General features: G+C 59.8%; 47 protein-coding genes and 1 pseudogene (1 of these 48 running past the window's edge). 13 read left to right on the top strand and 35 right to left on the bottom strand.

What is annotated here, in order from left to right; all coding sequences use genetic code 11:
* From purF to leuC, 14 genes are all read right to left on the bottom strand, one after another.
* A protein-coding gene (purF, locus tag HBN79_RS20565; protein ID WP_095028331.1) for an amidophosphoribosyltransferase crosses the window boundary here: on the bottom strand, positions 1 to 215 show its start. Its footprint begins 1,291 nt before the window's first position; 215 of the gene's 1,506 nt are visible here — the first part of the coding sequence; the start codon lies at positions 213 to 215; its stop codon lies off the left edge, out of view.
* Positions 216 to 256: 41 nt separating this feature from the next.
* Positions 257 to 814, bottom strand: a complete 558-nt coding sequence (locus tag HBN79_RS20560) for a CvpA family protein (protein ID WP_095002443.1) — start codon at positions 812 to 814, stop codon at positions 257 to 259.
* Positions 815 to 920: 106 nt separating this feature from the next.
* Positions 921 to 1,547: an SPOR domain-containing protein gene (locus tag HBN79_RS20555; RefSeq protein ID WP_095002442.1), complete on the bottom strand. Its 627-nt coding sequence runs from the start codon at positions 1,545 to 1,547 to the stop codon at positions 921 to 923.
* The gene (gene folC / locus HBN79_RS20550) at positions 1,531 to 2,838 is read right to left on the bottom strand and encodes a bifunctional tetrahydrofolate synthase/dihydrofolate synthase (protein WP_095039388.1); all 1,308 of its coding nucleotides are present in this window, start codon (positions 2,836 to 2,838) and stop codon (positions 1,531 to 1,533) included. The genes HBN79_RS20555 and folC overlap by 17 nt, the downstream gene beginning before the upstream one ends.
* On the bottom strand, positions 2,835 to 3,755 hold the full coding sequence (accD, locus tag HBN79_RS20545) for an acetyl-CoA carboxylase, carboxyltransferase subunit beta (RefSeq protein WP_169917124.1): 921 nt from the start codon (positions 3,753 to 3,755) through the stop codon (positions 2,835 to 2,837). Before accD ends, folC begins: the two co-directional genes overlap by 4 nt.
* A gap of 268 nt (positions 3,756 to 4,023) precedes the next feature.
* Positions 4,024 to 4,647: a phosphoribosylanthranilate isomerase gene (locus HBN79_RS20540; protein WP_095021363.1), complete on the bottom strand. Its 624-nt coding sequence runs from the start codon at positions 4,645 to 4,647 to the stop codon at positions 4,024 to 4,026.
* A 56-nt stretch (positions 4,648 to 4,703) separates the two neighbouring features.
* The gene (gene truA, locus HBN79_RS20535) at positions 4,704 to 5,558 is read right to left on the bottom strand and encodes a tRNA pseudouridine(38-40) synthase TruA (protein WP_169917123.1); all 855 of its coding nucleotides are present in this window, start codon (positions 5,556 to 5,558) and stop codon (positions 4,704 to 4,706) included.
* Between the two features lie 222 nt (positions 5,559 to 5,780).
* The gene (locus tag HBN79_RS20530) at positions 5,781 to 8,165 is read right to left on the bottom strand and encodes a FimV/HubP family polar landmark protein (RefSeq protein WP_169917122.1); all 2,385 of its coding nucleotides are present in this window, start codon (positions 8,163 to 8,165) and stop codon (positions 5,781 to 5,783) included.
* Between the two features lie 61 nt (positions 8,166 to 8,226).
* Positions 8,227 to 9,237 (bottom strand): aspartate-semialdehyde dehydrogenase, encoded by a 1,011-nt coding sequence (locus HBN79_RS20525; protein ID WP_095018882.1) that lies wholly within the window; start codon positions 9,235 to 9,237, stop codon positions 8,227 to 8,229.
* Positions 9,238 to 9,403: 166 nt separating this feature from the next.
* Positions 9,404 to 10,516, bottom strand: coding sequence for an aspartate-semialdehyde dehydrogenase (gene asd, locus HBN79_RS20520; protein WP_095002435.1), 1,113 nt, complete (start codon positions 10,514 to 10,516; stop codon positions 9,404 to 9,406).
* 68 nt (positions 10,517 to 10,584) lie between these two features.
* Entirely contained in the window at positions 10,585 to 11,667 is a 1,083-nt protein-coding gene (gene leuB, locus HBN79_RS20515) for a 3-isopropylmalate dehydrogenase (protein ID WP_169917121.1), read from the bottom strand.
* A 56-nt stretch (positions 11,668 to 11,723) separates the two neighbouring features.
* Positions 11,724 to 12,491: a class I SAM-dependent methyltransferase gene (locus HBN79_RS20510; protein ID WP_095002433.1), complete on the bottom strand. Its 768-nt coding sequence runs from the start codon at positions 12,489 to 12,491 to the stop codon at positions 11,724 to 11,726.
* 121 nt (positions 12,492 to 12,612) lie between these two features.
* Positions 12,613 to 13,257, bottom strand: a complete 645-nt coding sequence (leuD, locus tag HBN79_RS20505; protein WP_095002432.1) for a 3-isopropylmalate dehydratase small subunit — start codon at positions 13,255 to 13,257, stop codon at positions 12,613 to 12,615.
* On the bottom strand, positions 13,254 to 14,687 hold the full coding sequence (gene leuC / locus HBN79_RS20500; protein ID WP_095021360.1) for a 3-isopropylmalate dehydratase large subunit: 1,434 nt from the start codon (positions 14,685 to 14,687) through the stop codon (positions 13,254 to 13,256). The genes leuD and leuC overlap by 4 nt, the downstream gene beginning before the upstream one ends.
* A 133-nt stretch (positions 14,688 to 14,820) precedes the next feature.
* Between leuC and HBN79_RS20495 the strand changes: the two genes are divergently transcribed.
* Together HBN79_RS20495 and HBN79_RS20490 are read left to right on the top strand one after the other, a co-directional pair.
* Positions 14,821 to 15,735: a LysR family transcriptional regulator gene (locus HBN79_RS20495; protein ID WP_095002430.1), complete on the top strand. Its 915-nt coding sequence runs from the start codon at positions 14,821 to 14,823 to the stop codon at positions 15,733 to 15,735.
* 44 nt (positions 15,736 to 15,779) lie between these two features.
* Positions 15,780 to 16,961 carry an acetyl-CoA C-acyltransferase family protein gene (locus HBN79_RS20490; RefSeq protein ID WP_095021359.1) on the top strand — a complete coding sequence of 394 codons (1,182 nt, stop codon included), beginning with the start codon at positions 15,780 to 15,782 and terminating at the stop codon, positions 16,959 to 16,961.
* 74 nt (positions 16,962 to 17,035) lie between these two features.
* On the opposite strand, the pseudogene ycaC reads toward HBN79_RS20490, so the two are convergent.
* Together ycaC and HBN79_RS20480 are read right to left on the bottom strand one after the other, a co-directional pair.
* Positions 17,036 to 17,661: pseudogene (gene ycaC, locus HBN79_RS20485) on the bottom strand (isochorismate family cysteine hydrolase YcaC).
* Between the two features lie 81 nt (positions 17,662 to 17,742).
* Positions 17,743 to 18,609, bottom strand: coding sequence for a pirin family protein (locus HBN79_RS20480; protein ID WP_095025095.1), 867 nt, complete (start codon positions 18,607 to 18,609; stop codon positions 17,743 to 17,745).
* A 250-nt stretch (positions 18,610 to 18,859) separates the two neighbouring features.
* Here HBN79_RS20480 and HBN79_RS20475 point away from each other — a divergent pair, with 250 nt between their 5' ends.
* Entirely contained in the window at positions 18,860 to 21,334 is a 2,475-nt protein-coding gene (locus HBN79_RS20475) for a TonB-dependent siderophore receptor (RefSeq protein WP_169917120.1), read from the top strand.
* A 57-nt stretch (positions 21,335 to 21,391) separates the two neighbouring features.
* Here HBN79_RS20475 and hcnC read toward each other — a convergent pair whose 3' ends face one another.
* Genes hcnC through hcnA form a run of 3 tightly spaced genes read right to left on the bottom strand, consistent with a single transcriptional unit; the run spans position 21,392 to position 24,361 of the window.
* Complete coding sequence (gene hcnC / locus HBN79_RS20470; protein ID WP_169917119.1) at positions 21,392 to 22,648, bottom strand: cyanide-forming glycine dehydrogenase subunit HcnC; 1,257 nt, start codon at positions 22,646 to 22,648, stop codon at positions 21,392 to 21,394.
* A gap of 1 nt (position 22,649) precedes the next feature.
* Complete coding sequence (gene hcnB / locus HBN79_RS20465; protein ID WP_169917118.1) at positions 22,650 to 24,047, bottom strand: cyanide-forming glycine dehydrogenase subunit HcnB; 1,398 nt, start codon at positions 24,045 to 24,047, stop codon at positions 22,650 to 22,652.
* Complete coding sequence (gene hcnA, locus HBN79_RS20460) at positions 24,044 to 24,361, bottom strand: cyanide-forming glycine dehydrogenase subunit HcnA (RefSeq protein WP_169917117.1); 318 nt, start codon at positions 24,359 to 24,361, stop codon at positions 24,044 to 24,046. The genes hcnB and hcnA overlap by 4 nt, the downstream gene beginning before the upstream one ends.
* Before the next feature lie 176 nt (positions 24,362 to 24,537).
* Between hcnA and HBN79_RS20455 the strand changes: the two genes are divergently transcribed.
* On the top strand, positions 24,538 to 25,401 hold the full coding sequence (locus tag HBN79_RS20455) for a LysR family transcriptional regulator (RefSeq protein WP_095002424.1): 864 nt from the start codon (positions 24,538 to 24,540) through the stop codon (positions 25,399 to 25,401).
* A 92-nt stretch (positions 25,402 to 25,493) separates the two neighbouring features.
* Entirely contained in the window at positions 25,494 to 26,738 is a 1,245-nt protein-coding gene (locus tag HBN79_RS20450; RefSeq protein WP_095024496.1) for an AGE family epimerase/isomerase, read from the top strand.
* 30 nt (positions 26,739 to 26,768) lie between these two features.
* Here HBN79_RS20450 and HBN79_RS20445 read toward each other — a convergent pair whose 3' ends face one another.
* The 13 genes from HBN79_RS20445 to HBN79_RS20385 form a co-directional block, all read right to left on the bottom strand.
* Entirely contained in the window at positions 26,769 to 29,204 is a 2,436-nt protein-coding gene (locus HBN79_RS20445; protein ID WP_169917116.1) for a TonB-dependent siderophore receptor, read from the bottom strand.
* A 100-nt stretch (positions 29,205 to 29,304) separates the two neighbouring features.
* Positions 29,305 to 30,282: a FecR family protein gene (locus tag HBN79_RS20440; protein ID WP_095021355.1), complete on the bottom strand. Its 978-nt coding sequence runs from the start codon at positions 30,280 to 30,282 to the stop codon at positions 29,305 to 29,307.
* Positions 30,279 to 30,779, bottom strand: a complete 501-nt coding sequence (locus tag HBN79_RS20435) for a sigma-70 family RNA polymerase sigma factor (RefSeq protein WP_095002420.1) — start codon at positions 30,777 to 30,779, stop codon at positions 30,279 to 30,281. Before HBN79_RS20435 ends, HBN79_RS20440 begins: the two co-directional genes overlap by 4 nt.
* A 177-nt stretch (positions 30,780 to 30,956) precedes the next feature.
* Complete coding sequence (locus HBN79_RS20430; protein ID WP_095002419.1) at positions 30,957 to 31,703, bottom strand: SDR family oxidoreductase; 747 nt, start codon at positions 31,701 to 31,703, stop codon at positions 30,957 to 30,959.
* Between the two features lie 66 nt (positions 31,704 to 31,769).
* Entirely contained in the window at positions 31,770 to 33,866 is a 2,097-nt protein-coding gene (locus HBN79_RS20425; protein WP_095002418.1) for a bifunctional diguanylate cyclase/phosphodiesterase, read from the bottom strand.
* 146 nt (positions 33,867 to 34,012) lie between these two features.
* On the bottom strand, positions 34,013 to 35,221 hold the full coding sequence (locus HBN79_RS20420) for an acetyl-CoA C-acyltransferase (RefSeq protein WP_169917115.1): 1,209 nt from the start codon (positions 35,219 to 35,221) through the stop codon (positions 34,013 to 34,015).
* 9 nt (positions 35,222 to 35,230) lie between these two features.
* Positions 35,231 to 35,701 (bottom strand): MaoC family dehydratase, encoded by a 471-nt coding sequence (locus HBN79_RS20415; RefSeq protein WP_095002416.1) that lies wholly within the window; start codon positions 35,699 to 35,701, stop codon positions 35,231 to 35,233.
* Positions 35,702 to 35,711: 10 nt separating this feature from the next.
* The gene (locus HBN79_RS20410; protein WP_095021353.1) at positions 35,712 to 36,497 is read right to left on the bottom strand and encodes an SDR family oxidoreductase; all 786 of its coding nucleotides are present in this window, start codon (positions 36,495 to 36,497) and stop codon (positions 35,712 to 35,714) included.
* A gap of 88 nt (positions 36,498 to 36,585) precedes the next feature.
* A complete protein-coding gene (locus tag HBN79_RS20405) occupies positions 36,586 to 37,464 on the bottom strand; it encodes an SDR family oxidoreductase (protein ID WP_095018872.1) in 879 nt (292 codons plus the stop codon).
* Between the two features lie 10 nt (positions 37,465 to 37,474).
* Entirely contained in the window at positions 37,475 to 38,626 is a 1,152-nt protein-coding gene (locus HBN79_RS20400; protein ID WP_169917114.1) for an acetyl-CoA C-acetyltransferase, read from the bottom strand.
* A gap of 3 nt (positions 38,627 to 38,629) precedes the next feature.
* Positions 38,630 to 39,688 (bottom strand): acyl-CoA dehydrogenase family protein, encoded by a 1,059-nt coding sequence (locus HBN79_RS20395; protein ID WP_095002412.1) that lies wholly within the window; start codon positions 39,686 to 39,688, stop codon positions 38,630 to 38,632.
* 8 nt (positions 39,689 to 39,696) lie between these two features.
* The gene (locus tag HBN79_RS20390; RefSeq protein ID WP_169917113.1) at positions 39,697 to 40,851 is read right to left on the bottom strand and encodes an acyl-CoA dehydrogenase family protein; all 1,155 of its coding nucleotides are present in this window, start codon (positions 40,849 to 40,851) and stop codon (positions 39,697 to 39,699) included.
* Positions 40,852 to 40,861: 10 nt separating this feature from the next.
* Entirely contained in the window at positions 40,862 to 41,626 is a 765-nt protein-coding gene (locus HBN79_RS20385; protein WP_095018868.1) for an enoyl-CoA hydratase family protein, read from the bottom strand.
* Positions 41,627 to 42,230: 604 nt separating this feature from the next.
* On the opposite strand from HBN79_RS20385, the gene HBN79_RS20380 reads away from it, so the two are divergent.
* The 8 genes from HBN79_RS20380 to HBN79_RS20345 all read left to right on the top strand — a co-directional run bounded on the left by HBN79_RS20380 (position 42,231) and on the right by HBN79_RS20345 (position 51,733).
* The gene (locus HBN79_RS20380; RefSeq protein WP_232527604.1) at positions 42,231 to 42,725 is read left to right on the top strand and encodes a CS1 type fimbrial major subunit; all 495 of its coding nucleotides are present in this window, start codon (positions 42,231 to 42,233) and stop codon (positions 42,723 to 42,725) included.
* Positions 42,726 to 42,826: 101 nt separating this feature from the next.
* The gene (locus tag HBN79_RS20375; RefSeq protein ID WP_169917112.1) at positions 42,827 to 45,346 is read left to right on the top strand and encodes a CS1-pili formation C-terminal domain-containing protein; all 2,520 of its coding nucleotides are present in this window, start codon (positions 42,827 to 42,829) and stop codon (positions 45,344 to 45,346) included.
* 71 nt (positions 45,347 to 45,417) lie between these two features.
* Positions 45,418 to 46,665, top strand: coding sequence for a hypothetical protein (locus HBN79_RS20370; protein ID WP_262372725.1), 1,248 nt, complete (start codon positions 45,418 to 45,420; stop codon positions 46,663 to 46,665).
* Positions 46,666 to 46,703: 38 nt separating this feature from the next.
* Complete coding sequence (locus tag HBN79_RS20365; RefSeq protein WP_095025090.1) at positions 46,704 to 47,444, top strand: pilus assembly protein; 741 nt, start codon at positions 46,704 to 46,706, stop codon at positions 47,442 to 47,444.
* Positions 47,444 to 47,947 carry a CS1 type fimbrial major subunit gene (locus HBN79_RS20360; RefSeq protein WP_232527606.1) on the top strand — a complete coding sequence of 168 codons (504 nt, stop codon included), beginning with the start codon at positions 47,444 to 47,446 and terminating at the stop codon, positions 47,945 to 47,947. Before HBN79_RS20365 ends, HBN79_RS20360 begins: the two co-directional genes overlap by 1 nt.
* Positions 47,948 to 47,966: 19 nt before the next feature.
* Positions 47,967 to 49,280 (top strand): hypothetical protein, encoded by a 1,314-nt coding sequence (locus tag HBN79_RS20355; RefSeq protein ID WP_130871656.1) that lies wholly within the window; start codon positions 47,967 to 47,969, stop codon positions 49,278 to 49,280.
* A 99-nt stretch (positions 49,281 to 49,379) separates the two neighbouring features.
* On the top strand, positions 49,380 to 50,552 hold the full coding sequence (locus HBN79_RS20350; protein WP_095018863.1) for an acyl-CoA dehydrogenase family protein: 1,173 nt from the start codon (positions 49,380 to 49,382) through the stop codon (positions 50,550 to 50,552).
* A complete protein-coding gene (locus tag HBN79_RS20345) occupies positions 50,549 to 51,733 on the top strand; it encodes an acyl-CoA dehydrogenase family protein (protein WP_095018862.1) in 1,185 nt (394 codons plus the stop codon). Before HBN79_RS20350 ends, HBN79_RS20345 begins: the two co-directional genes overlap by 4 nt.
* A 72-nt stretch (positions 51,734 to 51,805) precedes the next feature.
* Here HBN79_RS20345 and HBN79_RS20340 read toward each other — a convergent pair whose 3' ends face one another.
* The 3 genes from HBN79_RS20340 to HBN79_RS20330 all read right to left on the bottom strand — a co-directional run bounded on the left by HBN79_RS20340 (position 51,806) and on the right by HBN79_RS20330 (position 57,409).
* The gene (locus HBN79_RS20340; RefSeq protein WP_169917110.1) at positions 51,806 to 53,419 is read right to left on the bottom strand and encodes a DUF1302 family protein; all 1,614 of its coding nucleotides are present in this window, start codon (positions 53,417 to 53,419) and stop codon (positions 51,806 to 51,808) included.
* 89 nt (positions 53,420 to 53,508) lie between these two features.
* A complete protein-coding gene (locus tag HBN79_RS20335; RefSeq protein ID WP_130871657.1) occupies positions 53,509 to 54,891 on the bottom strand; it encodes a DUF1329 domain-containing protein in 1,383 nt (460 codons plus the stop codon).
* 139 nt (positions 54,892 to 55,030) lie between these two features.
* Complete coding sequence (locus HBN79_RS20330) at positions 55,031 to 57,409, bottom strand: efflux RND transporter permease subunit (RefSeq protein ID WP_169917109.1); 2,379 nt, start codon at positions 57,407 to 57,409, stop codon at positions 55,031 to 55,033.
* Between the last annotated feature and the right edge of the window lie 262 nt (positions 57,410 to 57,671).

Below are 57,671 nucleotides of genomic sequence, written 5' to 3'. Positions count from 1 at the left end.
ACGTGACCAATGCCCACGTTGCCGACCAGGCGCTGCATATGACGCTGATGAAAGACGTCACGAACCAGCCCGTTGTCCTTGCGCAGAAATAACCGGCCATTATGGCTGGTCACAATACCGGCAGCATCCTGGCCGCGGTGCTGGAGGACGGTTAGCGCGTCATACAGCGCCTGATTGACGTTCGACTTACCGACGATACCGACGATGCCACACATGCGACGCAACCCCTACTTAATGGATCTGAACTGAACACCACTCACTTGGGCTGGGTAGCCGGCAAGAGATGCTCCTTGAACGGAATGTCAGCGGGTACGCTGATTCCGCTGGCCAGCCACTGACTGCTCCACCCCAGAATGAGGTTTTTGGACCAGTCGGCAACCAATAGAAATTGTGGCACGAGCCGTGACTCCTGCCACCATGAGTCCTGCTGTACCGGCCCCAGGCTCAACAGCCCGACCGCAGTGACCACCAGCAATGCGCCACGCGCAGCGCCGAAAGCCATGCCGAGAAAACGATCGGTCCCGGACAGGCCGGTGACGCGAATCAGTTCGCCGATAAGAAAATTGATCATTGCGCCTACCAGCAAGGTGGCCACAAACATGATGGTGCACCCTGCGATAACGCGGGCGGAAGGTGTTTCGATGTATCCGGAGAGGTATTGCGACAACGAACCGCCGAACATCCAGGCAACGACCCCGGCAATGATCCAGGTGCACAGCGACAATGCTTCTTTTACGAAGCCGCGCTTCAAGCTGATCAAAGCGGAGATGGCGATGATTGCAACGATCGCCCAGTCAACCCAGGTAAATGGCACAGTTCAGCCTACGGATAGAAGAGGCGGCGCATTTTAGCAGAGCGCCGCCGCTCAGGTAAGGCGATTTATCCGTGCTTGTGCAATCAGATTGAACCTTTTTACGCTGTCAGCCACGTTCAGGCTGGAAGCGCACCACAAAACCCTTGAGGTTTTGCTGCTTGCCAAGCAAATCGCGCAGGCGATCGGCCTCTGCACGCTCCAGCAATGGGCCGACAAAAACCCGGTTCATCCCGCCGGAAGATCGCACATAAGCGTTATAGCCTTGATTGCGAAGGGTTTTTTGCAGGTTATCAGCACTGGCCCGATTGGACAGGCTCACCAGTTGCACCGACCAGCTGATTGGCAAGCCATTGGGGTCGACACGCTTTTGCGTGGTGTCCAGCTTGGCCGGTGCCTGGGCAACGGTTTGCGCCGGCGTGACAGCCGGAGGCTTGGGCGCAGCCACTGCAGGCTTTGCCACGACCGGTGCGACCGGGGCTGGTGCCTGCTGCTCGACAACCGGCTGCTCAACCGGAGCCGGTTCCTCAGGGATCACCTGAGGCTCAGGCACGGCAACCGGCTCGACCTTGACCTGCGGCATTACCGGCATCTCAGGGGCGCTCGGTGCATCCACCTCAATCTGACGCAGTTCGTCCTGTCGGGAGAACAGCATCGGCAGAAAAATAACCGCCAGCGCCACCAGCACCAGGGCACCCACCATCCTTTGTTTGTACGCCTTATCCAGCAAAGCCATTTGCAGCCTCCTGCGTGGCACGCCGCTCCAACCACTCGAGCGCTTCGGCAACACAATAAAATGATCCGAACAACAGGATTTCGTCGTCAGTCGTGGCCCGTTCGCACTGCGCCTCAAGCGCTTGCTCCACGCTGGCATAAGCCGAAACAGCCGCCCCAAAACCCTGCAGCGCGGCCTCGACTTCAGCGCCCGGGCGCGTGCGCGGGGTATCCAGCGGCGCAACAGCCCAATGCGCGACCGAACCCGTCAGTTGTGACACTACGCCATCCAGGTCCTTGTCGGCCAGCAAACCGAACACCGCCAGGCGCTTGCCTGCCACCGGCCGCTGCGCCAGACGCCGCGCCAGATACTCGGCGGCATGGGGGTTGTGCCCTACATCCAGCAGTATATGCAAGGGCTTGCCCTTCCAGCTGAACTGGCGACGATCCAGGCGCCCCGTGATGCGAGTACCTGCCAGCGCCGCGACAATGCGCTCCGGCTGCCAGGGCAGACCGGTCAACCCGTAGGCCTGCACGGCCAGCGCCGCGTTTTCCATCGGCAGATCCAGCAGCGGAATATCGCGCAGCTCGATCAATTGCCCCTGGGCATCCTGACCACGCCAATGCCAGACCTGGTCAGCACTGGCCAGATCAAAGTCACGACCACGCAGAAACAGCGGGCAACCCAGCTCCTCGGCCTTGTCGAGCAATGTATGCGGCGGGTTCAGGTCGCCACACAGGGCCGGCTTGCCGGCACGGAAAATCCCGGCCTTTTCAAAGCCCACGGATTCGCGGGTGTTGCCCAGATACTCAATATGATCGACACCGATACTGGTCACCAGCGCCAGGTCGGCATCCACCAGATTGACCGCATCCAGGCGCCCGCCCAGGCCGACTTCCAGCACCACGGCATCCAGCTGGGCACGCTCGAACAACCAGAAGGCTGCCAGCGTACCCATTTCAAAATATGTAAGGGATGTCTCGCCGCGCCCTGCATCCAGGGCCGCAAAGGCCTCGCAAAGCAGCTCGTCCGAAACTTCAACACCCTCAATTTGTACGCGCTCGTTATAGCGCAGCAGGTGGGGCGAACTGTAAACCCCCACCTTGAACCCTTGCGCCTGCAGCAACGAAGCCACAAACGCACAGGTCGAGCCCTTGCCATTGGTACCCGTCACCGTCACCACCCGAGGCGCAGGCTTTTGCAGCCCCAAGCGGTTCGTTACCTCGCGTGCGCGATCCAGCCCCATATCGATGGCCGATGGATGCAACTGCTCAAGATAGGCGAGCCACTCGCCAAGGGTGCGCTGGGTCATAGGTTCGCAGGTGCCGGCGGAACAACGATGGTTTCAACAGGCGCGGCCACGAACACCGGAGTCGGCAAGCCCATCATTTGCGCCAGCAGGTTGCCCAGGCGCGGACGCAGCTCCTGACGTGCAACGATCAGGTCGATGGCGCCGTGCTCCAGCAGGAACTCGCTGCGCTGGAAACCTTCCGGCAGTTTTTCGCGAACGGTCTGCTCGATAACACGCGGACCGGCAAAACCGATCAGCGCCTTAGGCTCAGCCACGATCACGTCACCCAGCATCGCCAGGCTGGCCGAAACACCGCCGTATACCGGGTCGGTCAGTACCGAGATGAAAGGGATGCCTTCTTCACGCAGACGCGCCAGTACCGCCGAGGTCTTGGCCATTTGCATCAGGGAGATCAGGGCTTCCTGCATCCGCGCACCGCCCGAGGCTGCGAAGCAGATCATCGGGCAGCGGTATTCAAGGGCGTAATTGGCCGCACGCACGAAGCGCTCGCCAACAATGGCACCCATAGAGCCACCCATGAAGGAGAACTCGAAGGCCGATACCACCACCGGCATGCCCAGCAAGGTACCGCTCATGGAGATCAGGGCGTCTTTTTCGCCGGTCTGCTTTTGCGCGCCGACCAGACGGTCCTTGTACTTCTTGCTGTCACGGAACTTGAGACGGTCAACCGGCTCCAGGTCTGCACCCAGTTCGGCACGGCCGTCGGCGTCCAGGAAGATATCAATGCGGGCGCGGGCGCCGATACGCATGTGGTGATTGCATTTCGGGCAAACGTCCAGGGTCTTTTCCAGCTCCGGACGATAAAGCACAGCGTCGCAGGACGGGCATTTGTGCCACAGGCCTTCAGGTACCGAGCTCTTTTTGACCTCGGAACGCATGATCGAAGGAATCAGCTTGTCTACCAACCAGTTGCTCATGCTTTCTTTCTCCAGTACCGGTGGCCAGAACAGTTCAGTTCAGGCCCCGTGTATGCCCTTGAGCTAAATTAATCAGGTGTGTGGCGATAATTGCCGGAACCGCGGTCCGCACTCGGCAAACCAGCAAAACCCTGCAACCCTCAGCCTTACCGACAGCACGCACCAGAGCGGCCGCCACTTAAATTTCTGCCCGTCTTCTCACCGGGCCCGCCTGCTTCGCAGAGCGGTATTGATGGACGGCGGCAGAGTGCCAGCCGTCACATCCGCTTCAGTTTGCCGTGCGCACTGCCCGCATAAAGGCACGAATCCTGTCGTGATCCTTGATGCCCTTGCTCTTTTCAACGCCGCCACTGACATCCACGGCGTAGGGCTGCACCCGGGCGATGGCGTCTGCAACGTTGTCGGGCGTCAGGCCGCCGGCCAGGATAATCGGCTTGTGCAAACCCTGAGGTATCAGAGACCAGTCAAATGCCTGACCAGTTCCACCCGGTACACCTTCAACATAGGCATCGAGCAAAATACCGCTGGCCCCTGCATAGGCCTTGCAGGCACCGGCGATGTCATCACCGGCCTTGACCCGCAACGCCTTGATATAAGGACGGTGATAGCCTTCGCACTGCTCCGGGGTTTCATCGCCATGAAACTGCAGCAGATCCAGCGGCACGGCATCCAGGGTTTCGTTCAGCTCACAGGCGCTGGCATTGACGAACAACCCCACCGAAGTCACGAAAGGCGGCAAGGCGGCAATAATGGCCCGCGCCTGCGCGGCCGTGACTGACCGCGGGCTCTTGGCGTAGAACACGAAGCCTATGGCGTCAGCCCCGGCCTCGACCGCAGCCAGTGCATCTTCTATGCGGGTAATACCGCAGATCTTGCTGCGAACAACGGACATCTCGATAACACCCCGAACGCGAAAGCCCCGGATGGTAACAAATGCTTATCCGGGCGTCAGCCGTCCAGGCCGCTAAAACCGGTCAAGAAATGTGGACCAATGTAACGTTCCGGCAACTGGAACTCGTCGCGGTATTCAACTTGCACCAGATACAGGCCGTAGGGATGGGCCGTCACACCGCCCGAGCGCCGCTCGCGGCTCTCCAGCACTTCCTTGATCCACTCCACCGGCCGCTCGCCCGTACCGATAGTCATCAGCACCCCGGCGATATTGCGCACCATATGGTGCAGAAAGGCACTGGCACGAATATCCAGCACAATCATGTTGCCGTGACGGCTCACGCGCAGATGGTGCATTTCCTTGATCGGGGATTTGGCCTGGCACTGTCCGGCGCGAAAGGCACTGAAATCATGCACGCCCAACAGGTGTCGAGCTGCCTCGGCCATACGCTCGACATCCAGCGGGCGGTGGTTCCAGGTGATTTCCTGATTCAGATGGGCCGGCCGGATCTGATCGTTGTAGATCACATAGCGGTAGCGCCGGGCGATGGCCTTGAAGCGGGCATGGAAGTGCGCGGGCATGACCTGGGCCCAGGTGACGCTGATGTCATGGGGCAAATTGATATTGGCGCCCATGACCCAGGCTTTCAGGGAGCGCTCGGCCCGGGTGTCAAAATGCACCACCTGCCCGCAGGCATGCACACCGGCATCCGTACGCCCGGCGCACATCAGGGAGACCGGTGAGGCGGCCACTTTGGACAGGGCGTTTTCCAGGGTTTCCTGAACGGTCAGCACACCATTGGCCTGGCGCTGCCAGCCGCTGTAGCGCGAACCTTTGTATTCCACCCCAAGGGCGATTCGGTAAAAACCTTCCGCGGCCATTTCAGCGGCCGGGTTATCTATATTTGCCAAGGACTTGCAGCCTGCTCATAAACGCAAAGGCGGCCATTATAGGGCGCACCCGGCAAGACGCCATGAAACATTTCACCGGAACGTCAGACAAACCAGGCTTCGTAGCAGCTGCCGAAGGACATTTCAACTGTGGGAGCGAGCCTGCTCGCGAAGGTCGTTCGCGAGCAGGCTCGCTCCCACAGGGAGGGTTGACCGGCAACAGAGTATCTAAAGGAGTTTCACTCAGGTCAGGCGTGCCATCATTTCCAGGGCTTCGGCCTGCTGCTGTGGATTACCCTCCTCCATGACCTCGGTCAGAATATCCCGCGCACCTTCGTCGTCACCCATATCGATATAGGCCTGGGCCAGATCGAGTTTGGTGGCCGTTTCATCGGCGCCAGAGAGGAAGTCGAATTCCGGCTCATCATCGGCAAAGGGCTGTTCCAGCGATGATTGCTCAAGGCTTTGCGACAGGCGATGCAACTCGGCATTGACCTTGTCGAGCTCAAGGGCAAAGCTGTCCGCCGCCACAGCGGGTGGAGCGCTTTCTTCAGCCAGGGACAGGTCAAAGTCCGCCGGCAGGTCCAGATCAAAGTCCGACGCCTCTTCGTGAGCTGCCTGAACCTGAGCCTGCTGTTCAAGCACCGCTTCGAAACTGTCTGCCGCCGGCTTGTCGAGCCCTGCAGGTTCTGGCGTCACCACCGCAGGGGAAGCCGCTTCCAGTTCATCAAGGCTCAGATCAAAATCGTGATCGAACGCTGCAGGTGCAGGTGCAGCAGGCTCCGGCTGCGGTTCGACCTCGCGATCGTCGCGCATCATGTCCTGGACAAATTGCGCTTGCAGCTGGGTGGCCACCGCTGCGGTAGCAATGCCGGCCGCTGCCGCCACCGCCATGCCAGGATAACGATTTTTGAGCTGCTCGACCTGAGCGTGATTCTTGCCATTGGCTACCAGTTGGCGCTCTTGAGCGATAAAAGCGTCACGATCACCCAGTTCGGCGTAAACCCGCATCAACTCAAGACGCAAATCACTGCGCTGGGGCTCCCGATCGATCGCAGCCTTGAGCAATACAACGGCCTCGCTCAACTGACGCTGCTCAATCAACCGCTCGGCCTGATCCAGCACATCAGCCGCAGGCTTGGCCAGGGTAACCGGCGCGACCACCGGAGCTACTGCCTCCACGACCGGTGCAGGTGCAGGTGCAGGTGCAGGTGCAGGTGCAGGTGCAGGTGCAGGTGCAGGATCGATACTGCGCGACGGCGTTTCAAGCCCCTCAAAACTGCTTTGCGGCAGATCCAGATCGGCTGCAAACCCGGACTCATTTTCAAGATCCCGAGCCATTCGCGCATGTTTTTGCGCTTCTTGCAGCGCCTTGCGCCGACGCACGAGCAACAACAGCAAGAGCAGCAACAAGACCGCCCCGCCGCCGACAAGCCCCAGTAATAGCGGGCTGTTCAGCAGGTCCTGAATGTTTCGCTCATGGCCTTGCGTCGCCCCGGTGTCTTCAGGACTTGGTGCCACTGCAGTGGCCGGCGCACCTTCGATTGCCGGCGCAATATCGGCTTCAGGCGCATCCGCGGCCTGCACGCCGGCCAACGCAACTGCCGGGTCGACAGGCGCACCTTTGCCGGCCTCCAGCCTGGCCAGTTGATCGTTCTTCAATTCAATCAAACGCTGCAGCTTGTCCAACTGGCTTTGCAGGTCTTTCATCCGGTCTTGCAGCTCGGCATTTTCACGACGGCTGCTGTCCAGACCTTCCTGAGTCATCGCCAGCTGGTCAGCCAGTTTTTTCGCATCCCCGGCAGCACCCTTGCCTGCCTGAGCGGAAACCAGACTCAAGGCATCCTGATGCACAGCCTTGGCGGCAGGCGCCGGCACAGGCTTGCGACCGGTTGCATCGAGTTGCTGGGCCAAGGGTACGGTGCGACGGCCACTGCGCCAGTCGGCATTTTGCGACGCCACTTCGTTGATGGCCCTGGCCTGGGGCAATTGCACACTTTGCGAGGCATCTGGCAGGCGCAGTACCTGGCCGGTTTTAAGCCGGTTGATATTGCCGTTGATAAACGCATCAGGGTTCAGGGCCTGAATTGCCAGCATGGTCTGCTGCACCGAGCCGCCGTTGCGCGCCTTGGCGGCGATCTCCCACAGTGTGTCACGGGACGTGGTGGTGTACTGCACGGGCGCGGCAGGCGCAGACGTTGATGCCGCCGACGCGGCCTGCGGCGAGAACCGGGCGGGATCGAGCAACACGCTGTAGTCGCGCATCAAGCGGCCGTTGGGCCACATCACCTGCACCAGGAAGTTCACAAAAGGTTCGGACAGCGGCTGGCTGGAGGTGACGCGCAATACGCTCTTGCCATCGGCGTTGATGATCGGGGTAAAGCGCAAATCATCCAGAAACGCCGGGCGCGGAACTCCTGCCTTGCTGAACTCCTGTTCGGGGGCAAGGCTTGGCACCACTTGCGCAGCAGTCAGGTCCTTGACATCGAGCAGCTCGATTTCTGCCAGCAGCGGCTGGTTCTGCGCCGACTTGAGCGTCAGCTCCCCAAGCTCAAGCGCCTGCGCCATACCGGATGACAGCGCCGAAGCGGCAGCGATTGCCAACACCAATTTGCGAACCTGAACCATAGCCTCTTCCTTATTGGTACAGGCCTCGTCCCACGAGACCTGTATAGCAGCCAAGTATCTTTTACAGTTGGTCTTTTATCAACAACTCAGCCAACTGCACGGCGTTCAATGCGCCACCCTTGCGTACGTTATCTGACGTCAGCCACAGATTAAGTTCAGATGTGTCGTCCACACCGTGACGCACTCGACCGACATACACCACATCCTGACCTACGGCATCGCCAACAGCAGTCGGGTAGTCACCGGCTTCCACCAGCTCGATACCCTCACCTGCCTCGAGGGCGGCATTGACTTCAACCAGATCCACCGGCCCGGCCAGTTGCAGGGACACGCTGAAGCTGTCGCCAAAAAATACCGGCACTTGCACACTGCTGGCCGATACCTTCAGCGTAGGCATAGCCAGAACTTCGCGCAGCTCATTGACCAAACGTTTTTCCAGCGGCACATGGCCCTGTGCGTCCGGCGTGCCGACCTGGGCCAGGACGTTGAAGGCCATCTGACGATCAAAGAAGCTGGTTTCCAGCGGATGCAGGTTCAGCAGCGCGGTGGTTTGGCGTGCCAGCTCCGAGACCGCTTCACGGCCTTGAGCGGAAACTGCCATGCAGGCCGTCACATTGACCCGCTGAATTTCCAGCACTCTTAGCAAAGGCGCCAGCACCACGGCCAGTGCGGTGGCCGAAGGACTCGGGCTGCTGACTTGCAGTGGTTTTTTCAAGGTTGCCAGCACCTGCGCGTTGGCTTCAGGTACCACCTGCGGCGCCTGTGCAGAAGGCAGCGCGCCGGACAGGTCGACCACCATGCTGCCGGCTGCACTGGCCTTGGCAGCAAAACTCAAGGTCACGGCAGGGCCTGCGGCAAAGAATGCCAGCTGTACGCTGCTGAAATCGAACGTGTCGACATCGCGCACCCTGACGTTTTTACCGCGAAAAGGCACCGAATGCCCGTCAGATTCACTGCTGGCCAGCAAGTGCAACTTGCCAACCGGAAAATCACGCTCTTCGAGCATTTGTACGATGGTTTCGCCGACAGTGCCGGTGGCGCCAACGACGGCGATATCAAAGGACTGGTTCATGTATCTACCTCAGGCGAAACGTGGGGAGCGGCACTGTACCGGGCACAACCCCGACAGGCAACGCGCCCGGCCTATTTGATGGATGATGACAATTCGTAGCAGCTGATCATCCAATAAAAAGCCCGCGCCTCTTGCGAGACGCGGGCTTGAACCTGCCGGTGGCGAATTAACGCTCCAGCAAAATCCGCAGCATGCGGCGCAGCGGTTCTGCCGCGCCCCACAGCAACTGGTCGCCCACGGTAAAGGCACCGAGGAACTGCGAACCCATGTTCAGCTTGCGCAGACGGCCCACCGGTACATTCAGGGTGCCGGTAACCTTGGTCGGGCTCAGTTCCTGGATGCTGGCTTCACGCTGGTTTGGCACCAGCTTGACCCAGGGGTTGTGCTGGCTGATCAAACCTTCGATATCGGCGATAGGCACATCTTTGTTCAGCTTGATGGTCAAGGCCTGGCTGTGGCAACGCATCGCACCGATACGTACGCAGATACCGTCCACCGGAACCGGGTTCTTGAAGCGACCCAGGATCTTGTTGGTTTCTGCCTGCGCTTTCCACTCTTCACGGCTTTGACCGTTCGGCAGCTCTTTGTCGATCCACGGGATCAGGCTGCCGGCCAATGGCACACCGAAGTTTTCGGTCGGGTAGGCATCGCTGCGCATGGCCTCGGCCACACGACGGTCGATATCCAGAATCGCGCTGGCCGGGTCGGCCAGTTGATCGGCGACCGCCGCATGAGTGGTGCCCATCTGCTTGATCAGCTCGCGCATGTTCTGCGCACCGGCGCCCGAGGCCGCCTGGTAGGTCATGGCGCTCATCCACTCTACCAGACCGGCTTCGAACAGACCGCCCAGACCCATCAGCATCAGGCTGACAGTGCAGTTGCCGCCGATATAGTTTTTGGTGCCGGCATCCAGCTGCTGGTCGATGACCTTGCGGTTGACCGGGTCCAGAATAATGACCGCATCATCCTGCATGCGCAGGGTCGACGCTGCATCGATCCAGTAACCTTGCCAGCCCGCCTCACGCAGCTTGGGGAACACCTCGCTGGTGTAGTCGCCGCCCTGGCAGGTCAGGATTACATCGAGGGTTTTCAGCTCTTCAATGTTGTAAGCATCCTTGAGCGGGGCAATATCCTTGCCCACGGACGGACCTTGTCCACCGACATTGGAAGTGGTGAAAAACACCGGTTCGATCAGATCGAAATCCTGCTCTTCCAGCATCCGCTGCATGAGCACGGAACCAACCATACCGCGCCAACCGACCAGACCTACACGTTTCATCGCAACTACACCTTTAACAAAAAGTGGGGTCGTTACTTCCACCAACAGGAAGTAACGGGCCCGAGAGATTACAGATTCTGCAGCGCCGCGACTACTGCATTGCCCATTTCCTGTGTTCCGACCCGGGTGCAACCCGTCGACCAGATATCACCGGTACGCAAACCCTGGTCCAGAACCAGGCTTACGGCCTGCTCAATGGCATCGGCAGCAGCGGTCTGGTTGAAGCTGTAACGCAGCATCATCGACACCGACAAAATGGTCGCCAGCGGGTTGGCAATGCCCTGCCCCGCGATGTCCGGCGCCGAACCGTGGCAAGGCTCGTACATGCCCTTGTTGTGGGTGTCCAGGGATGCCGATGGCAGCATGCCGATAGAGCCGGTGAGCATCGAAGCCTGGTCGGACAGGATGTCACCGAACATGTTTTCGGTGACGATCACGTCAAATTGCTTGGGTGCGCGCACCAGTTGCATGGCCGCGTTGTCGACGTACATATGGCTCAGCTCGACGTCCGGGTAGTCCTTGGCCACTTGCTCGACCACTTCACGCCACAGCTGGCTGGACCCCAGCACGTTGGCCTTGTCCACCGAGCAGAGCTTTTTGCCACGCACGCGGGCCATGTCGAAACCGACGCGGGCAATGCGGCGGATTTCGCTTTCGCTGTACGGCAGGGTGTCATAAGCCTGACGCTCACCGTTTTCCAGCTCGCGGGTGCCACGGGGGGCGCCGAAGTAGATACCACCGGTCAATTCGCGAACGATGAGGATATCCAGTCCGGAAACGATTTCCGGCTTGAGGCTCGATGCATCAGCCAGTTGCGGGTACAGGATTGCCGGGCGCAGGTTGCCGAACAGGCCCAGTTGCGCACGGATTTTCAGCAGGCCGCGCTCGGGGCGAATGTCGCGCTCGATCTTGTCCCATTTCGGGCCACCCACGGCGCCCAGCAAGACAGCGTCGGCCGCACGGGCGCGCTCAAGGGTCTCGTCGGCCAACGGTACGCCATGCTTGTCGATGGCTGCGCCGCCGATCAGGTCGTGGGTCAGCTCCAGGCCCAGGTTGAACTTGTCACTGGCCAGCTCCAGCACCTTGACCGCTTCGGCCATGATTTCCGGACCAATACCGTCGCCAGGGAGAATCAGAATCTGCTTGCTCATGGGTTCCTCTTTCTTGTCTGTTGATGCCCCCGCAGGCGCACCCGGAAATATTCAGGTTACTTCTCGGCCCACAGCACCAGCACATCGGTGCTGAACGAACCATCGGCTTCAATTTCAAAATAATCGCGTACTTCGGCGCCCATCGACTGCTGCAACTGGCGGATGGCCGCGCTCATAACCTGTGGCGTACGCATGCGCTCGATCCAGGAGCTGAACTCTAAACGCAAACGCTGACGCTGTGTGCTGCGCACGTGCAAACCGGCTTCGCTGACCTGACGCAGCCATTCGGCGCTCGAATAGTCGCGCACATGGCTGGTGTCGCGCAGCACTTCGACACTTTGCAGGTAGGTGTCGAATAACGGGCTGCCGGGTGAGATCACATCGATAAATGCCGCTACGCCACCCGGCTTGAGCACCCGGCGCACTTCGCGCAGGGCAACGCCCAGATCGCTCCAGTGATGGGCCGAGTAACGGCTGAGCACATAGTCGAACTCGCCATCGGCAAACGGCAAACGCTCTGCCGCGCCGCAAACGGTGCTGATATTGCCCAGCCCGCGATCGCTGGCGGCAGCACTGACCACATCGAGCATTTGTTGCGACAGGTCGTATGCCACCACGTCCTTGACCAGTGCAGCCACATGAAAGCTTACATGGCCCGCGCCACACCCCAGGTCCAGCACCCGCGCTTCAACTTTACCCGCCAGCTCGGCCTTGAGCAGACCGAACTCGGTGCCTTGCGCATGCACGGCGCTGCTCAGATAGGCCGACGCCTGTTCGCCGAACTGCCTTTGTACGACCTGGGTGTGCTGGGCGGTACTGGTCATTAAAACTTCCTTTTAGCGTCAAGACTTGGGTTGTCCACACTGCCGTCATCGCGGGCAAGCCCGCTCCCACATTTGAAATGCATTCCCCTGTGGGTGCCGGGCTTGCCCGCAAAGAGGCCATTCAAGCGTCGCGAAACAACCACGGCTGGCTCGCACGGTGCTTGCTTTCAAACGCGGCAATTGCATCGCCGTCCTGCAAGGTCAGGCCGATATCGTCCAGGCCGTTGAGCAGGCAATGCTTGCGAAACGCATCGATTTCAAAGCCCAGCACCTTGCCATCCGGGCGGGTCACGGTTTGCGCCTCGAGGTCGATCTTGAGCTGGTAACCCGGCTCGGCTTCAACCTGGGCAAACAGCTCATCGACTTCGGCGTCGCTCAGGATGATCGGTAACAAACCGTTCTTGAAGCTGTTATTGAAGAAAATATCGGCGTAGCTCGGCGCGATGATGCTGCGAAAACCGTACTCTTCCAGCGCCCACGGCGCGTGCTCACGGCTGGAGCCGCAACCGAAGTTTTCCCGGGCCAGCAACACACTGGCGCCCTGGTAACGCTCGGCGTTAAGCACAAAATCCTTGTTCAGCGGGCGTTTGGAGTTGTCCTGGTAGGGCTGACCCACATCCAGATAACGCCACTCGTCAAACAGGTTAGGGCCAAAGCCGGTACGCTTGATCGACTTCAGGAATTGCTTGGGAATGATCTGGTCGGTATCGACGTTGGCACGATCCAAAGGCGCGACCAAACCGGTGTGCTGAGTAAAAGCCTTCATGCTGCGCTCCCCTGGATCAATTCACGGACATCAATAAAACGACCATTCACGGCGGCGGCAGCGGCCATGGCCGGGCTGACCAGGTGAGTACGGCCACCGGCGCCCTGACGGCCTTCAAAGTTGCGGTTGGAGGTCGAGGCACAATGCTCGCCCGACTCAAGGCGGTCCGGGTTCATCGCCAGGCACATCGAACAACCCGGCTCACGCCATTCAAAACCGGCCTCGATAAAGATCTTGTCCAGACCTTCAGCCTCGGCCTGGGCTTTAACCAGACCCGAGCCCGGCACCACAATCGCCTGTTTGATGGTGGACGCCACCTTGCGCCCCTTGGCAATTACTGCCGCAGCACGCAAGTCTTCGATCCGCGAGTTGGTGCACGAGCCGATAAATACGCGATCGAGCTGGATATCGGTGATCGCCTGGTTGGCGGTCAGGCCCATGTACTTCAATGCACGTTCGATCGAGCCACGCTTGACCAGGTCGGTTTCCTGTGCCGGATCCGGCACGTTCTGATCAACCGCCAGAACCATCTCGGGCGAAGTGCCCCAGCTGACTTGCGGCTTGATCTGCGTAGCGTCCAGTTCAACCACGGTGTCGAACTGCGCATCGCTGTCGGACACCAGGTCTTTCCAGGCTTCGACCGCCAGGTCCCATTCAGCGCCTTTAGGCGAAAACGGACGGCCCTTTACATAATCGACAGTTTTCTGATCGGCGGCCACCAGGCCTACACGGGCACCGGCTTCGATGGACATATTGCAGATGGTCATGCGGCCTTCGACGGACAAGTCACGAATCGCGCTGCCGGCGAATTCGATGGCATGACCATTGCCGCCCGCGGTGCCGATCTTGCCGATCACGGCCAGTACGATGTCCTTGGCGGTTACGCCGAACGGCAATTGCCCTTCGACCGACACCAGCATGTTCTTCATTTTTTTGGCGACAAGGCACTGGGTGGCGAGCACATGCTCGACCTCGGAAGTGCCGATACCGTGGGCCAATGCACCGAAGGCGCCGTGAGTCGAGGTGTGCGAGTCACCGCAGACCACGGTCATGCCCGGCAAGGTCGCGCCCTGCTCCGGGCCGATCACATGGACGATACCCTGACGCACGTCGTTCATCTTGAATTCGGTAATGCCGTATTCGTCACAGTTGTCATCCAGGGTTTGCACCTGCAGACGGGAAACCTGATCGGCAATCGCTTCGATCCCGCCTTTACGCTCCGGCGTGGTCGGTACGTTGTGGTCCGGGGTGGCGATGTTGGCATCGATACGCCAAGGCTTGCGCCCGGCCAGCCGCAGGCCTTCAAAGGCTTGCGGCGAGGTCACTTCGTGAATGATGTGACGGTCGATGTAGATCAGCGCCGAGCCATCGTCACGCTGCTTGACCAAATGCGAATCCCAGAGCTTGTCGTAGAGCGTTTTGCCGGCCATCAGACGGTTTCCTCATCAGCTACTTTTCTGTGCCAATAACCACTTGGCTTGTGAGGTCGATCCTATGGGGTTACAGTGAATAACTCAAATTCATAATTTTTATGCTTTGGATAACAAACAGGAATTCGAATAGATGGATCTCGCGAATCTCAATGCGTTTATTGCAATTGCTGAAACCGGCAGTTTTTCCGGGGCCGCCGAACGGCTGTTCCTGACCCAGCCAGCCATCAGCAAACGCATTGCCAGCATCGAGCAGCAACTCAAGCTCAGGCTGTTCGACCGGCTGGGCCGTGAGGTCAGCCTGACCGAAGCCGGCCGGGCCTTGCTGCCGCGCGCTTACCAGATCCTCAACGTACTGGATGACACGCGCCGGGCACTCAACAACCTCAATGGCGAAGTCAGCGGGCGCCTGACTCTGGCTACCAGCCATCATATCGGTCTGCACCGCCTGCCACCTTTACTGCGCGAGTTCACCCGCACTTACCCCAAGGTCGCGCTGGATATTCAGTTTCTCGATTCCGAAGTGGCCTACGACGAGATTCTGCATGGTCGCGCAGAACTGGCTGTGATCACCCTGGCGCCGGAGCCCCATTCGCTGATTCGCGCGGTACCGGTCTGGGATGACCCGCTGGATTTCGTGGTGGCCCCGGAGCACCGCCTGACCCGGCAAAAAGCCGTAAGCATGGCCGATATTGCACGCCATCCAGCGGTGTTTCCCGGCGGCAATACCTTTACCCATCATATTGTCCATCGCCTGTTTGAAGCCCAGGGCCTGACGCCCAACATCGCCATGAGCACCAATTACCTGGAGACCATCAAGATGATGGTCTCCATCGGCCTGGCCTGGAGCGTGTTGCCGCGCACCATGCTGGATGAGCAGGTGGCATCGATTGCCCTGCCCGGCATCCAGCTGACCCGCCAGCTGGGGTATATCCTGCATACCGAACGCACCTTGTCCAATGCGGCCCATGCCTTTATGACCCTGCTCGATGCCCAGGTAGATGCCCTGCCCGCACAAACGGACGACGCCCAAACCGTACACCGGTGAAATAATCCCGCGCATTTGGCCCGATAAAACAATAAGGACCCGCCATGCAAACTCCTGAAATTTTCATCCTCAGCGCCCGGCGCACGGCCATCGGCACTTTTGGCGGCTCGCTCAAGGACGTGCCCCTGGCCGAGCTGGCCAGCACTGCGGTCAAGGCCGCGTTGCACAGCAGCCAGGTCGACCCCGGGCGCATCGGTCATGTGGTGATGGGCAACGTGATTCCCACCGAGCCCCAGGATGCCTATCTGGCGCGGGTTGCGGCGATCAATGCCGGGATCCCCAAGGAAACCCCGGCCTACAACGTCAACCGCCTGTGCGGTTCGGGCTTGCAGGCGATCATTTCTGCCGCCCATACCCTGATGCTCGGCGACGCCGACTTCGCCATTGGCGCCGGGGCCGAAGCCATGAGCCGCGGCCCCTACCTGATGCCCGCCGCCCGCTGGGGTGCGCGCATGGGCGATACGCCAATGCTCGACTACATGCTGGGTATTTTGCACGACCCGTTCCACGGCATTCATATGGGTGTAACGGCCGAGAATATCGCCCAACGCAACAGCATCAGCCGCCAGGCCCAGGACGCTCTGGCGCTTGAAGACCAGCAACGCGCCGCCCGGGCTATCGAGCAAGGTTACTTCGACAGCCAGATCGCCACCGTCGAGGTACGCAGCCGCAAAGGCAGTGTGATGTTCAGCCAGGACGAGCACCCGCGGGCCACTACCCTGGAGCAGTTGGCGCTGATGAAACCGGCCTTCAAGAAAGACGGCAGCGTGACTGCAGGCAATGCATCGGGGCTCAATGATGGGGCGGCGGCGCTGGTGCTGGCCACTGGCGCGGCAGTACTGGCGGGCAATCTTGCGCCGATGGCGCGGCTGGTGGCCTACGCCCATGCAGGGGTTGAACCCGAGCTGATGGGGTTGGGGCCGATACCGGCAACGCGGCTGGCATTGAAGCGGGCTGGCTTGAAGATCGGTGACATGGACGTGATCGAAGCCAACATTGCCTTCGCCGCCCAGGCGTGTGCCGTGATGCAGGAACTGGATATGGACCCGGCCAGGGTCAACCCCAACGGTTCGGGCATCGCCCTGGGCCACCCGGTGGGGGCCACGGGCGCGATCATCGCGACCAAGGCCATCCATGAGCTGCATCGGACACAGGGTCGTTATGCCCTGGCGACCATGTGCATTGGCGGCGGCCAGGGCATAGCGGTGATTTTCGAGCGGGTGTGAAACACGACCAAAACTCGTAGCAACTGCCGCCGAACGCAGCCTGGTTCCTTCGGCAGCCGTTACGAGCCCAACGGTTATTTACCGGCTGTCAACGTGGAGTAGCTGGTGATCAGGTTGCGATAGTCCGGGATATGGTTGGAGAACAGCGCGCCCAGGCCTTCAATGTCATTGCGCCAGTCGCGATGCAGCTCACAGGCCAGACCAAACCAGGTCATCAGTTGCGCACCCGAGGATGACATGCGATCCCAGGCCGAATGGCGGGTGATTTCGTTGAACGTACCCGACGCATCCGTCACCACAAACACCTCATAGCCTTCAGCCAGTGCCGACAGTGCCGGGAATGCCACGCAGACCTCAGTGACCACCCCTGCGATGATCAGTTGCTTTTTACCTGTTGCTTGACCGCCTTGACAAAATCCTCGTTGTCCCAGGCATTGATCTGCCCCGGGCGGGCGATATAGGGCGCTTGCGGGAACAGCGCCTTCAACTCGGGCACCAGCGGGCCGTTGGGTCCGGTTTCGAAGCTGGTGGTCAAAATGGTCGGCAACTCGAAGTACTTGGCCAGATCAGCCAGCGCCAGCACGTTGTTCTTGAATTTGTCCGGTTCGATATCCCGCACCAGCGACAGCAAACCCGCCTGATGGTCCACCAACAAAACGGCGGCATTGTCCTTGTCCAAACGCTTGTAAGAAGTTGTCACAGGGTTTACCTCTCTGGGATAAGACAGAAAAGGCCAGGCCATGACCCTCATGGCCTGGCATTGCGCTTCGGTGCAGCATTGCTACGCGGGCATGCGGCCAAACTTGCCCGACTGGAAGTCCACAAACGCCTGATGGATTTCGGCGTCGGTGTTCATCACAAACGGCCCATGGCCCACGATCGGTTCGTCGATCGGCTCGCCGCTGAGGACCAGCAGCACGGCGTCGTTATTGGCTTCAAGGCGGATGCTCGAGCCATCACGCTCAAACAGCGCAAGCTGCCCTTCACGCACCACGTCCTGACCGTTGACCTCGACCGCACCATGCAGCACCACCAGCGCAGTGTTGCGGCCCGGGTGCAGATCCAGCGTAGTCGACTTGCCCGCATTCAAGCGGATATCCCACACGTCGATCGGCGTAAAGGTATGGGCCGGGCCGCGTTTGCCATCGAACTCACCGGCAATCAGGCGCAAACGGCCGGCATCGTCCTTGAGCGCCAGGTCGGGGATGTCACGGTCGACGATGCCCTGATACCCCGGCGCGGCCATTTTGTCCTTTGCCGGCAGGTTGACCCATAGCTGCACCATCTCCAGCGGGCCGCCACTGCGGGCAAACGCCTCGGAATGGAACTCCTCGTGCAGGATGCCGGACGCTGCGGTCATCCACTGCACATCACCCGGGCCGATCACCCCGCCGTTGCCGGTGGAGTCACGGTGTTCCACTTCGCCCTTGTAGACGATGGTCACCGTTTCAAAACCACGGTGCGGGTGCTGGCCTACACCACGACGCTCTGTAGTGGGCGTGAACTCGGCTGGCCCGGCGTAATCCAGCAACAGAAACGGGCTGATGTGTTTGCCCATGCTGTCGTAGGAAAACATCGTGCGAACCGGAAAACCATCGCCGACCCAATGAGGGCGGGGGGCCTGATAAACACCAAGAATTTTTTTCATGTTGCACCTCCTGTAAATCATGGCAACAACTATAGATTCGTCGCACCCACAAGACTAGACAGGTTTTTTGGTACTGATCGTTCTATGGATGGAACAATTATTCCGCCCTGCATCAGCGGGTCAAGCCTGTAATGGCCGGAGCAAAACCAACTAAATCAGAAACTTGTTTCTGGTTTATCAATCGTGCTGCGTCTAATAACTATTCCTATTAACAAGAATGAAATTTCTTACTTCGGAGCCTAGGCACGCGATGCAACCACCCAACTTGAGCCGGACCCCTCTTTCGATCGCCACCCAACGCCGGACGGTACGTCACACCTTGCTGTCCAGTGCCCTGATGGCCTCGGTCATGCTGGGGGCATCCCTTGCCAGCGCGGCGCCGGTGGCCCTGAACATTCCGTCGCAAGCCCTGGCCAGCGCGCTGAATGAACTGGGCAAGCAGGCCAACCTGCAGATCCTCTACAGCCCGGATCAGGTGCAAGGCATCAAGTCGCGTCCAGTGAGCGGTTCGCTGGAGCCGGTCAAGGCACTGGAGTCACTGCTGCAGGGCAGCGGCATCTCGTATCAGCTCAACGGCGACACGGTGATTTTGAGCGCCCCCCAAGGCAAAGGTCTGGAACTGGGTGCAACCACTGTCACAGGCCAGGGCCTGGGCGACTCGCTGACCACCGAAGACACCCATTCCTATACTACCGGCGCCAGCAACAGCTCGACCAAACTGCCGCTGTCGATTCGCGAAACCCCGCAGACCGTCACAGTAGTCACCCGCCAACTGATGGACGATCAAGCCGCACAGAGCATCGGCGATGTACTGCGCAACGCGCCGGGCATTTCCACCCAGGCCTACGACAGCGACCGCATGGAGTACTCGGCCCGCGGCTATGCCATCACCAACTTTCAGTACGACGGGGTCAACACCCTGTATGACGGCGTGTTCGATGAAGGTGCGACCAAGGTCGATATGGCCCTGTATGACCGCGTCGATATCGTCAAGGGCGCTACTGGCCTGTTGTCCGGCTCGGGCGAGCCGTCGGCCACGGTCAACCTGATTCGCAAAAAACCGACCCGCGACTTCAAGGCATCGGTCACTGCCAGTGCGGGCTCGTGGGACAACTATCGCACCGAAGGTGATATCTCCGGGCCGTTGAATGACGATGGCAGCGTGCGCGGGCGAATGGTGGCGGTTTACCAGGATGCCGACTCGTACCGCGACCACTACTCACGTAAAAATGACGTGTTCTACGGCATCATCCAGGCCGACCTCACCCCCGACACCCTGTTCACCTTCGGCATGGACTACCAGAATATCAAACCTCGCGGCTCGTCCTGGACCGGCAACCCGTATTACTTCTCCAACTACACCAAAACCGACTTCAGCCGCTCGTTCAACCCGGCCACCGACTGGAGCCGCCGCGACGTCCAGATCCAGTCCACCTTCGCCTCCCTGGAGCACCGTTTCGCCAATGACTGGAAAGTCAAAGGCACCCTCACCCAGCAAACCAACGACCACGACACCCTGCTGGGTTCGGCCAGCGGCGGGATGCCAGATCCGGTCACGGGTGACGGCATGTTCTTCTACTGGGGCCAGTGGGAAGGCCATCGCGTCCAGAACACCTTCGATATCAATGCGACCGGCCCGTTTACCCTGTTTGGCCGCGAACATGAACTGGTAGTAGGCGCAACCTCCCAGACCTCCCGCCAGACCGGCGCGACCTTCGACGGCAGCGAATTCCGTGAGCTGTCGAGCAGCATTTTTGACTGGAACGGCAAATACCCGAGACCGGACTTCCCGAAAAACGGCAAATACGAAACCAACCAAAATCAAAACAGCGCCTATATCGCCGCACGCTTCAAGCCGGCAGACGACTGGTCGATTATCCTTGGCAGCCGCGTAAGTGATTTCCAGTACAACAGCACCTACAAGTACTACGAGCAGACCAGCACGTTCCAGGACAACAAGACCACGGCAAAACAGCACGGCGAGGTGACGCCCTACGCCGGGGTTGTCTACGACATCAACGACAACTATTCGGTGTACGGCAGCTACACCTCGATCTACAAACCTCTTACCGAGCAGAGCAGTTCCGGTGCCACCCTGGCCCCCACAGAAGGCAACAGCTACGAACTCGGTTTGAAGGGCGAGTACTTTGATGGCCGTTTGAATGCCAGTGCGGCCGTGTTCCGGACCGAACAGAAAAATGTACCGATTCAGGTCGGCACTAACGCCAACACCAACCTGGGCATTTATGAATCCCTTGATGGTGCGACCACCAACGGCATCGAGCTGGAACTGGCCGGTGAACTGATGCCGGACTGGAACCTGATCGCCGGCTACACCTACGCCCGCACCCGCTCTGATGATGGCGAACGTGTCTACGGCTACCCGCTGGAAACCACCAAGCCGGAAAACGTGGCGCGTCTGTTCACCACTTACCGCCTGCCGGGGGTGCTGAACAAAGTCACCGTGGGCGGTGGCGTGAACTGGCAAAGCCCGTTCTACGGCAAGATCTACAACGATGCCAAGGGCGACTACGACATCATCGAGCAGCACAGCTATGCGCTGGTCAACCTGATGACCCGCTACGAGTACAACGAACACCTGACGTTTAACCTCAACGCCAACAACGTGTTCGATAAAAAGTACCTGTCGGGGCTGGGTAACTTCAACACCACCTACTATGGCGAACCACGCAGCCTGATGCTGACGTCCAAGTACACCTTCTAAGTCAGCAGCGGCAACGAGCCTGCTCGCGAAGGCCAAGCGCATCGCGAGCAGACCGTATCAGGCACTCACGGCTTTTTTCAGCGCCACCGGTTGCAAGTCAAAACGCTCCGCCAGAAACGGCGTGACCTCCAGCGGCAGCGGCTCTTGCCGCACCAGTGCGTCGAGCATGACACCGGTGATCGCCGAAGTCAGGATGCCGGTACGGAAATGCCCGCAGGCATTCAAATACCCCTCAATCCCCTTCATGGGCCCCAGGATCGGCAGCTCATCGGGGGAGCCTGGCCGCAACCCGGCCCAGGTACGCTTCAGGTTGGCGTCCTTGAGTTCGGGAATACAGCGCATCGCCCCCTGTACCAGCCCGGTGATTTCAGGGAAGGTGGTGGTCACGTCGAAGCCTTTGTCTTCGGTGGTGCTGCCAATCAGAATTTCGCCGTTGTCCTTTTGCGCCAGGTAGCAATCACTGGTGGTCAGGCAGCCGTTCAGCAACTTGGGCATGCGCTCGGTCAATACAATCTGCCCCTTGACCGGTACCACAGGGATACTCAAGTCAGTGGCCATCACGCTGAGTTCTGCCGCCCAGGCGCCAGCGGCATTAATCAGGGTTTTGCAGTGGAACGCGCCCTGGCTGTCGGTGCGCACGCCGGTCACCTTGCTGCCCTGACGCATGACCTCGATGACGTTGGTGTTGAAGTACAGATCGACTCCATTTTGCCGGGCCCCTTCGGTGTAGGCATCGGTCAACCGGAACGGGCTCACCTGGTGATCGCACAAAAACTCCAGCGCACCTTGCGCATCGTGACTGACGCTCGGCTCCGCCTCGCGCAGGGCCGCCTGGTCGAGCCAGCGCACCTCATCGGCCAGATGCGGGATATTGGCGACAATATGCTCGGCATAGAGCCGGTCTTCATCGTCATAAATCACGTACTTGAGCCCGGTGCGCTCGAACTTGAAATCCATCCCGTGGTTTTCCAGCAGTTCCTTGTGCAAGCCGGGGTACAAGGCATTGGATTGCAGGGCAAAGTCGAAAAAACACGCTGGCAGGATATGCGGGGTACTGGCGTCGACAATCACGGCCGAACCCTTGGCTTCACGCTTGCGTTCGGCAGACATCATGCGAAAAAAAATCACCCCGCAGCCCAGCCCCACGGACTCGCCGATGGCCCACAGCCCGCCTGCCGACGCGCGGCTGGCATTGCCGGGGCGCTTGCAGTCGATCAGGGCTATTTTAAGATCCTTGCGCCGGGACAGGTGATACGCACAGGAGGCGCCAATAACACCGCCACCGGCGATGACAACGTCATAGGTTTTGATCATGTCAGGCATCCTTGCTCGCGTTGATAAAAGCCGAAAACGGCACGGGTTCCAGCGGGAATCGCGGGCGCAACCAGCCCACATCCTTGCGCCCGGTGGCTTCACGCAGGCGGTCACTGCAATAACCGACACACATGCGGCCCTGGCAGTCGCCCATGCTGATGCGTGTACGCATTTTAAGGCTGGCCATGTCCTGCACGCCCTGGCTGAGCGCAAGGTCGATATCGGCGCGGGTGACATGCTCGCAACGGCATACCACCGTGTCGGCCTGGGGCAGATCGATCTGGCGCGTACCGCGCCGGGTATAACGATCAATCCCGCCGCGAAAACGCATGAGGGTGTTGAGCCTGGACAGGTACTCGCGGCGCTGTTCAAGCGCCTGTTTTGCACTCAGGACCCCACGCAGCTGCAAGATCGACAACGCGCCAATTCGCCCCGTGAGCATCGCTGCCTCGCCCCCGCGCATGCCCGTGACATCACCGGCCAGGTGGATTGACGCCTGACTGCTCTGCTGCCAGTTGTCGGCTTTGGCCGCCAGATAACCGTCGACGTTGTAAGCATGATCCAGACCCATCTGCTGGCTGAGCTGAGTGCGTGGAATAAAGCCATAACCCACCGCCAGGGTGCAGGCTTTCACCGCCTGCGCCTGGCTCATGTCGGCCTGCCAGGTGCTGGAATAGGGAGCCACGATCACTTCGCTCAGTTCCCCTTCGCCAAACGCCTGCACCACACCCCAGCCGTAATGCACGGCCACGCCATGGCGCTTGAGGTAAACCAGCATGCTCAGGCCGTCGAGGAACAACTGGGGCTGGTTGAGCAGCGCCAGGCTTTCCTTGGCAATGCGGCCAAACTCGCACGCTTCATACACCCCGGCCACTTCCACACCCGCTGCGTGCAACTGGCACGCCACCAGCATCAGCAAGGGCCCGGTGCCCGCAATCAGCGTCGGCCCCCTGGGTTTGACAACGCCACTTTTGATCTGCAGCTGCAGGCCACCCAGCATGATCACACCCGGGGTAGTCCAACCCGGGAACGGCACGCTGCGCTCATGGCAGCCAGCGGACAGCAGCAGTTGATCGAAGCCGATTTGCTGCAATTGCTCATGCTCATCCAGCACTTGCAGGCTTTGCTGACCTTGCCCGCCGACAACGCGATGGTTGAGGCGTACATCCACTGAGTGGGCAATGACCGAAAATTCGCCGTGCAACTTGTGCAGCGCAGCCTTGTAGCGTTCTCCCAGATAGTCGAGTTCGACACCGTCGCGCAAAGGCCCGCGATAAACTACACCACCCAGCCGCGAGGCTTCTTCGAACAACGTGCTTTGCACGCCATGCTGCGCCAGCTCTATTGCCGCCGACATCCCTGCCGGTCCGCCACCGACAATCACCGTACGGGCGCTCATAGCACCAGCTCCTGGCTGGCGACGCGGTTGATCCCGGTCTCGACCTGCATACCGGGCTTTACCACGGTCTGGCAGGCGCGACGCTTGTGCCTGCCATCGATATTCACCAGGCAGCAGTAGCACACGCCCATGCCGCAATAAGCGCCCGTCATCCACCCGTGGTCGTTGCGCGACAGTTGCCGCACACCCACTGAGTTCAACACGCTGAGCACGGTTTCACCTTGAGCGGCATTGACTGGCTGACCATTGACCAGAATGGACATGTCGGCCTGCCTCAAGGGTTGAATATCGTACTGTCGCTTCAAGTCATCCATGTCTGTCATCCTTTTTATGTGGTGTTGCCCGGTCAATCACTGGCACCGGGTACCAGGGCCGACGACCTTAGCCTGCTCCTGAAAACAAACATTGATGCGTGCCAATAAACGTCGCGTTTCATGTGTTTTCCAGCCATTACCCTTACACTGCAAGCCCCTTGCACACTGGCGCGCTTATGGACCTCGACCTGGCCCGTACCTTCCTTGAAATTGTCCGCTACGGCAGCCTGGTGGGCGCGGCCGAAAAGCTGCACGTTACCCAGACGGCCGTGACCGCACGGGTACACAAGCTCGAAAGCCTGCTCGGCGTCACCCTGTTTACCCGCAACCGCGCCGGCGCAAAACTCACCCCCGAAGGCGAGGCCTTTGTGGTGTACGCCAACCAGTTGCTGCACACCTGGGAAGCCGCACGGCGCGATCTGCCGCGCCCCGAAGGCTTGCATCAGTTGCTGCATATCGGCGGGGAAGTCAGCCTGTGCAACCCGCTGATCCTCAACTGGGCCAAAGCCCTGCGTCAGCACCTCACCACCCATGCCTTGCGCATACAAATCAGCGATGCCGAACAATTACTGCGTCAGATCGAGATGGGCCTGCTGGATGCTGCACTGGTCTATCAGCCCGCCTACTGGCCCGGTGTGCAAGTGGAGCAGTTGCTGGAGGAAAAACTGATCCAGATCCGCCGCCCCGAACAACCTGAACCTTATGTATACGTCGAATGGGGTGAGGGTTTTCGCCGCCAGCATGACGCCGCCCTGCCCGACAGGGCGCGAGCGGCCATCAGCTTCAACCTGGGCCCGGTGGCCTTGCATTACATCCTCGACAACGGCGGCAGCGGCTACTTCCGCACCCGTGTGGTCGAGCGCTATCTGGACAGCGGTGCCCTGGAACGAGTGCCCAAGGCCCCGGAATTCAGCTACCCCACCTACCTGGTGTACTCCCGCGAGCGTGACTGCGCAGCCTTGCAACAGGGCATCGCGCTGCTGCGCGAAATCGTCAGGCAGGACAGCGACTGGTCACAGCCCCGGGAGCCGGAAATTTAAGTCGCCAGGCTCCGGATGAAAGCTTTCAGCTTTGTGTCATATCCCTTAGTCTGCGAGCGTTGAATCACCCATAAAAACAATACAGGTGGCACATGACCGACCTAACCCGGGCCAACGAAAGCTGGCTGACATCGCCGACCCATCAACAGTGGCTGCGCGATCAGGGCCAGGCGCTGGTGGATTTCGCCAAGGCCGCCCGCGTGCCCTGCGGCTTCGCCGCGCTCGACCCGTTTGGTCGCCGCCCGAACAACGCCCCGGCAGACACCATCACCACCGCACGCATGGTGCACAGTTTTTCCCTGGCCCATATTCAAGGCCTGCCCGGTTGCGCGCCGCTGATCGACCACGGCCTGGCCGCACTGGCCGGGCCGCTGCGTGATGCCGTGCATGGCGGCTGGTTTGCCCGCCCCGGCGCGCAAGACGGCAACACGCGCAAAGCGGCCTATCTGCATGCCTTTGTCGCGCTGGCCGCCAGCTCTGCAGCGGTGGCCGGGCGCGGTGGTGCGGCCGAGTTGCTGGGCGATGCGGTGGCCATTCTTGAAGGCAATTTCTGGTCCGAGGCAGAAGGCGCCCTGCTGGAAAGCTTTGCCCGCGACTGGAGTGACTGCGAGGCGTATCGCGGGGCCAACAGCAATATGCACGGTGTCGAAGCTTTTCTGGCCCTGGCCGATGTCCTCGATGAAGACCTGTGGCTCGACCGCGCCCTGTCGATTGCCGAAAAGCTTGTTCACCAGCATGCAGCGCAATCCGGCTACCTGCCCGTGGAACATTTCGACAGCCAGTGGCAGCCATTGCCCGATTACAACCGGGACAACCCGGCAGACGGTTTTCGCCCGTTCGGCAAAACGCCCGGCCACGCCTTCGAATGGGCGCGCCTGCTGTTGCACCTCGAGGCGGCACGCAAGCAACGCGGCCTGGCGGCGCCCGAATGGCTGCTGGAAGACGCGCGGCGGTTATTCGCCAGTGCATGCCAGTTCGGCTGGAACGTCGATGGTGACTGCGGAATCGTCTACACCGTGGACTGGAACCACCAGCCGCTGGTGCGTGAGCGTCTGCACTGGACCCTGGCCGAAGCCTCGGCAGCTGCGGCGGCGTTGTTGCAACGCAGCGGTGAGCATGAATACGAAGTCTGGTATCAACAGTTCTGGGACTATATCGACCTGTACATGATCGACCGCCAGAACGGCAGCTGGCATCACGAACTGGGGATCGACAACCTGCCTTCGCAAAACATCTGGCCGGGCAAGCCGGACCTTTACCATGCTTACCAGGCCACGCTGCTGCCCCGTTTGCCGTTGGCTATCAGCCTGGCCAGCGCGCTCAAGCTGCGGCGCTGAGCAATCCCGCCCCCGTAGCAGAGCGCTCCCTCACCAATCGTATTTAACCTCCAGCGACGCCGTGCGCTGCTGGCCGTAGTAGCAGCCAAAGCTGTAGTTGCACGAAGATACGTACTCTCGATCAAACAGGTTCTGCACGTTCAGCCGGGTACTGACACCCTTGAAGCTCGCATCCAGGGCCGCCAGGTCATAGCTGAGCGTTGCGTCATACACCACAAACGACGGCGTCTTGAAAGTGTTGTCCGAGTCGCCGAAGTTTTTCCCGGTATAACGTGCACCGCCGCCCAGGGTCACGCCCGCCAGGGCCTGTCCGGTGAAGTGGTAGTCGGCCCACACGCTGGCTGCCCAGGGTGCCTGTGCCTCGCTGCGGTTGCCTTCATTGCCATAGTTGGACTTGGTGTAGAACACGTCCAGATACGACAGCGAGGCGATCAGGTCGATGTTGCTGAAACTGCTTTTGCCTTCAAGTTCGATCCCCCGCGACCGGACCTCGCCTTCCTGGATTTGATACTCCTGGTACTGCAAGTCACCGGTCAGGACGTTTTGCTGGGTGATTTCAAATACCGAGGCGCTGAGCAAAGTGCTCTCATCGGGCTGGTATTTGACCCCCACTTCATATTGCTTGCCCGTCATGGGCACGAACGCCTTGCCACCTCGGGCCGGTGCCGCAGTGCCCACAGAAGGCAGGAAGGATTCGGTGTAACTGATATACGGCGCCAGACCAAACAAAGTGACATAGGTCAGGCCCACACGCCCGGTGAACTTGCTATCGCTCTGGATCTCGTGGGAGTTGGCCAGCAAATCATTGTTGTCGACCTTGGCCCAATCCTGGCGACCGCCAATGGTCAGGATAAAGTTGTTCAGTTTGATCTGGTCCTGCACATAAAAACCGGTCTGCTTGACCCTGTTATCCCATTTGGTAGTCAGGGTCGGCACACCCGTGGTGCGGTAGTTGGTGGGGTTGTAGAGGTCAATCACCTCGCTGCCGGACAGGTTGTAGCCCTGGAACTTGCGGGTGAAGTCACGGTAGTCGAGCCCCACCAGCAGGGTGTGCTGCACAGGCCCGGTGGTGAAGTCACTTTGCAGGTGGTTGTCGAAAGTATAAGAGCTGTTTTGCTGGCGCCAGTCGAGCTTGGTCCGGCTGGCATGGGTATCGGTGGCGCCGTCCGGGGCGGTGACGAAACGGTTCAGGTAAAAGCCCTTGTAACGGTCATTGACGTCGATGTAGCTCAGGCTCTGGCGATAGGTCATGACCTCGTTGAAGGCATGGGAAAACTGGTAGCCGAGCACATATTGATCGCGCTTGTAGTCGTTCCATTTCGAGTCGCCCGAGAAGAAGTCTCGATCTATCTTGTTGCCTTGGGAGTTGCGGTACAGACTGCCCACGGCCGGCAAGGACTGGTAGTCGGCCAGGGCATCGTCCCGTTGCACTTGCGCGTAGACCGTCAGTTCATTGCGCTCATCCGGCGCCCAGGTGAGGCTGGGCGCCAGCAGCATGCGGGAATCTTCGGTGTAGTCGATTTGCTCGCTGCCGGTGTTGCCGACGCCGATCAGCCGGTAGCTCAGGGTTTTGCCTTCATCCAGCGGGCCGGTGGTATCGAAGGCCAGGTTGTAACGGTCAAAGCTGCCGGTACCGACCTTGATTTGATGCCTGGCCTCGGTACTCGGGCGCTTGGCCACCATATTGATCATGCCCCCCGGCTGGTTTTGCCCGTACAGAACGGAGGACGGCCCCTTGAGCACTTCGATGCGCTCCAGGGTGTAGGGGTCGATCTGCGGGGTGCCGCCCAGGCTGCCCGCCGAAGGCAGATAGGCGCCATCAAGGTAGAGCAGGGTCGGGGCAAAACCGCGGCTGGTGATTTCATCGGCAATGGTGTTGCGGTCGGTATAGCCGTTGGTGCTCAGCCCCGGGGTGTAGCGCAGGGCCTGGGTCAGATCGTGGGCGCCCTGCACTTCAACCTGATCAGCAGTGACCACGTTGATGGTTTGCGGAATCTCGAGGATCGGTGTGTCGGTCTTGGTGGCGGTGGCCGAACGGGTGGCGACAAAGCCGTCAACATGGCCACGACCATCCTCACCCAGAAGCGCAGACACGTTGGTTGCGCCCAGATTCAGTACCCCGTCACCGGCATTGGGGTAGACACTCAAGGCACCGCTACCGGTCACGCCCAGGCCCAGCCCGCTGCCCGCCAGCGCGCGTTCGGCGGCCTGTTGCGGGGTGTACATGCCATTGACCGGCGCGGAGGTTTTACCCTGCAACAAGGCCGGGGCCACCGACAGGGTCAGGTTGCTGTCGCGGGCAATGCGGCTCAGGGTCACGCCCAGGGGCGCGGCAGGCAAGTCAAAAAAACGCGTGGCATTTTGCTCGCCAGACAGGGTTTCGGCCACCGCGCTCAGCGGGTAACCGCCAATGCTCAGGGTGATGGCCAGCGCCAGCAGGCAGGTTTTGGGATAGGCGTACGGCATGGGGCATCCTTTCTCGTTGCAAGGTAGGCAGTTGTAACCTTGACCAACGAGAAAGCCTTTCCCCTCACCTTATCTGCAATTAATTCGCATTCATTGGTTTTTACTGGCGCACATCGATCAGGGTCAGCCACGGCCCATAGCGCGTGATCTTGATCGGCAAGGTTTGCGCCAGCGTATTCAGGGTGTGTGCGGTGTTGTCCAGCGGGAATACACCGAATACCCGCACCCGCGCGGCTTCCGGGCTGATACGCAGCATGCCGGTCTGGTAGGGCCGCAGCGCCTCGACCAGGGCTGACAGGGGTTCGTCGTGCAGCTCGACCCGGCCCGCGAGCCAGTCGGGCTGGCTACGGGATGTCGGGGTTTGCGGATCTATCCGGGTGGCGGTAAATGACGCCGCCCGACCGGTTTCGAGGTGGAGTTGCTGACCGCTCAGGGTGTGCAACTGCACGCTGTGCTGTTGCACGCTGGCCAGGCTTTCAGTGCTGCCCTGGCGCACCATAAAGCGCGTGCCAAGGGCTTGCACCTGGCCCTGGGCAGTGCTCACCACAAAAGGACGCTGGGCGTCGGCTGCCACATCCACCTGCAACTCGCCTTCACGCAGGTGCACCCGGCGCTGATCGCTATTGAAGTCGATATCCACCGCACTGCGGGCGTTGAGGGTGAGCAGGCTGCCATCGGCCAGTTCGACGGTTTTGCGCTCGCCGGTGGCCGTCTGGTAATCGGCCGTCAACCCCGTCAGGGGCGTCACGCGATCCACCAGACCCGCGGCACCCAGGCCGAGCACCAACAGCAGCAGGCCGCCTTGCAGGGTCTTTTTGCCCGATGGTGATGTACCGGCCAGCAGCGCCCGACGTACCGCCTGCAATTGCCCCGGGCTGCGCCGCTCAACCGATTGCAGATCGGCTACGGGAGCCTTGAGCACCCCGGCGACCCGCTGCCACGCAGCCAGATGTGCCGGGTTTTCGGCCAGCCACGCCTTGAACACCTGACGCTCCGACGGGCAGGCCTGGCCGGACTCGAGGCGCAGCATCCAGTCAATGGCGGCACGGGTGGTCGGGTCAACCTTGGCTGTACTCATGGGCTCTCCGCCGTTTGCGACAGGCAATGAACAAAAGCGCGGCGCAAGTCGCGCTCAACGGTGGCCAGGGATACGCCCAGTTGCTCGGCAATGGCCTGCTGGGGCATACCTTCAAGACGATTGAGCAAAAAGGCGCGCTTGACCCGCGATGGCAAACCTTCGAGCAGGCAATCAATGGCTTCGATCGCCTCACGGACCAGGGCAATGTCTTCTGCAGAAGGTGCGTAGGCCAGAGGCAGCTCGGCCAGTTGGTCGAGATAGGCTTGCTCAAGCTTGCGCCGCCGCCACAGTGAGCAGAGCAAGCGCCGGGCAACGGTACTCAGGTAAGCCCGAGGCTCCTGGATACGTTCCAGTTGGCGGGCATCCCAAGCGCGCAAAAATGTGTCCTGGGCCAGATCGGCCGCATCCTGCGGGCATCGTACCTGTCGCGACAACCAGCCGCGCAGCCACGCGTGATTGTCGTGATATAGACTGGCCAGCAGCCTTTGGGGATCCACAGGACTCGACACGATAGATAACCATACTTAAATAGCAATAAGTCGCATTATCGTCGGATCAAGCATAAATGCAAGCCATGTGGGAGCGGGCTTGCCCGCGATGCAGGCGGCGCGGTTATTCAGCCTGACCGCGCTGATGCCATCGCGAGCAAGCCCGCTCCCACAAAAGCACGACCTTCAGCGCCCGCCGCCCAGGTCGAGAAAGGTGCCGGTGGTATACGACGCCTTGTCCGACAGCAGCCATACAATGGCTTCGGCCACTTCTTCCGGCCGCCCGCCACGCCCCATGGGGATGATAGGTTCAAGCTTGCTGACCCGGCCCGGATCGCCGCTCAAGGCGTGAAAATCGGTGAAGATATAGCCCGGCCGCACCGCGTTGACCCGGATCCCCTCGCCCGCCAGTTCCTTGGACAGCCCCAGGGTGAAAGTGTCCAGCGCGCCCTTGGAGGCGGCGTAATCGACGTATTCACCGGGCGAACCCAGGCGGGCCGCCACCGACGACACGTTGACGATATTACCGCCCTGCCCGCCGTAACGTGGCGACATGCGCAGCACGGCATGCTTGGCACACAGAATGGGCCCCAGCACGTTGGTTTTCAGGGTGTGCATGATGCGCAGGTCGGTCAGCTCGTCGACTCGCGATTTGAGCCCCACGGTGCCGGCGTTGTTGACCAGCGCGGTGACAGGCCCCAACTGTTCGTCAACTTCGAGAAACAGGCGAATGATTTCCTCTTCGTCGCTGACATCGGCACGCACGGCAATGGCCTTGGCGCCCATGGCGCGAACCTGCGCCAGCACCTCATGGGCCGCAGCATCATCGGTCAGGTAGTTGATGCAGATCCGATAACCCTGCTTTGCAGCCAGCAAGGCCGTGGCAGCGCCTATGCCGCGGCTGCCGCCGGTGATCACGATGACTTTATCCATAAATACGTGTTCCCCTTACACCGATCCAAATCTGGCTGTCAGAATAACCGCGAAGGCCCGGTTTTGTCAGGTCGCTGTTTTGTTGCCCGGCCCGGCGGGTTCGGCACCTTGGATATCGGCCATGAATTGCTCCGCCGGCAGCGGCTCGCCCAGCAGAAAACCTTGCAGGGCATCACAGCCAAGCGTGGTTAAAAAACTTTGCTGGGTATCGGTCTCCACCCCTTCGGCGACGATACGCAAACCCAGGGCCTGGCCCAGCGCGACAATGGCCGAGACAATCGCCGCATCGTCGCTGTCGTGCTCCAGGTCGCGCACAAAACCGCGGTCGATTTTCAGTTCATTGGCGGGCAGGCGCTTGAGGTACATCAGGCTGGAATAGCCAGTGCCAAAGTCATCGATGGACAGGTCCACGCCCATTTGCGACAACCGCTGCAACACCACCATGCTCGCATCGGCATCGCTCATGGCGGTGGTTTCGGTGATTTCCAGGGTCAGGCTGTTGGCCGGCAACCGATGACGCTCGAGCGCCGCGACCACGCTGTCAACCAGCCCTGAATAGCAGAACTGCAATGCCGACAGGTTGACCGCAATGCGCCAGTGGCTATAGCCCTGATCGAACCATATGCGCATCTGGCGGCAGGCTTCATTGAGCACCCAGTCACCGATGGGGATGATCAGGCCGGTTTTTTCCGCCAGGTCGATAAAATTTTCCGGCAGCAGCAACCCTTGCTGCGGATGCTCCCAGCGCAACAGCGCTTCGGCCCCCACCGGCCGGCTGTTGCTGGCATCGAACTTGGGCTGGTAGTGCAGGCGAAACTGCTGCAGCTCCAGGGCCTGACGCAAGTCCTGCAGCAGCTGCAATTGCTTGCGGGCATTGGTGTTCATCGACGCGTCGAAAAAGCTGTAGCCATTTTTGCCCGCGCCCTTGGCGTGATACATCGCCGCATCGGCGTTCATCAGCAGCTCTTCGGCGGTCAGGCCATTGCCGGGGTACAGGGCGATACCGACACTGGCGGAGATCAGCAGCTCATGCTCATCGACCCGAAACGCCCTGGACAACAGACCCACCTGCCGCGCTGCCACTTGCGGTGCGTCATCAGGCTCCAGCAGACGCACCAGCAGCACAAATTCGTCGCCGCCAATACGCGCCAGGGTGTCCTGGCTGCGCAACTGCTCGCGCAGGCGCAGGGCAACTTCCCGCAGCAAACGGTCGCCCAGATGATGACCAAAGGCATCGTTGACCGGCTTGAAGCCATCGAGGTCGATAAACATCAGCGAGAAGCAGCCGCCCTGCTCCGCCACCTTGCTCATCGCCTGACCGATACGGTCAGCCAGCAGGATGCGGTTGGGCAACCCGGTCAGGGTGTCGTGCAGCGCCAGTTGGGTCAGCTCTTCGTTGGCCAGGGTCAGGGAGTCCGCCAGCGCAGCTGTACGGGCATCGAGGCGGGCATCAAAAATAGAGGTCAGCAAGGCGATGACCAATACCGCCAGGCTGGAAACCAGTACCAGATTGTCCAGGCCGTTACCGCTCAGACCGTCGATGGCGGCACCGCAAAAACTGCCGATGGGAAAATTCGCCGCAGCCATACCGGTGTAATGCATGCCGACAATGGCCAGCCCCATGATTACCGCAGCACCACCGCGCATCAGCCGCACGTAAGGGGTTTGCCGGCGCAGACGAAACGCGATCGACAACGCGGCCGCCGAGGCCCCCACCGCAATCACCAGCGACAGGCCAAACAGTGCCGGGTCGTAATCGATGCCCGGCTGCATGCGCAACGCGGCCATGCCGCTGTAGTGCATGGCGCTGATGCCCGCGCCCATGATCAGGGCGCCAAACAACAACTGCAGCGCCGGCAAACGCGGCTGGCTGACCAGCCACAAGGCAAAGCCCGAAGACAGGATGGCAACCAGCAATGACCACAGGGTCAGCCCCAGGTCGTAGCCCAGCGCCAGTGGCAACTGCAACGCGAGCATGCCGATAAAGTGCATCGACCACACGCCAAAGCCCATTGCCAGTGCACCGCCGGCAATCCACAGGTACTGGGTACGGCCGCGCGCCGTGGCGATGCGACCACTCAGGTCAAGGGCGGTATAAGAGGCCAGAATGGCCACACACAGGGAAATCAGGACCAGCGCGGGGGAGTAACTAGCGGAAACCATGGGCCTACTCGTGAACAGATGCCGAACAGCGTCCATGCCCGGTAAAGAAGCGCAATTGTACTGCTTCCCTGCATTTACGCACCTATCCGCGCGACTAAATCCTTAAGCTCCATGCCCGCTCCCACAAAGAAACTGTCCTCCTGCCTTCAGCTCAGCTCAAACAACCCCGCTGCCCCCATGCCGCCGCCAATGCACATGGCAACCACCACAAACCGCGCACCACGACGACGCCCCTCGAGCAGACTGTGCCCCACCATCCGCGCACCCGACATGCCGAACGGATGACCAATGGCAATCGCCCCGCCGTTGACGTTCAGTCGGTCATTGGGAATCTGCAGAAAGTCACGGCAATACACCACCTGGCAGGCGAACGCTTCGTTGATTTCCCACAGGTCAATATCCGCAACACTCAGACCAAAACGCTTGAGCAACTTGGGAATCGCATACACCGGACCAATGCCCATTTCCTCCGGTGCACAACCACTCACGGCAATCCCGCGATACACGCCCAGGGCTTCGATGCCACGCTGTCTGGCTTCGCCACGGCTCATCAGCAGGACCGCAGCGGCCCCATCGGAAAACTGCGAGGCGTTGCCTGCCGTGATGAACTCACCCTGTTCAATCCACTTGCCGTCTTTCCACACCGGCTTGAGACTCGACAGATCTTCAAGGGTGGTGGAGGGACGGTTGCACTCGTCACGGTCCGCGATCACGTCCTGATGACCGGCGGGCTTGCCTTCCTTGTCAAAGCACAGCTTGCGCGCCGCCAAGGGTACGATCTCATCGGCAAACAGGCCCTCAGCCTGGGCGGCGGCAGTACGTTGCTGGCTCTGCAACGCATACTGATCCTGTACCTCGCGGCTGATGTTGTAGCGCCGCGACACGATTTCCGCGGTTTCGAGCATCGGAATATAAGCCGTCGGCATGCACTCAAGCACGGCCTCGGACTGGGCGCGGTAGGTGTTTTTGTACTTGTTCTGGGTCAGCGACAATGACTCCACGCCACCGGCCACGGCAATCTTCATTTCGCCGGTCATGATGCCATTGGCCGCCACGCCGATACTCATCAGGCCCGAGGCGCACATGCGATCGAGCGCCATGCCCGGCACAGTATCGGGCAAACCGCCGGTGTACGCACACAGGCGGCCGATGTTGTAACTCTGAGTGCCCTGCTGGGCGGCGGCACCCATGATCACGTCTTCCACCGAACCCGGCTCGATACCCGCGCGCTCGACCACGGCACGCACCACGTGACCGCCCAGCACAGGCGCCTCGGTATCGTTGAACGAGCCACGAAAGGATTTGGTCAAGGCAGTGCGGGCGGTGGATACGATCACAACGTCATTCAAATTCATGTTCAAGGCTCACTGTTCAAGGGGGTTGAAGGTGTAGCGGCTGATGGTGTCCACCACGCAGCCGGGGCGTTCGCTGCCCTCGATTTCGACGCTCATGCGCACTACAGCCTGCACGGCCTGGCCCTGCATCTCGACCCGCACCAACTGGCCATGGCCGCGAATCCGCGAACCGACCTTGACCGGCGCAGGGAAGCGCAGCCGGTCACTGCCGTAGTTGACGCCCATGGCCAGGTTCTCGAACTGCATCAGTTGCGGCATAAACAGATTGGCCAGGGCCAGGGTCAGGTAACCATGGGCGATGCAGGCGCCAAATGGCCCGGTGGCGGCGCGCTGAGGGTCGACATGGATCCACTGGTGATCGCCCGTGGCTTCGGCAAACAGGTTGATCCGTTCCTGGGTCAGCAGCAGCCAGTCTGTGCGCCCCAGATCCATGCCCTCGGCCGCCAGCAACTGCCCGGTGCTGCTGAAAACTGTGCTCATGCTCTGTTCCTCACGCGTGTTGCGAGCTGACGGGCAGCACTTCGCCGACCATGTACGAGGCATAGTCACTGGCCAGAAACACCATGACATTGGCCACTTCCCACACTTCGGCGGCGCGGCCAAAGGCTTCGCGGCTGGTGAGCTGGTCGAGCAATTCGCTGCTGGCGGCTTTTTTCAGAAAGTCGTGCAGGGCGATCGACGGCGCCACAGCGTTGATCCGCACGCCGTTTTCGGCGGCTTCCAGGGCGCTGCAGCGGGTCAGGGCCATGACTCCGGCCTTGGCCGCAGCGTAATGGGCCTGCTCCTTTTGCGCGCGCCAGCCCAATACCGAGGCGTTGTTGACGATGGCTCCGGCGCCACGGCGCTCCATATGCGGGAGCATGGCGCGGGTCATACGCATGGTGCCGGTCAGGGTGATATCCAGTACCGACGACCACTGCTCATCGGTCATTTCGGTCAGGCGTACCTGACCGCCAAGCCCGGCGTTGTTGATCAGCACATCGACACCGCCCAGCGCCTCCTCAGCGGCGGCGACCAGGGCTTGCACGTCGGCTTCGACGGTGACGTTGCACAGCTGCCCGTAGACCGCCTGCAAGCCGGTTTCGGCCTTTAGCCGCTCGACTGCCTCTTCGAGACGACGCGGGTGGATATCGGAAATCATCAGGGCGCGACAGCCCTCTTCCGCGCAGCGTTTGGCCGCGGCATAACCGATACCGGCGCCGGCTGCGGCAGTGATCAAAATCGACTTGCCAGCCAGTAACTGGTGGCCGGGGACATAGGGAGGTGCTTGTCTCATGGTTGAATTCTCTTGTTAAGCGGCAAATCAAAAGCCCCTCACCCTGGCCCTCTTCCAAAGGGAGGGGTTGGGGTGAGGGCCAGCGGTATCAGCTACCCCACACCCGCTGCGGTGCAGGCGCTTCGGCCAGAATCTGGCCCAGGGCAACCCCCACTTCTTCGGGTTGCCATTGCGCGCCCTTGTCGCGGGTCACCCCGGTGCGCCAGCCATCGCCCAGGGACAATCGCCCACCCTGGCTTTCGATGATCTGCCCGGTAACATCCCCCGACAGTTCGCTGCCCAGCCATACCACCAGCGGCGCGACGTTTTCCGGTGCCCATGAATCAAAGCCACCGTCTTCAGGTTTTTTCACCATGTCCGGCATCGCGCTTTCGGTCATCGAGGTCCGCGCCGCCGGCGCCAGGGCATTGGCCGTCACGCCGTAGCGCCCCAGCTCGGCTGCCTGCACCAGGGTCAGCGCGGCAATCCCGCCTTTGGCTGCGCTGTAGTTGGACTGCCCCACCGACCCCTGCAGGCCCGCGCCGGAACTGGTGTTGATGATCCGTGCCGCCACCGGCCGGCCAGCCTTGGCCAGGTCGCGCCAGCGCTTGCCAAGGATATTGGCCAGGCAAAAATGCCCCTTGAGATGCACACGCATGACCGCATCCCAGTCCTCTTCAGCGAGGCTGATAAACATGCGGTCACGCAGGATTCCGGCGTTGTTGACCAGCACATGCACTTCGCCAAACGCGGCCAGGGCGGCGTCGACGATGTGCTGTGCCGTGGCCAGGGTGGTGATGTCATCGGCATTGGCAATGGCCTGCCCACCAGCCTGGAGGATTTCTGCCACGACCTCTTCGGCGGCTTCGCGACGAATATCGTTGACCACCACATTGGCGCCCTGCCCGGCGAACGCCAGCGCGTAAGCGCGGCCCAAACCGCCGCCCGCGCCGGTAATGATGACGGTACGTTCTGCACAAATTGCCATGTCGTTGCTCCTAGAGGCGTTCAATAATCGTCACGTTGGCTTGACCGCCGCCTTCGCACATGGTCTGCAAACCGTAGCGGCCACCGCTGTGCTCAAGCTGGTTGAGCAGGCCGGTCATCAACCGTGCACCGCTTGCCCCCAACGGATGGCCGAGAGCAATTGCACCGCCGTTGGCGTTGGTCCTGGCCGGGTCGAAATCCAGCTCCTTGGCCCAGGCCATCACCACCGAGGCGAAGGCTTCGTTGATTTCAACAAGGTCAATGTCCTGCATGCCCATGCCAGCCTTTTTCAGTGCGGCACGGGTGGCGGCAATCGGGGCCCTGAGGTGCCAGATCGGGTCGTCGCCCAACACCGACAGGTGATGGATCCGCGCCCGTGGCGTGAGGTTGTAGCGTTTGAGCGCCGCCTCGGAGACCACCAGCAAGGCGGCCGAGGCATCGCAGGTCTGGCTGGATACCGCAGCGGTGATCGACGCAAACTCGGCAAACACCGGCTCCAGTTCGGCCATTTTGGCCAGGCTGGTTTGGCGCGGTGTTTCGTCGTCCCTTACCCCTTCACAGGGCACGATTTCGTTGACGAAACGGCCGTCGGCCATGGCGGCCAGCGCCCGGCGATGGCTCTCCAGGGCATAGGCTTCCATGTCCTGCCGGCTGATGTTCCAGTGGTCGGCGATACGCTGAGCGGCGTAGAACTGGTTGACCGGCTGTTTGCCAAAGCGCGCTTGCCAGCCCTTGCTGCCGGAGAACGGGTCGGCAAAGCCCAGTGGCTGCCCGGCCAGCATCGCCGAGGAAATCGGAATCTGGGTCATGGTCTGCACGCCACCCACGGCAATCACATCCTGGGTGCCACTCATCACCGCTTGCGCGGCGAAGTGCAGCGCCTGTTGCGATGAACCGCACTGGCGATCGATGGTGGTGCCCGGCACGTTCAGCGGCAAACCGGCGGCCAGCCAGCTGGTGCGGGCGATATCACCGGCCTGGGAGCCGATGGTGTCGACACACCCAAAAATCACGTCGTCATATTCGTCGGCCGGAATTGCGTTGCGCTCCACCAGTGCTTTGAGCACATGGGCGCCGAGGTCGATGGCATGGACGTGGACCAGGCCGCCCTTGCGCTTGCCGGTGGGGCTGCGCAATGCATCAACAATATAGGCTTCAGGCATCGGTCAATCCTCGAAGGTGTGACCGCAGCCCAGAGGCGCCGCGCCACTCAATACATATTCGGCCACACGGGCCTTGTGCAGCGCACGGTCGCCCCAGGCACTGTCCAGTGCCCAGGCGCGCTTCATGAACATTTGCAGGTCGACTTCCCAGGTGTAACCCATCGCCCCATGCACCTGGATGCCGTGGCGGGCCGCCAGCCAGCTGGCTTCGCAACTGGCCAGGCGCGCCTGGGACACCCACACGGCGGCATTCGGTTCGTTGTGTGCCAGCGCGTAAGCGGCGCGGTACAGCACCGGTTTGGCGAACTCCAGCGCAGTAGCCACGTCGGCCAGATGATGCTTGACTGCCTGAAAACTGCCGATGGGCTTACCGAATTGTTTGCGCTGCGCGGCGTAGTCCACCGATAAATCCAGCATGCGCTGAGCCAGCCCGAGCAACTGCCCGGCCACCGACAGTGCGCCCCGATCAAGGGTTTGCGCCCACAGCTGGCGGCCCTGTTCGCCCTGCGCCACCAGGGTGGCTGCGCCGGGTTGCCAACTGACCTGCGCCAGGCGCCGAGAGGCATCGATACTGGCGTGATTTTGCACATCGACCTGGCTACGCGGCACGGCGTGGACTTCATCGCCATGGGCCAGCAGCAGCAAGTCAGCGTGGGCGGCATCGGCCACCAGCGGATTGACCGGGTGCCCGATGGCCACCCGCAAACTGCCGTCGGCAATGCGTTCCAGCCATTCGCCGCGACGGGCTACGCCGTCATCCAGCCCGGCGATCAGCGCACTGGCCACATAAGCGGTATCACCCAGGGAATCTGGGATGGCGTAGTAACCCAGTTCCTGGGTCATCAGGGCCCAGGCCACATCGTCCATGCCCAGGCCACCGAAAGCTTCGGGGATCGACAATGCGGTCAGGCCCTGCTCGGCGATCTTGTTACGCAAATCCGGGGAGCGACCGACATCGGTTTCCCAGATTTCACGGAGCATTTCGGGGGCCGCTTCGGTCATCAGAAAACGGCTGATGGCCTCGCGAAAAGAGATCTGGTCTTCGGTAAAGGTAAAGTCCATGCCCGGCCTCACTTCGGCAGGCCGAGCATGCGCTCGGCGATAATGTTGCGCTGGATCTCGTTGGTGCCGGCGTAAATGGGCCCGGCCTGGGCGAACAAAAAGCCGTCCAGCCAGCTGTAGCCGCCCACCGATTGACCGGTCAGCTCGCCACTGGCGCCGAGAATGCGCATGGCGGTTTCGTGCATGCGCAGATCCAGCTCCGACCAGAATATTTTGTTGGTGCTCGACTCGGCGCCAATCTGTGCCCCGCGGCTCAGGCGGCCCACGGTGTGGTACGCAGACAGGGCGTAAGCCTGGGCGTCCGACCAGGCCTTGCACACCGCCTCGCCAAGGCTCGGATCACGATCGGCGCTGGTGCGGTTGGCCTGGTACAGCTCCACCAATTTGCGCGCCGTGTATTGAAAACGGGCCGGGGAACGCAGCAGCAGACCTCGCTCGAAGCCGGCAGTGGCCATTGCCACATGCCAGCCCTGGCCTTCATCGCCAATACGGTTTTCCAGCGGGATGCGCACGTCATCAAAGAACACTTCGGCAAACGCATCCTTGCCGTTCAGGGCCTTGATCGGGCGTACGGTGACCCCCGGTGCATTGAGCGGCACCATCACGAAGGACAGCCCGTGATGGCGGCTGGACGACGGATCGCTACGGAACAAGCCGAACAGCCAGTCGGCAAAAATCGCTCGTGTGGACCAGGTTTTCTGGCCGTTGAGCACGTAGCTGTCGCCATCGCGGGTGGCCTTGCTGGTGATAGCGGCCATGTCGGAACCTGCGTTCGGTTCGGACCAGCCCTGGGCCCACATGTCGGTACTGGCGGCCATGCGCGGCAGGAAACGCAGTTTTTGCGCCTCGGTGCCGAACTCCATCAGCGTCGGGCCGAGCAACAGCTGGCCGTTCTGATTGACCCGCATCGGCCCGCCGGCGCCGTAATATTCCTCTTCGAAAATCAGCCACTCGATCAGGTCGCAGCCGCGCCCGCCCAGCTCGGTGGGCCACATGACCATCGACAGACGGTTTTCGAATAATTTGGCTTCCCACTGGCGGTGTTGCTCGAAGCCCTCGCGGGTATCGTAGCTGGCCAGCGGCGTGGTCGGCAGGTTGTCCGCCAGCCATTGGCGCACCTCCTGGCGAAAGGCCTTTTGTTTGGGGGAGTAGGTCAGATCCATCGTCAGCTCCTCAGAAGTTGGCGTCGCGTTTTTCAACGAATGCGCGGCGGGTTTCGGCGGAGTCCGTGCTGTTGTAGGCCTGCAGCGTGAACCCCTGTTCCCAGCGGTATTTGTCTTCCAGGTTGCCGTCTTCGATACCGTTCAGGGCCTCCTTGGCGATGCGGATCATGTCCGGGCTTTTGCTGGCGATCTTGCGGGCAATTTGCAGCGCGGTTTCACGCAATTGCTCAAGGGGCACCACGCGCTCGATAAAGCCGTATTGCTGGGCGTCAACGGCACTGATCTTGTCGCCGGTCAAAAACAGATAACGGACTTTCTGCACCGGGAACAGACGCTGCAAATGCGCCCCGCCGCCCATGGCGCCGCGATCCACTTCGGGTAAGGCAAAACTGGCGCAATCGGAGGCAACGACAATATCGGCAGCGCCGGTAATACCGATCCCGCCACCCAGCACATAGCCATGCACGGCAACAATCACCGGCACCGGATTGCGGTGAATGGCCTTGAAGGTGGCGTAGTTGCCGGCATTGACGGTCACGATACGTTCGGGGTGGGCGTCCAGTTCCTTGATATCGACCCCGGCGCAGAAGCCACGACCCTCGGAGCGGATCACGATGACTCGCACTTGCGGGTCTTGCCCCAATGCTTCGAGAGTACGTGCCAGATCGAGCCATTCCTGGCTGTCGAGGGCATTGACCGGTGGCCGGTCGATCACCAGTTCAGCGACGCCCGCGTCGATACTGGTCTGAAATGCGGTATGGGCTGCGCTGTTCACATGTGCTCCTGGATTGGCAAAAAAACCATGGGAGCAGTATGGGAAGGCGCGCGAGGCGGATCATCGTCCGTTGAGACTAAACATAAGACACAGAGCCACAGGCGCACGCCCGTATAGCCACAAGTAAATGCCCGCGGCAGCGATCAATCATCATTAATTAATCACACCCTACGCCATAAGAACTAATGAACTTACGTTTTACTTGGATATTTCACTCAAACAACACAGCACTCTCTTATAAAAACAGATCAGCCGCCCCAGCAGAAAATAACAAAGCTCAAACAATACAACTTGTTGCCATAGCCTGCACTTACAGGAGGAACTTATACAAGCAGGATTATTCACTCAACTATCAAAGGAAGAAAGCCGCAAGATCGCAAGACCAAAGCCACTTAAACGTTCGCACTTGGCTACTTTAACCATCCTGAAATTCTAATATTCTGATCCAGCTTGACCAGCCGGGGGTCGAAAGCCCATTCCAGCCTGATGACAAACGCCAGATATCTGGACGGAATTCAAACTTAATCATCCTCGGCCGATTGGAAAACACTCTGTTTCCACAAATGCATGTTCCTTTACACCTATTATACAACAGGTAAACAAAATGTTAATAAACAAAACCGCTCTGGTTGCTGCGGCAGTAATGGTGTTCGGTGTTTCCAGTGCATGGGCTGCCGACAGTACAAGTACCCAGATTAATATCAGCGCCACTGTTCCAAGCACTGCTTTCTATGCACAAGCCTCTAGCCCGACCTTCGGTCAGGCTGAAGTAATGGGCTATGACATCGGCCAAAACAAAATCAACAGCCTTCGTGAAAACTTCACCTACAAGAGCACAGGCGGTGCATTGCGCGCGTATATCGATGGCGGGCCACGGGCGCTGTTCAACGGTAACACCGCACACAACATCCCTCTGACCACCAAATTCAACGGTGTGACCCTTACGGCTGCAGCCCTGGAGGTGGCAACCGCCCCCGCCTCCGCCGCAGGCGGTACTGCAGAGCTGGAGGTATCTGCTGGCGCCATACCAACAGGTGCCTCTGGCAATTTCAGTACCGCATTTACCGTGATGTTCGACAGCACGCCACCCACCCCCTGATCTGCCAACACCGTTGATTCATCTGGCGATACCCGCGCCCGGCCGGTTTTCGACCGGGCGCCTCTTCTGGATTGACTGTCCGTTATTAGAGTATTGCGTTTATGTTCCCGATGACTCGCATCGCGGTGACGCTGGCCTTGTTGTTCCCTGCAGCATCAATGGCAGCCGCAGAAGTCAGTACACCCCGAAGTTTGCTTGCCCAGGCCAAAGGCTTGCCGGCTGACTTCGAAGAGCACCTTTTCGATGTACCGCTGGCCGTTCAGGTCGAGCGCAACTCGCAACTGGTGGGTGAAGCCATGGTCGTACTGACCCGCGATGATCGTCTGACCCTCCTTGAGTTCACCGACTTCAACGCCAGCCAGATTCCGGCCAGTGAGCGCGACACCTGGTCGGAGTTTCTCCAGCAAGGAGTGCAACTGGGAGCCTGCACTGGCAAATGCCCCGAACAGTTAATGGCGGTTCATTACAACCTGGAAAACTCCATGGTCTCGTTGCTGACCGCCAGGGCGGAACAGAATTATCAGAAGAGCCGCTATCACGAATTGCCCAGCGGCGGCAGCGGCGGTTTGATTGTGCGCAATCAGCTAAACCTCACCGCCGGCCAGCGAGAGCAAGTTGACGGTCGTTATGGCCTGGAGGCCAGCGGCAGCATCGGCCACTGGAGCCAAACGCTCAACCTGCAACTCACACGCATGGATGGTCCGGACCAAAGTCAGCTCAAACATGCTGTCTATGAAGCCCACACCCAGCGTGAACTGGAAGGTACATTTCTGCGCCTGGGCTATTTCACTCCAGGCTCCGAAGGTTTGACCCGGCAAATTCGCACTTTTGGCGCCAGCCCCGATACCACAGTGGGCATCATGTATGGCAGTTCCGACAGCCTGGTCATCGATCAAGCCAAACCCGGCGTATACCCGGTGTATGTCACCGCCAGTCGTCCGGCAACGGCACAAATCTACCGCAACGGCCTGTTGATCAATTCCCAGCTGGTTGCCGCCGGTTTGCAGAGCCTCGATACCCGCCCCTTGCCCAGCGGTATTTACGAAGTCGAGGTTCGCCTGGTCGAAGACGGCCGAGTTAGCAGCACGTCTTCGGAGCTGATCTATAAACCGTCCAACTGGCGCAACTACGACGACCCATGGCGCTATAACCTGTTCGCCGGACGCGAAAGCAAACTGCTGAGCAACTGGGACGACCAGGCCACCGGCGACATGACCGCCGGCGCCTCGCTCAATTACCTGCTGCACCCGCGCGCCATCCTGGGTCTGTCTGCGCGCCAGGTAAAAAACAGGATGCAATGGGGCACCGCCATTGACTGGACGCTGGCCAGCAATCTCACCTTTTATGCCAATCTTTACAAGACTCAAAGCTACGGCACCGGTGTCGACTTTAACGGCCAGTACCACTACGGCCTCGGCAATGTCGTGTTCAACCACAACCGCAGCTGGCTCGACACCCGTAACACCTACGAAACCCTGCCGGACGGCACGCGCCTGCGCACAAAGTCCAGCTATGTGGGCCAGACCAGCACTACCGCCCTGTCCCTGAACCATCGCTTCGGCCTGCAAAGCACCTTGAGTGCCCGCCTCTCCCACAGCAATGGCTATAGCCGCGGCTACGGCCTGGACGTGGGCTGGGCGCAACCCACGCACCTGTTTGGCAGCGACGGTAACTGGCGTTTGTCGGTCTTTGATCGACCCGGCAGCCTCAGTTCCGGCAACAAGCGCAATCGCGGGGTCGACCTGAGCATCAGCCTGGCCCTCGGCGGCCCGGGTGAACGCTGGTCAGCCAGCCTGGGGTCACGCACCGGCCGGGACGGTGAGCGTGACAACAATGCCTCCCTCAGTTACAGCAAAAATATCGAAGGCCACGTCCTGCAAAGCGTGGCTGCCACCGCAAGTACCGATACCTACGGAGTGGGCGTCAATGGCCGGGCCACCTTCCTGACCGACAGCCTCAGCGCCGATACCTTTGTGCAACGCTCGTCTTATAACGGCTACCTAAGCGGTGGCCTTAACCTGGACAGCACCATCGCCCTGAGCGGCTTGACCATGGCCATGAGCAGTGAGCCCTCCGGGCGCGGGGCCGGAATGATCGTCGACGTCGAGTCCGATATCGCCAACATTGCCTTGCGTGCCGATGACCTCAGCGGTGGCAGCACCATGCTGCGCCCCGGCCGCAACTATATTCCCCTCACCGCGTACGAGAGCAGCTCAGTCAGTTTCGACTTTCAGGGCAACCACGTGCCCGCCGCTGCGATCCAGCCACCTCGCGCCCGTTATCACCTGAACAAGGGCGGCGTGGGCTACCGCAAGATCAACGTGGTGAATACCGTCACCGTTCTTGGCCGCTTGATTGACGCGGACGGTAACCCGCTCAAGGGTTATCACATCATCAACACCACCAGCCGCGGCATCAGTGAAGTGGACGGTTTCTTCTCAATGGAGATGAACGCCGGCACTCCCACTCTGGAAGTGCGCAAGGACGAAGCATTACTCTGCCAATTCCGTATCGACATCAACAAAACCCTCAGGCAGAACAATGTGCTGGAAATCGGCGACCTGCGTTGCCATCCCGACACGTTGGCAGAATCGGCTAATAATGTTGAGGCAGCAGGATGAAGCGGAACAATCTAGCGGACTTCAACGTAAAGTGTTTATTGAGTCTGGTACAAAGCCGCAGGCTAAATCGGATGGCAAAAACCGCTGCCGGTATTGTATTGATTTTTGTTTGTGGCCTTGTTGCCCCGCCCAATACTCACGGGGTAGAGATAACAATAAATGCAGAGTTCAAACCTGACCCCGCCTTTCCCAATCGCAATGTATTTACGAATAAAACACCGAATACCGGTCAATATTGCTATTACAACCCTGCTGACTGCGCTTCCAAAGGCGTGTTCGGCATCGCCGCCCCCGTAGTTTTCAGGTCTGCGGTGCCTGTAGTAGCCAATCACACAGATCCGCGTCAAGGTGCGATGGTGACAATCCCGGGAGCATGGCGGACATTAACCGTCAGGCACAACCAGACTCTGGAAACAGAGGAAGTGAAGATCCGTATAACCGGTTTTGGTACAGTACTGAGCATTGACCCCGACACCGTACACACCCTGGTTCCTGGTGCGACAAGCTGGGGGGACGGGCATAACAAACTGTGGTCCGGAAGTAACTGGTCGATACCGCCGTCACCCTGCACCAGAAAATCGACGCCCCTCTACACCGGTGGAAATTTTTGGTTCTTTTGGGGAGCACCGGAGGCCGATGTAACCTGTGCCAAAAAGGCACTTTACAACATCCCAAAGTTGGCATACCACTCTTTGGACTTCGCCTACGAATTAAAGACACCTGATCCATTAGGCATGTCAGCAGGTGACTATTCCGGAAACTTGGCTTACACAATAGGGCCTTACCAGGATTTCGACATGGGTGATTTGTTGATCCCTAACAGCTCCGTGCTGAATCTCAATTTTAACCTGAACGTTCAGCACACCTTAAAAGTTGATATCCCCCCGGGCGGTAATAGGGTCGATCTGGTTCCCAAAGGCGGCTGGTATCAATGGTTGCTCATAGCTCGAGTACCGGAAACACTTGCCAGCGACCAATCCTTTAGTGTTTCCGCCAGTTCACGTTTCAAGATGCTGTTGAGCTGCGAAAGAGTCATGGGCGACACCTGCGCACTCAGCAACAACGTGAGCCACAACGTGCCGATCAATATATTTGTCAGTCTGCCCGGCGGCATTACCGATTCAAACGGCGCTTCGATCACCCGTAAGCCCTTGCTTACAAGCGGCCAGGGTACTGAACTGTTCCAGCCCAGCCGATATGTGGATGGAAAAACCGGGGTACTGCACTTCGAAATCGAAAAGAAATACGTGAATGAAATGCTCGACCAGGCAGGCACCTATAAAGGAAATGTGACCGTCATCTGGGATTCGGAAGTTTAAGACTCCCGGGTAGTCAATAGAGAAAACAGGAACTTACCATGAAACTTGCAAGTGCCATACTCAGTCTATGGGGTATCTCATTGGGTGCCATCGCGGGCCCCAGTATCAACGTCGGAACCGTCTTTGACTATATGGATGGCGATAAAAGCACCTATTTGAAGCGAGTGTATAACGGCGGCGGCAGCACCGCCTTTGTTCGCGTCTCCATACTGGAGATAGTCTACAAAGCCGACGGCACTTCAGAAGAAGTACCGCTGAAAACCCAAGGCAATGCAGCCATGCGTGATGGCCTGATCGCCAGCCCGGCACGGCTGATAATCCCTGCCAGCGGCACCCAGGGCACCCGCCTGCTGTTCAAGGGGATACGTGACCAAGAGCGGTATTTTCGCGTGCGTTTTGTGCCGGTCGTGCCGGAAAAAGAAGATGAATTTGCCCTTTCCACCGAAGAAACCGACGCCTATAAAAAAACCCTGTCGGCCGGGATCAACGTGCTCGCAGGCTATGGCACCTTCTTTGTGGTACGCCCTGAAAACGCCGGTTTTGATACCCAGATAAACGACACCGCACAACAGTACTCAGTCAAAAACAACGGCAATACCATCATGCTGCTTGATGAATTCAAAGACTGCTCCGTCCAAAACCCGCTGGAGTGCGAGCCCGTTACCAAAAACCATATCTTGCCGGGTCGCCTGTTCAGCTTTACCAAAAAAGCTGGCCGTCATTATCGCTTTATCCTGATTGAGGGCAGTAACAATAAACCCATGGAGGTTAAAGGCTGATGCATCTATCTGCGTGCAAAATCTCATGCCTGACTGTCGCGGCAAGCCTGGCACTCTGGATGCAAGCGGGGTTTGCAGCGCGCGAAGAACACATCTTTGAAGTGAGTGTCACTATTCCGACCCCGGACTTCTATATATTGCCCGTGGAGTCGCAGTTTCTTGAGCGCACACAAATAATGAAGTGGAACCTTGCCCGCGGGTATCTGGAGCCCCTGCAGGCGTCATTCGATGTGCGCAGTCGCAGTGGCGCCATTACCGCACGCCTGGGCCATGAATCAATGCTGTCCAACGGAAGGGATCTGATCAGCCTGCGGGTCAAGTTCAATGGCCACGAACTTGCGCTGACCGACACAGTGGTCGTGCCCGACAACGAAGCCAAAACGGGTTACAGGGTTCCCTTACGAATCGAGGCGATCAAGCCTGAAACAGGTTTTAAGCCAGGGGCATACTTTGGCAGTGTCCAAATCATGTTTGATGGGCCGACGCCTTCTGCAGCTCAATAAACAGCACTCAGGTAATAGCATGAAGAATAAACCCTCCAGGGCCTCTGTCATTGATTACAACCCCACTCCTTTGAATAACGTACCATTCTCAATATATCGGCAAACTTGTGTATTGGCCATTTTTGTATTGACACTTGGTTTTCTTCAGCCTGTGTATGCTGCGAACGTCAATGTGCGGGCCGAGTTCAAGCCCGACCCGGCACTTCCACACCAAAATACATTCACAAACAAAACACCCAGCAATAGCCACTACTGCAGCTACGTGCCTCAAACCTGTATCAATAAAGGCATTATCAGCATTTCCGCCCCTATTTCCTTTCGCAACTCCAGCCGGATAATTGCCAACAACCCAGACCCCAGGCAAGGCATGATGATTCGGGCAAACAGTGATTGGCGTACTCTGATCGTCACCCATGCTCAAACGCTGGAAACTGAAGAGTTACAGGTTCGTATCACCGGCATTGGAACATATACATCTATCGAACCACAGAACATCCATACCTTGGTACCCAATGCAAGCAGCTGGTCGGATGGTCTCAATAAATTATGGGTGGGAGGTTATTTATGGCGGGGGGCTGGCACCTGCATTGGTGCGACGACATTCGTCGCTAACTGGTTCGGAATCCCGATCTACTGGACAACACCTGTTTCCGGAGCAACCTGTAGTAGAGCAGCACTGTACGACATCCCCAACTTCACTTATCGAACCCTGGACTTCTCTTATGAAATGAAGACGCCCAACCCACTCGGAATGTCATCGGGTGATTATAATGGTGAAATCAACTATACCGTGGGGCCTTACCAAGACATTGACATGGGAGACAATATGCTCCCCAGCGACAATATACTCACGATCAAATTCCTGCTTAATGTCCAGCACACCCTTAAAGTGGATATTCCACCCGGCGGCAATAAAGTAGAACTGACACCCAAGGGTAGTTGGCAAGAATGGATGCAAAATGGCCGCACGCCCGAGAAACTTTTTCGGGATCAGCCTTTCATGATTTCTGCCAGCTCACGTTTCAAGATGCAACTGGCCTGTGACCGGTTGGTAGGCGATACCTGCGCAATCAGCAATACCAGCAGCGGCCACTCAGTTCCAGTCGATGTTCTGGTCAGCATGCCCAATGGCATCGGCAATGATGATGACTCCTCGGTCTCTCGAGAACCCCTAAGGGCTTCAACTGGACTGCTGTTCAAGTCCACGCACTATGTCGATAACAAGCCATCCACGCTGCATTTTGAAATACAAAGGCAGCATGTCCTGCAGATGTTGTCCGAGCAAGGCAAGTATTCCGGGAATATCACGGTAGTCTGGGACTCCGAAATCTGACTCGGGCTAATCAAACGGACTAGTCCGGCTCAGGGATTGCACCCGTGCTGCGCGCTTTCATGCTGGCGCCTTGATCCGTATTTTTACGACGAGGCCCATATGGAGCTTGCCCTGACAGACGAACAGCGAATGATTCAGGCATCCGCCGAACGTTTTTTGAACCAAGTGGCCAGCTCCGCTGCGGTGCGCACGGCCATGACCAGCGATCAGGGGTACGACACCGCTACCTGGGCGCGAATGGCCAGGGAGCTGTATTGGCCCGCACTGGCGATCCCCGAGGCCTATGGAGGTCTTGGCCTGGGCTTTGTCGAAGTCAGTCTGCTCCAGGAACAGCTCGGGCGCTGCCTGCTGCCCACACCATTCTTTGCAACCTGCTGCCTGGCCACCCCTGCCCTGCTGCTCAGTCGCAATGAAGCACTCAAGGAACGCTGGCTGCCGTTGATTGCCGCCGGTGAGATTCGCGCCAGCCTCGCCTACACCAGCGCGCCTCGCTGGGACGACAGCGCCGTGCAGGTGTATGCGCAGAGCCATGCGGGGGGTTATCGCCTCAATGGCGAGTATCACTATGTGATCGATGGCAGCGATTGCCAGCTGTTGATCATTGCCGCACGCACGCCGGGCAGCGTCGGCGAAGCCGGTATCCGCCTGTTTGCACTGCCTGCCGATACTCCCGGGATTGTTTGCCAGTGGCAACCGACACTGGATCAGACCCGCCGCCTGGCTACCATCACCCTGAACGATGTAGTCGTCCACGACGATCAGTTGCTCAGCGAACCCGGGCAAGGCTGGCCGATGCTGCGCGATGTGCTGCAGATAGCCTGTGTTGGCCTGGCGGCCGAGCAGACCGGTGGCGCACAGCAGTCGCTGGACATCACTCTGGCCTATATCAGCGGCCGCGAACAATTTGGTCGCACTATCGCCAGTTTCCAGGCCATCAAGCACCGCTGTGCCGATTTGATGCTGGCCATCGAATGCGCGCGCTCGGCCAGTTACTACGCTGCCTGCATTGCCGCCGAGTGCCTGAATATCGATGGTGATCCGGGTATCCGTGAGCAACTTGGGGAAGCCGCGGCCACTGCGAAAATTTTTGCCAGCGAAGGCTTTTTCCAGTGTGCCGCCGAGTCCATCCAGTTGCACGGTGGCGTGGGTTTTACCTGGGAATACGACCCGCATCTGTATTTCAAGCGAGCCCGGGCCAGTGAGCAGATGCTCGGCACCCCGGCGTTTCATCGCGAGCAATTGGCCCGGCAGATTTTCGGAGAGTGCACATGAATATCGGTTTTAGCGCAGCAGATGAGCAGTTTCGCCAACAGGTTGCGCAGTGGATGCAGCAGCACCTGAGCGGTGACTTTGCAGCTTTGCGCTTTCGCGGTGGCCCGGGGGATGAGGACTTTGCTCCCGGGTTGCGCAAGCGCTGGGAACAGGTCTTGGCCCAAGGCCACTGGGTGGGTGCTGGCTGGGCCACCGAGCATGGCGGCCGTGGCTTGAGCATCAGCCAGCAAGTGATCTTTTTCGAAGAGTACGCAAGGGCGGGTGGCCCGGGACGTATGGGCCATATCGGCGAAGGGCTGGTAGGGCCGACGATTGCGGCCTTTGGCAGCCAGGAACAGCAGCAACGTTTTTTGCCGCCGATACTGGCGGGCCAGCACTTTTGGTGTCAGGGCTACTCCGAACCGGGTGCCGGGTCGGACCTGGCCAATATAAAGACCCGCGCCAGTTTCGATGAAGACCGCGGGCAATGGTTGATCAGCGGGCAAAAGGTCTGGACCTCACTGGCTCATGAATCGGACTGGTGCTTTGTGCTGGCACGTACCGAGCCGGGAAGTGTTGGCCATCGCGGCCTGTCGTTCTTGCTGGTGGAGATGGACCAGCCGGGTATACGGGTACAGCCGATCCGGCAATTGACCGGTACCAGTGAATTCAACGAGGTTTTTTTTGATCAGGCGCGGGCTTCGGCAGACAACCTGATCGGCCAACCGGGTGATGGCTGGAAAATCGCCATGGCGCTGCTGGGGTTTGAACGCGGGGTATCGACCCTGGGCCAGCAAATGCAGTTTCAGAATGAGTTGGACGAAGTGGTGCGTATTGCCAAGGCCAATGGTGCGGCGCAAGACCCGGTGCTGCGCCAGCGCATCGCACAGGCCTGGAGCGGCTTGCGGGTGTTGCGCTACAACTCGTTGCGCATGTTGTCCGGGGTACAGGATGGCAGCCTGCGGCCTGAAGCGACGATCTACAAACTGGCCTGGTCGACCTGGCATGTGGCCCTGGGCAAGCTGGCGATGGATGTACTGGGGCCAGAGGCCGAGTTGCTGGCCGGGGCGCCTTATGAGCTGACACGGTTGCAGGCGCTGTTTCTGTTTACCCGTGCGGATACCCTTTATGGCGGCAGTAATGAGATTCAGCGCAATATCATTGCCGAACGAGCGCTGGGGATGCCGCGGGAGGCCCGGTAGACGGGCTGAGAATCACAAGCCCTCTCATCCCGCCCCTCTCCCTCCGGGAGAGGGTTGCCGTGAGGGCCCGGGTCAAAAGGTGTACTTGCCATTGAACGACAGGTAATCCCGATCCGCCATTGTCCGTCCCTGGGCAATATCGGCCGAGCTCAAATACGCCACATAAGTCAGCCCCAGCTGAAAGTTGCCCAGGTACTTGAAATCACCACCCACTGTCAGACGCTTTTCAGCACGGCCCAACCCCGAATAGGCACTGCCGTCAATGTTCTGGGTCCAGGTGGCCTTGGTGGTCAAGTCCCAGCCGTTGAATACGCTGGGGTGATCGAAATAGGCGCCGATCCCCAACAGGCTTGAACCCCGTGTTTGACCGTCATACACATATTTATTGAAAGTCCCGTCCGTGCCCGCCCCGCCACCGCTAATGGTCAGGTCATCCACGCCCTGGATGCGCTGGTGCATCACCTCGGTCATCAGGGTGGTCTGCTGCGCCATAAACGTCGGCCCGATCATGTACACGGCATTCAGGTTTCCCTGCCACACCTGCCCCCGCGCCGGCGCACCGTTGCTCAGGTACACCGCCGCGCCGTCGCGATAGCTCAGGTCACCGGCGAATTGCACCGAATCACCGGCTTTGGTGGTGAAACTGATGCCGGTGAGCTTGATGTTGTCAAAGTAACCCAGCTGGTAACTCGGGCCATTGCCGTTGCCACCCACTTTGTTCAGGGACGAGTAATGGGTCTGCCCGGTAAAGTCGAAGAACAGTGCCGGGACGCGGTCGTGATAACGGTAATGAAACAGGCCGACCTCGGTGTTTTGCGTCACCCTGTATCGGGTGCCCAGGCCCCACTCGCCGCTGTCGCCCGGTTTGACCGAGCCGCCGTAGCCGACTGCGGCCCCGTTGGGCAGGTGGTCGACGATGCCCGGGGCGAGCCGGAAAAACTCGGCCCCCGGGCCAAAGGTATCGCTGCCAAAGTAGTCGCCCACGGGGTTGAGCTGGGTTTCTTCCCACTTGTACTGGTAGAACCCGAGCAGGGTCAGGTCTTCGTTCACCGACCACGCGCCCGATATCTGCCCCACCGGCAAGTAGGCATCCTTGGCTTCGGTGCCGGGCACGTTGAACTTGGTCGAATCCACCGGTGCCTGGCCCTGGCTGATGTTGGGCCAGAACAGGCTCTCGCCCCAGGCCACCAGATGCCGCCCGGCCTTTAGTGACAGGTACTGGTCATCATTGACGGTAAAGTCGCCATACACATAAGCATCCAGCAGCCGCGCCTTGCTGCCGCTGAGTTTGCGCGTGTCCTGGCTGAAGTCGTTGTAGCGTCCGGTCTTGTTCACCGTGTCCGGTGAGTCGTTGTCGTTGCGCTGGTGGTAGACCTCGTCATAGAAATGACTGCCGCGCACCACGGCGCCGAGGTTGTCGTGCTTGAGCATCAACTCGCCAAATACGCTGACCCGGTTGTTGATCAGCGAGCCGCGCTTGAAGTTGCGCGTGGCATCATCGTAGTTGATGTTGTTCAGGTATTCGTGATCCGGTTTTGCGGTACGCATCGAGGCCGTGTAGTTGACGGTCAGGGAAGAGTCGAGGGTGGTGTTTTCGCCCAGCTCGAGGGTAGGTGCCGCCAGGGCCAGACCGCTCAGCCCCGACAATAAACCGGTCCCGACAACACGCGTGTATTGCTTGAACATGCCTTGCTCCTTGTTATTGTTGTTTTGCTCCGCCCGGCCACCTGCGCACAGGCAGGGCCCGTGGCAGACAGCAGGATGGCGTCAGGGCGTTACTTGCCGGCCCGACGTGCCGCTTCGGGGCCAAAATCGCCAGCAGCAAAACCGCCTTTGTTCAGCACATAGCCGTTGCGTTGTTCGTTGATCAGGTTGAAGGCCAGATAACTGCCAGCGTTCAGGTCGTGATACAGGCCAACACCGGCCTGCCAGGTTTGCGTTTCCGGGGCATAGAAGTAATTGACCATCGAGGTGCGCCACAACTCGCCGCGGTTGTCGTAGTTGTCACCCATGATCGGGAACCAGCTGTCTTCGTCGATATACAGCATGCGCTTGCCGTACAGATGGCGGTTACCCGGCTTGAGCACACCCTCGAGCACCCACACGCGATGCAGTTCGTAACGCATGTTGTCGGGGTTGATATGACCGGGAGTGAGCATGCTCGCGTACTTCAGGTCACCGGCGTGCAGGCGCGCAGTGTTGTAAGGGATATACAGCTCTTTTTTACCGACGATGTTCCAGTTATAGCGCTGGGCCGAGCCGTTGAAGATGCGTACTTCGTCGACGGTGATCGAACCGCCGGAGCCCGGAAAGGCCATGTCAAAACCGTAACCCGGCGACTGCCGCACACGCCGCGTACCCGGATCGTAGCGCCAGCTCTGGCGCGGCTCGGTCTTGTCGTTCCAGTACTCGGTACCGGTGTTGATTTCACCCTTGTCGCGCTGTGGCAGCAGGGTTTCGTTAAGGTAGAAAGACGAATTGCCCACCGTGTCGCCAATCTTGCCCGGCTCCAGCCCCGGCGCCATATTGCGCGAGTGCACGCGGCCCCAGTTGATATTGCCATCCTTGAGCACATAGGCGTTGTCCGAAGTGTATTCCTCGGTCCAGGCACGCACGGTAAACAGCGAGGCATTTTTCAGCAGTTCAATACCGTTTTGCGGTATCGGGAATGCTACCCCGCCAGTGCGGGCAACCACGCCTTCGCCGTCGTCGACCAGTTTGGCGACCGAGGCATTTTCCAGGGTGGCCTTGCACACCGTGTCAGAAAAACGAAAGTCACGGTGCGAAGGGTAAACCGGCATGCGGAATGTTTGCGGATAGAGTTTGAACAGGGCCTTTTGCCCCTCGGACAAGTGCCCGTCGTACTGACTGAGGTTTTGCGCGGTGATCACAAACAGCGGCTTTTCGTTGGGGTAAGGGTCTACGGGATGCTTGCCCGTGCCCTCGAACTTCATCCCCGGTGCCGCGCCCAGCCATTGGCCGCCAAAAGCAGGGATGGTGCCTGCGGCGTTGCCCGCCTTTTCGGCGCCGACGCAGGTCAGGTCCTTGCCCAGCCGGGTGATCTGGTCGGCAGGGGCCTGGGCCAGCGCCAGAGCACTGTAACCCTGCAATGCCAGGGCAACTGACAGCCAGCCGCCCATATGGGTGATGCGTCCCATGGAGTTCTCCTTTTTATTGGTCATGCACATTTACTGGTGGGAGCGGGCGTGCCCGCGATTGGATCGACGTGGTCTGGCTGATACATCGCGGCGCCTGAATCGCGAGCAAGCCCGCTCCCACCTGAAACCTGGCGCCCACTCACGCTCTGGCTGATTGCGCAATCGTGAGCATCGCGGGTTCCACCAGCGGCTTGCCCAGGTTGAACCACGCAGCCAGTGCCGGCAGCAGGAAGATCGCCCCCAGCACGTTGACCATAAACATGAAGGCCAACAGCACACCCATATCGGCCTGGAACTTGAGGGGCGCAAACACCCAGGTGCACACCCCCAGCGACATGGTCAGCGCGGTAAACACCGCCGCCGTGCCGCGCTGGCACATGGCGCGGTAGAAGGCTTCGCGCAGGTCATGCCCCGCGGCCATCTCATGCTCGATGCGCTCGTACAGATAGATGCCGTAGTCCACCCCTACCCCCACACCCAGCGCCATTACCGGCAAGGTCGCGACCTTGAGGCCAATACCCAGCAGGGCCATCAGTGCATTGCACAGCACCGCGACAATCGCCAAGGGCACCAGAATGCACAACACTGCGCGCACCGAGCGAAAGGTCAGCAGGCAGAACAGCGCCACCGACACAAACAACGCCGCCAGCATCACCACTTCGGCCTGCTTGACCGCTTCATTGGACGCCGCCATCACGCCGATATTGCCCCCCGCCAGCTTGAACTCCACCCCCGGCACGGCAATCGCAGCGATAATGCGCCTGGCCTCATCCAGCACATGGGCCACGGTGGCGCCTTCGTGGTCGGTCAGGAACACCAGGATCTGCATTTTCTGGCAGCCGTCCGTCACCAGCCCCGAGTCCGGTGAATAGGCGTAGGCGCCCTGTTGCAAGCCCTGGGCGGAACCGGGGATGGCCGCCCAGCGCGGGTTGCCTTCGTTGTTGCCGGCAATCACCTGCTTGCTCATCCCCGCTACGCTCTGCACCGATTGCACGCCGCGGACTTCACGCATCTTGAAGTCGAATGTTTCCACCGCTCGCATGACGGCCGGATCCAGGCAGGCTTCACTGCGATCGCGAATGGTCAGAAACACCGAAAGCACATCCAGGCCGATGGCGTAACTGCTGATGATTTTCTGGTTGTCCTGGTTGTAGCGCGAGTCGGCCCGCAGCTCCGGCGCGCCGGTGCCGATATCACCAGTGGCCAGTTCGCGGGCCTTGATCGCGCCTGCCGCCAGCAGCAGCAGGCTCAGGGCAAACACCCAGAGTGCCGGTACCGGTGTGGCCAGCGCCGACAATCGCCACCACAGGGGGTGACGCGAGCTGGCAATGCGCGCCCTGGCCGTCATCAGGTGCGGCTCGAGTTGCAGATGGGCGATGAGCAGCGGCAGAACGATTTTGTTGGTGATGATCATCAGCATCACACCGATACAGGCCGTGACGCCCAGCTCGTGGACGATGGGGATATCGATCAGCATGATCACCCCGAAGCCCAGGGCGTTCATCAGCAGCGCCAGCGCGCCGGGGATAAAAATCTTGCTGAACGCCACCTTGGCCGCACTCACTGAATCACTTCCGGCCAGTACTTCCTGCTTCCAGGCGTTGGTCATTTGCACGGCATGGGACACACCGATGGAGAAGATCAGAAACGGCACCAGTATCGACATCGGGTCGATACCCAGGCCCAGCAATGGCAGCAGGCCGAGTAACCACACGACTGGCAGCAAGGCGACAAACAGCGCCACCAGGGTCAGGCGCAACGAGCGTGAATACAACCACAGCAGCGCAGCGGTGATCAGAAATGCGATGGCAAAAAAGCCCATCACCGTGTTCAGCCCTTCGACCACGTCGCCGACCAGTTTGGCAAAGCCCACGATATTGATTTCGATATCGTCGCTGGCGTATTTGGCGCGGATGTCTTCCAGGCCACGGGCAATTTGTATGTAGCTTACGGGCTGGCCGGTCTTCGGATCGATGTCCTGCAGGTCAGCGCGCACCAGCGCGGATTTGAGGTCATTGGCCAGCAGCCGGCCGATCTGCCCGGAGCGTGCGGCATTACTGCGTACCTGTTGCAAATCTGCGGGGGTGGCGGCGTATTGCGGCGGCACCACCAGATCACCGACATAGCCGTCTTCAGTGATTTCGATATAGCGCACGTTGGGGGTAAACAGCGAGGTGACGCTGGGGCGGCTGACCCCGGAGAGATAAAACACGTCATCGGTGACGTTTTGCAGGGTCTGGAGGAACTCGGGGTTATAGATATCCCCCTCGCCTTTCCAGTGCACGCTGACCAGCAGGCGATTGGCGCCGGTAAAGATACGGCTGAAGTCCAGGAAGTTGATCATGTAGGCATGGCGCACCGGTATCTGCTTGTTGAAACCGGGGTCCAGACGAACCTGGGTGGCGCTGTAGCCCAAGGCCAGGGTGAGCAACAGGAAAAAGCCGAGCAAGGCTTTGCGCCGGGCCATCAACTGCTCGGCGCAGCGTTGCACAGCCGATGACAAGACAAAAGCGCCCATGCTCGCGGTCCCTCGCACACTGGTTGAAAGTGATCGCGATAATCAGACGGGGCCGGGCCTTGAACATCGTCCGTAAGGGTTAGGCTGTTTGAGGGATGGGGTAACTGCCCCTGTAGCTGCCGAGGAACGAAGGCTGCTGCTTGTATGTTTTCCCGGTGCCCAAGAAAATGCCGGGGCGTGTACAAAAAGCGTTTCGGGGAGGCCGATAGCTGCTTAAGGCAGGATTTGCTCCTGACCTTGTCTGTAGAGAGGCCCCCCGCCT

Origin of the sequence: Pseudomonas sp. WS 5051 (genome assembly GCF_012985715.1) — a bacterium.
Lineage (GTDB): Bacteria > Pseudomonadota > Gammaproteobacteria > Pseudomonadales > Pseudomonadaceae > Aquipseudomonas > Aquipseudomonas bubulae.
The sequence above is the reverse complement of the archived record's forward strand: the minus strand, read 5'-3'. Positions and strand labels throughout refer to the sequence as shown.

What these genes read in the sequence shown, in the direction of transcription:
- HBN79_RS20455 (WP_095002424.1), top strand. Translation starts at nt 24,538, where the DNA reads ATGGACCTCGACCTGGCCCGTACCTTCCTTGAAATTGTCCGCTACGGC.
- HBN79_RS20335 (WP_130871657.1), bottom strand. Translation starts at nt 54,891, where the DNA reads ATGGGACGCATCACCCATATGGGCGGCTGGCTGTCAGTTGCCCTGGCA.
- HBN79_RS20475 (WP_169917120.1), top strand. Translation starts at nt 18,860, where the DNA reads ATGCAACCACCCAACTTGAGCCGGACCCCTCTTTCGATCGCCACCCAA.
- leuC (WP_095021360.1), bottom strand. Translation starts at nt 14,687, where the DNA reads ATGGCCGGCAAAACGCTCTACGACAAGCTCTGGGATTCGCATTTGGTC.
- HBN79_RS20350 (WP_095018863.1), top strand. Translation starts at nt 49,380, where the DNA reads ATGGAGCTTGCCCTGACAGACGAACAGCGAATGATTCAGGCATCCGCC.
- HBN79_RS20510 (WP_095002433.1), bottom strand. Translation starts at nt 12,491, where the DNA reads ATGACCAGTACCGCCCAGCACACCCAGGTCGTACAAAGGCAGTTCGGC.
- hcnA (WP_169917117.1), bottom strand. Translation starts at nt 24,361, where the DNA reads ATGGATGACTTGAAGCGACAGTACGATATTCAACCCTTGAGGCAGGCC.
- HBN79_RS20415 (WP_095002416.1), bottom strand. Translation starts at nt 35,701, where the DNA reads ATGAGCACAGTTTTCAGCAGCACCGGGCAGTTGCTGGCGGCCGAGGGC.
- HBN79_RS20330 (WP_169917109.1), bottom strand. Translation starts at nt 57,409, where the DNA reads ATGGGCGCTTTTGTCTTGTCATCGGCTGTGCAACGCTGCGCCGAGCAG.
- HBN79_RS20360 (WP_232527606.1), top strand. Translation starts at nt 47,444, where the DNA reads ATGCATCTATCTGCGTGCAAAATCTCATGCCTGACTGTCGCGGCAAGC.
- HBN79_RS20380 (WP_232527604.1), top strand. Translation starts at nt 42,231, where the DNA reads ATGTTAATAAACAAAACCGCTCTGGTTGCTGCGGCAGTAATGGTGTTC.
- HBN79_RS20405 (WP_095018872.1), bottom strand. Translation starts at nt 37,464, where the DNA reads ATGGCAATTTGTGCAGAACGTACCGTCATCATTACCGGCGCGGGCGGC.
- leuD (WP_095002432.1), bottom strand. Translation starts at nt 13,257, where the DNA reads ATGAAGGCTTTTACTCAGCACACCGGTTTGGTCGCGCCTTTGGATCGT.
- HBN79_RS20445 (WP_169917116.1), bottom strand. Translation starts at nt 29,204, where the DNA reads ATGCCGTACGCCTATCCCAAAACCTGCCTGCTGGCGCTGGCCATCACC.
- HBN79_RS20355 (WP_130871656.1), top strand. Translation starts at nt 47,967, where the DNA reads ATGAAGAATAAACCCTCCAGGGCCTCTGTCATTGATTACAACCCCACT.
- HBN79_RS20400 (WP_169917114.1), bottom strand. Translation starts at nt 38,626, where the DNA reads ATGCCTGAAGCCTATATTGTTGATGCATTGCGCAGCCCCACCGGCAAG.
- HBN79_RS20530 (WP_169917122.1), bottom strand. Translation starts at nt 8,165, where the DNA reads ATGGTTCAGGTTCGCAAATTGGTGTTGGCAATCGCTGCCGCTTCGGCG.
- HBN79_RS20390 (WP_169917113.1), bottom strand. Translation starts at nt 40,851, where the DNA reads ATGGATCTGACCTACTCCCCCAAACAAAAGGCCTTTCGCCAGGAGGTG.
- HBN79_RS20425 (WP_095002418.1), bottom strand. Translation starts at nt 33,866, where the DNA reads ATGGTTTCCGCTAGTTACTCCCCCGCGCTGGTCCTGATTTCCCTGTGT.
- HBN79_RS20540 (WP_095021363.1), bottom strand. Translation starts at nt 4,647, where the DNA reads ATGTCCGTTGTTCGCAGCAAGATCTGCGGTATTACCCGCATAGAAGAT.
- HBN79_RS20440 (WP_095021355.1), bottom strand. Translation starts at nt 30,282, where the DNA reads ATGAGTACAGCCAAGGTTGACCCGACCACCCGTGCCGCCATTGACTGG.
- HBN79_RS20375 (WP_169917112.1), top strand. Translation starts at nt 42,827, where the DNA reads ATGTTCCCGATGACTCGCATCGCGGTGACGCTGGCCTTGTTGTTCCCT.
- HBN79_RS20495 (WP_095002430.1), top strand. Translation starts at nt 14,821, where the DNA reads ATGGATCTCGCGAATCTCAATGCGTTTATTGCAATTGCTGAAACCGGC.
- accD (WP_169917124.1), bottom strand. Translation starts at nt 3,755, where the DNA reads ATGAGCAACTGGTTGGTAGACAAGCTGATTCCTTCGATCATGCGTTCC.
- HBN79_RS20555 (WP_095002442.1), bottom strand. Translation starts at nt 1,547, where the DNA reads ATGGCTTTGCTGGATAAGGCGTACAAACAAAGGATGGTGGGTGCCCTG.
- HBN79_RS20450 (WP_095024496.1), top strand. Translation starts at nt 25,494, where the DNA reads ATGACCGACCTAACCCGGGCCAACGAAAGCTGGCTGACATCGCCGACC.
- HBN79_RS20345 (WP_095018862.1), top strand. Translation starts at nt 50,549, where the DNA reads ATGAATATCGGTTTTAGCGCAGCAGATGAGCAGTTTCGCCAACAGGTT.
- asd (WP_095002435.1), bottom strand. Translation starts at nt 10,516, where the DNA reads ATGAAACGTGTAGGTCTGGTCGGTTGGCGCGGTATGGTTGGTTCCGTG.
- HBN79_RS20420 (WP_169917115.1), bottom strand. Translation starts at nt 35,221, where the DNA reads ATGAATTTGAATGACGTTGTGATCGTATCCACCGCCCGCACTGCCTTG.
- HBN79_RS20410 (WP_095021353.1), bottom strand. Translation starts at nt 36,497, where the DNA reads ATGAGACAAGCACCTCCCTATGTCCCCGGCCACCAGTTACTGGCTGGC.
- HBN79_RS20370 (WP_262372725.1), top strand. Translation starts at nt 45,418, where the DNA reads ATGGCAAAAACCGCTGCCGGTATTGTATTGATTTTTGTTTGTGGCCTT.
- HBN79_RS20395 (WP_095002412.1), bottom strand. Translation starts at nt 39,688, where the DNA reads ATGGACTTTACCTTTACCGAAGACCAGATCTCTTTTCGCGAGGCCATC.
- hcnC (WP_169917119.1), bottom strand. Translation starts at nt 22,648, where the DNA reads ATGATCAAAACCTATGACGTTGTCATCGCCGGTGGCGGTGTTATTGGC.
- folC (WP_095039388.1), bottom strand. Translation starts at nt 2,838, where the DNA reads ATGACCCAGCGCACCCTTGGCGAGTGGCTCGCCTATCTTGAGCAGTTG.
- HBN79_RS20430 (WP_095002419.1), bottom strand. Translation starts at nt 31,703, where the DNA reads ATGGATAAAGTCATCGTGATCACCGGCGGCAGCCGCGGCATAGGCGCT.
- hcnB (WP_169917118.1), bottom strand. Translation starts at nt 24,047, where the DNA reads ATGAGCGCCCGTACGGTGATTGTCGGTGGCGGACCGGCAGGGATGTCG.
- HBN79_RS20365 (WP_095025090.1), top strand. Translation starts at nt 46,704, where the DNA reads ATGAAACTTGCAAGTGCCATACTCAGTCTATGGGGTATCTCATTGGGT.
- leuB (WP_169917121.1), bottom strand. Translation starts at nt 11,667, where the DNA reads ATGAGCAAGCAGATTCTGATTCTCCCTGGCGACGGTATTGGTCCGGAA.
- HBN79_RS20525 (WP_095018882.1), bottom strand. Translation starts at nt 9,237, where the DNA reads ATGAACCAGTCCTTTGATATCGCCGTCGTTGGCGCCACCGGCACTGTC.
- HBN79_RS20340 (WP_169917110.1), bottom strand. Translation starts at nt 53,419, where the DNA reads ATGTTCAAGCAATACACGCGTGTTGTCGGGACCGGTTTATTGTCGGGG.
- HBN79_RS20480 (WP_095025095.1), bottom strand. Translation starts at nt 18,609, where the DNA reads ATGAAAAAAATTCTTGGTGTTTATCAGGCCCCCCGCCCTCATTGGGTC.
- HBN79_RS20490 (WP_095021359.1), top strand. Translation starts at nt 15,780, where the DNA reads ATGCAAACTCCTGAAATTTTCATCCTCAGCGCCCGGCGCACGGCCATC.